A 57,307-nucleotide genomic window follows, 5' to 3' on the forward strand; every position below is an offset into this window, starting at 1 on the left:
TTCCGACGTGAACATCAATATGGCGGGTAAGAGGCTCTTCTTCAGACTTGCTGGAATTCGAGACGACTTTTACATGCTTTCTTACCTTGCCGTGGACAGTCATGTTTTTCTCCGGTCAATCTGGGTGATGAAATCTGTCGTTTAGTCGCAAATCAAATTATATCTAATATAAGGTAGAATTATTAACTTGCTTGTTCAATGTATAATTTCCAAAATTGAATAAATTAATTGGTATACTCGCATATGATATGTGGAAGGCGTGTCTGAATCTATGATAAAGTCCTGTTTTTATATGCGTAAGAACGAAAAATGTCAGTTGCTGCTTTAATCGAACAAAAACTTAATGAAAAATTCGCTCCGACAGTCCTTGTTGTGACGGATGAGTCAGCTTTGCACGCCGGGCATGCTGGCGCCCGTCCCGGTGGTGAAAGTCATTTCAGAGTAGAAATAACGTCTGCGGCTTTTAATGGTCAATCCAGAGTGGCCCGCCAGCGAATGGTGTATGGTGTTCTGAGTGACGAAATGAAAGAAACCATTCATGCGCTCGCCTTGACAGTTAAAGGCGATGACGAGGGACCTTCCTGATAAAGATCCTGTTTGTGCTTTTTACATTTGAACGTTGAAGAAGTTGATTGCTTCCTTATATGCAACTTATTAGTGTATTTTTAGTTGTGTATCGGAGTTCTTATGAGTAATCAGCAATCCCTCATTAATCATAATATCAGTATCAAAGATCCAGAAACCGGAGAAGAGCACCGGACGAGTATTCGTCTGGAGAAAATTGAATGGGACGCCATGCGCCTCATATGTTCCCGTAAAAAAATGAACATTAATCGGTATTGCTCATTGGTGGATTTCCATCCCTTGCGGGAGGAGCATTCCCGAACCTCTCGCATTCGCAGCGGGATACTGCATTACTTCATGAACAGGACGGCAGCGCTGGAGCTAGCCCAGCAAAAACAGCAGGAGCAGTGGCAAGGTCAGGAAAGAGAGCAGGGTAGAAACAAGTACAGTCCCCGCAACCTGCCCGGCCGCTCTACCATAGCGTAAGGATAGAAGATAGTTGAAGACGGCAACAGGCATTGTGCATTCCAAGATAAGGACGCCTCTTGCCGTCCCTTCCAGTCCAAATAGCTCAGAAAGGCCGAGACCTACCAGAAAACCCATCAACAAGCGGGTCACTGACAGGATCGTGGCTTCTTTCAGATGTTGCGCGGACAGACTGGCTAGGCTCACACCAAGCGCCATCAACATCAACGGAATTGTCATCCCGCCCAGAAGTTTGCTTGTGTCTATTACCCAAAGAGGCATCGGGACTTCAAACCACCGTAAGGCGAGGGAAATCGAAACCGCATAAACAAGTGGCGTTTTCAGAAACTGGGTAATGGAGCCTGAGCCTGAAGCAATCCAGACCCCAAACGTAAATTGCAGTACCGCGTGAATGGTGAAAAACGCGAGCGCGAGAATTAAGCCTTCCTGCTGAAAGGCGAAATAGCATAGCGGCAGCCCCATATTACCAGTATTGGGAAACATCAGGGCAGGCAAGTAGTCTCGGTAGTCAAGCTTGAGAAGCTTTAAGACGACAAATCCGATCGGTACAAATGTGATCAGGGCAATAAGAGCAATAAAGCCAAATTCGAGAAATTCGGTCAGATCCCCTTCCAACTGTACCAGCGTTGTAAAGATAAGCATTGGCGCACCAATATTGGACACGAGTCCAGTGATCGTTTCCATATGGAAAGACCGATTGGATTTGGACCAATAGTAGCCGAGGCCGGCGCAGATGACGACGGGTGCAATAATATTGAAAAGGATCTGAAACATAAGGCCGGATAAACTGAGGATTGTTTATGTATTTATACTGGTAATTTAGTAATTCTCAACTCAGTTATTTGATTTCTTTCCTTCTTTAGAATATCGAACTTAAATCCAAAATAGGTGAAAGCCTGACCGACATCGGGAATGATCTTGGCCTCATGTATGACAAGCCCTGCGATTGTTGCCGCTTCTTCATCGGGCAAGGACCAATTGCATTTACGATTGAGGTCCCGAATGGTAACAGAGCCTTGCGTAATGATTTGATCCTCCCGGATGATTTTTACGCCGGCAACGTCGATATCATGCTCATCGGAAATTTCACCTACAATTTCTTCAAGAATATCTTCAAGCGTGACCAGGCCCATCAAGGCACCATACTCATCCACCACAAGAGCAAAATGCGCCTGACGTTCCAAAAAGGAGTTCAGCTGGTTGCGCAAGGTCGTGGTTTCGGGAACGAAGTAAGGCTCTGATGAAATGTCTTCGATTTTCAAACCTTCATAGTCACCATGCAGCGGAATAACTGCGCGCAACAGATCTTTAGCATGAACCACACCGACGATATTTTCCGGATCTTCACGCCACAGCGGAATTCGGGTATAGGGACTGGTCAGAACGTGATCAATTATTTCTGATATTGGTCTTGAGGCGTCGACTGTCTCAACGTTCTTGCGGTGGATCATGATTTCACTGAGCTCCACCTCATCCATATCCAATATGGTGTCGAGCATGTATTTTTCGTGCATGATGACACCCGCATCTTCGGAATGCAGATCGATCGCGCCTCGAAGTTCATCCTGAGCAACATCTGTTAGAGAATCCGGATGGTCTTCCTGGCGACCAACACCAAACATGCGCAGCGTGACATCGACAACAGCGTTCACACCCAAAACAAACGGCGATAGGATAAAAACTGCCGGACGAAGAATGGGCGCGACAAAACGGGCCACTCTAATCGGACGACGGAGGGCGTAGGTTTTTGGTAGAACCTCAGCAAAAATCAACACCATGGCTGTCATGATCAATGTCGCATAGGCAACACCAATGTCACCAAACAGGGAAATCAGTAAGCTGGTAGCAATGGCGGATGCCAGAATGTTAACCAGATTGTTTCCCAGCAGAATTGCACTGATGAGTTTGGTGTGTTTCAGGCGAAGTTGATTAACAATAGAGGCTCGAGCATCGCCGGCCTGTTCCATTTGGTGGAGCCGGGCACGAGAGGCCGCAGTTAAGGCCGTTTCTGATCCTGAGAAAAACCCGGAGAGAAAAAGAAGCAACGCAATCGCACCAATTTGCAATAAAATTTCCAGATCCATGGAACTTTTCCTTAATTCCTTTCCGTATGGGGTCGGACATAGCTGTCAAGAATGTCCAAAATATCGTCTTCGTTTACGTCTTGTGTCGTAAAGGCAGCACCAATTGATTTCATCAGAATAAAGGTGAGCTTTCCTTTGTCGACTTTCTTGTCTTGATACATGTGCTTAAGAAGTTTTTTGGCATTCCAGCCCACGCCCTTGATTGCGGGCAGTTCGCTCAGCAATCCGGTGTTCTGATAGTGAGCCTTCACGCGTTCGCAATCCTGCCAGGTCATTAAACCCATTTTCGCGGAAAGATCCATTGCCATGAGCATTCCCACAGCTACGCCTTCACCGTGGACCAGGCTTGGGCCGTACCCGGTTTCTGCCTCAAGGGCGTGACCAAAGGTATGACCAAGATTAAGCAAGGCGCGGACACCGCTTTCCTTTTCATCTGCCGCGACAATATCAGCTTTTGTTTGAACGCTTGTTTTTACAGCATGAATACGGGCGGCAATATCCCCCTTAATGACCGCTGGGCCGTATTGTTCAAGCCAGTTATAGAAATCGAAATCCCCAAGAAGCCCATATTTCACAACCTCTGCATATCCTGCGAGAAGGTCTCGCTCTGGGAGGCTATCCAGCAGAGACACATCTGCGACGACAAGTTTTGGTTGATAAAATGCACCGATTAGATTTTTGCCATGGCGGGAGTTTACGCCGGTTTTACCACCGACGGAACTGTCTACTTGGGATAAAAGGGTTGTTGGAATTTGTATGAAGTCGACCCCTCGCCGAAGGGTGGAAGCTGCAAACCCTGTCAAATCACCAATGACACCGCCGCCGAAAGCAATCAGGCATTCGTCTCGCCCGATCCGGGCTTCCAGTAATCTGTCCAGCAAGTCCCCAAAAAATTTGAGGTCTTTTGTTTTTTCGCCTGCCGGTAGCGTAATGCTGACCTGTTCTATGCCTTCTGCCTCAAGCGTTTTATGAAGGCGGTGCAGGTGAAGAGGGGCAACCGTTTCATCGGTTATGATGGCTACTCTTTTTTTTCGAAGCACTTTGGAGATAAGAGGCCCTGAACGGTCCAACAGGTTTCCGCCGATCACAATATCATAGGACCGATCACCCAAGTCTACTGAGACCCGCTCGTCTTTTACCGGCTGATGGATAGTGGACGCTGGAGAAGCCATTTTTTTAATTCTTTAAATTAGAGGTGATTGGAATTTCTGTTTTCCAGCGCACTGATGATCCGATTAACCACATGCTCATGCGGTCCATCTGCGCTTTCAACCGTTATGTCTGCCCCGCCGTAAACAGGATACCGTTTATCCATCAGATCTTTAAGAATCGTCCGTGGATTGCCGGTTTTCAGTAAAGGGCGCGTATTTCTTTTCATACACCGTTTGTACAAAGTATCCAGATCAGCCCTTAGCCAGACGGAGCATGCATATTTTGAAATCAGTGCTTGAGTTTCCTTATCCATATAAGCCCCGCCCCCTGTCGCAAGGACATGTTGGGGGCCTTCCAGCAGTCTGGAAATTACCTTACGTTCGCCGTCCCGAAAGGCGGCCTCGCCATGTTTCTCAAAAAACTCGGGGATACTCAAATTTGAGGCGGCTTCAATCTCGGTATCCGCATCCTTGAAGGGAAGGCCTAGCTGGTGTGCCAAACGCCGACCAACAGAACTTTTTCCGGCCCCCATTAGACCGACCAGCACGATGGTCTTGTTCCCAATGTTTTTTTCGCTGCGATCGCCCTTAATGTCTACAGTTTCCACTGGGGCGTCACGTTCACTTGTCATCATTTCACATTTCACATTTTATCAACCGACTGTACATATGGTATGTAAGGCAGTTGATGTAAATCAATAAGGCATGCTAGTTGTTTTAGCCAAACTTATGCCATAATCGCAGCATAGCAAATCAAATAGCAAGGTTATTGCAGCTCGATATCGGGTTCCAGCTGAAAAAACAGGGGTATAGTAACGAAAGATGTCAAAATTTTCACTCTTTCTTCTCTTTTTGATAACCGCCATCGTTGTGGGCGGTGGTGTATTCCTGTCGGCGTGGGATATTCCTGCGCCTACCGTACCGGTAGAAAGGGTAATTCCAAATGACCAGTTCCCGAAGTAAGCGGGCGGCTTTGGCTTTTGCCATTTTTGGCATGGCCCCTTTTTTGTATGCTGCGGACCTGAAATCACAGGAAAAACCGCGAAGTCTTGTGCCGGATTTTTCGGCTGGCCAGAACGATAATAAAAAAGCCGGCTCCCGTGACGCGCCATCGATACTTTTACCGGGAACAGGCACAAATCCTTCAAATGAGATCTCCTCTGAAAGAAGAACCAAAGGGGATGGTACTCTTGTGATCGAAACACTGGATGCATTGGGGCCCGGATCGGCCGGTACTTTAGGTGTTGAGCAAGGAGGACTTGGAAACCGGATGTGGGATGGGAGTCCGCCGCGACGGGTGGCGGCATTACTCTCTCGCTTGCCCTCTTCAGTCGAATCTCCCGCGGCAAAAGACCTTTATCGGCGGTTGTTGCTCACGGGAGCCGCATTGAACGCCAATGATCCAGCGACCAACGGTATCGTGACAATTCGTCTGAACAAGCTGGTTGAGGCAGGAATGCATGCGGACGCTCTTGCCCTTGCGGGGCGGATCCAGCAGGAAGACCTTCCTTTGGCTGCAAAGAAGCATGTAGCAGAAGCGTCGCTGCTGTCTGGAGATTTATCAAAAAGCTGTACTTTGGCCAGTGAACTGACCCAAAGAGGCGATGTCGATATGTTTTGGGCCAAACTAGATAGTTTCTGTCTCATCACAGCGGGTGCGCTGGATAAGGCCGAATTGTCTGTTGCCCTGTTGGAGGAAAGAGGGATCGATGATCCTCTTTTCTTCTCTTTGTTTTCCGCATTAGCGAGCGGAACGCCCCCAAAAGGACTGACTTTGGAAGACGCGGATGCACTGCATATAGCGATGGCGATGGCAGCAAAAATTGAAGGACCGGAGAATAATACTGAACAGACATATCAAGCTGGCTTTGACCGCTTGGCGGCTGCGACGGCAGCTGAGGCCAAAGTTGAGATCCTGAAGGAGCTTTGGAATTCTGCGCGGGTAAATGGTGATTTTGTCGCGATCAGTGCAAAGAGCATGGACGCTTTGAAAACAATTCCCCCAACCACCTATGGCTTTGAATTTGATCTTACCGCTGTTCAGGTTTTTCTCCTATTTGGCGAAGAAGTCCGGGCGGCGGAATGGGAAAGAGTAATCAGAAGAGGGGCCTCTCAGGGTTCAAATACTGAACGGTTGCAAGGGCGTAAAAATGTTCTTCGGCTCGATAGCTATATTCTGTTTTCAGGTATTCAGGGAATTGCCCGGTGGAACAATCGTAGTTTTGCCGCTTGGTTGAACGCGACGCGGGATCTTCCTGATCAGGGCGAAAAAGCAACCTTTCTTGTTTCTTTGATGGAAGTGCTGGGCTATCCCATTTCATCGGAAGACTGGGAATCTCTTCTGTTGCTTCCGTTGCCTCTTGTTGACGCCTATAGCAACCATGGACTTGAACGAAATCTGGTGGCCGCTGCATCGGATAACAGAGTTGGAGAAACGGTGGCGCTTGCCCTTTTGGCGATGGAAGATAAAGGCCCGTCAGAGGTTACAACCACCACCATGGTCGCCGTGACATCGGCACTTTTAAAGGTCGGTCTTGAAAAAGAAGCAAGACGTCTGGTTCTTGAGGCCGCTATCTCGAAGGAGCTATAACGGTTTGCACGGGCATCTACATGAAAAATTTATTGAGATGCTGGTGCTGGAGCGAAATTCGTCACCCAACACGGTCGATGGCTATTTGCGTGATTTACGGGAGCTGGATCAATATCTGGCGACAATTGGTAAGGACTGCCTGAATGTTGAACAGCAGGATATCAGTAATTTTATTCAGACACTCGATCAACAGGGTTTAAGTTCGGCCACTCAGGCACGCCGGTTAAGTGCTGTGAAACAATTTTTTGCCTTTCTTTTGTTGGACGATATCCGAACAGATAACCCGGCAATGAATGTTGATGCGCCGCGGACGCAACGAAAACTACCTCAGCATCTGACCGTTTCTGAAGTGGATCAGTTATTTGACGCTGCTGAAGAAGAAATCGAAGACAGCATTCGGCTAAAGGCGTTGCTGCATTTACTTTATGCAACCGGGATGCGGGTGACGGAACTGGTGACGCTGCCGTTCCCGCCAATGGCGGATGAAGATAACTTTTTGATCGTCAGGGGCAAGGGCAACAAGGAGCGGCTTGTTCCTGTAAACGCAGCGTCCAAGGCGGCTCTTTCTGACTATATAAAAGTTCGGGAGAATTATTGCCCGCAAGGGGGCTATTCGAAGTTTCTGTTTCCCTCGAGAAGTAAACAAGGGCATCTGACGCGGCAGCGATTTGCGCAGATGCTGAAAAAGCTGGCGACGCGAACAGATATTTCACCTTCGCGAGTTTCCCCGCATGCGCTTCGCCATGCATTTGCAAGTCATTTGCTGGCTAATGGCGCTGATTTGAGATCGTTGCAAAAGATGCTGGGGCACGCCGATATCTCAACAACCCAGATTTATACCCATGTCCTGCAAGAGCGTATGATTGAGCTTGTGCAAAGCCATCATCCGCTCGCAGATGCAAAATAATTTTTTGGTAAAACTTGACTCTACTACGCAGTTGCAGCAATTTTCTTGCATAACAACAACAGAAAAGCCTTTAGGTGAGGATCTGCTATGAGTTTCACTATTCCCGAATTATGTCCGTCTCGGCTCAACCGATGTGAGTTGGCTGTTCCCGGCTCCAGTCCCAAATTTTTTGAAAAAGCAGCCAAGTCAGATGCGGATGCGATTTTTCTGGATTTGGAAGATGCCGTCGCACCAAGTGACAAAGAACAAGCCCGGAAGAATATTATTGAAGCCCTGAACGACGTGGATTGGGGGGACAAAGTCATCTCAGTGCGTATTAATGGCCTGGATACTCATTATATGTACCGGGATGTGATTGATATCCTGGAAAAAGGCGGAGAACGCCTCGATCTGATCATGATCCCCAAGGTCGGTACTGCTTCAGACATTTATGCGCTGGATATGTTGGCAACACAGGTTGAAACGTCAGTTGGCCGCAAGAAAAAAGTCGGCTTTGAGCTGATTATCGAAACAGCTTTGGGTATGCAGAATATTCACGAGATTGCAGCAGCCAGCAAACGAAACGAAAGCCTTCACTTCGGTGTGGCAGATTATGCAGCTTCTACAAAAGCACGGACAACATCTATCGGTGGACCAAACCCGCTTTATGGTGTTTTGACAGATCCAGCCGAGGACGGTTCCCGTGACTATCACTGGGGCGATATGTGGCACTATGCGATTGCACGCATGGTTGTCGCGGCGCGGGCCAATGGCCTTCGGGCGATCGATGGTCCTTTTGGTGATTTCTCTGACCCGGATGGATATAGAGCGCATGGTAATCGTGCAGCCATTCTTGGATGCGAAGGAAAATGGGCCATTCACCCAAGTCAGATTCCTTTAGCCAACGAGATTTTTACACCTGACGAGCAGGAAGTTGCGAAAGCGCGCCGAATTCTCGAAGCCATGGAAAAGGCGCAGGCAGAGGGCGCAGGTGCAGTTGCGCTTGATGGCGGATTGATCGACATTGCCTCTATAAAGCAGGCTGAGGCTCTTGTTACGCAGGCTGATATCATTGCGTCACGCAAATAAAATAAAAAGAAAGGTTGGGTTTTCTCCCATCTGTTCTTAAATAAGGGCGCAACGGTTTATTGACGTAACCGTTGCGCCAATTTATTACTCGTTGTCCTGAAATGCTAATTTTACCAGAGTTTGATAATGAACAACTTTCTTGATTTCGAAAAACCGATTGCTGACCTTGAAGGAAAGATCAGGGATCTTGAGGGTCTGGACAACGGGAGCGATCTCGAAATCAATGAAGATGTTGAAAAGCTGCGTCAAAAAGCAAGCCAGCTTTTAAAAAATACATATTCCAAACTCACTCCTTGGCAAAAGACCCAGGTCGCTCGCCATGTGGACCGTCCGAAACTCAAAGATATCACCCATCGGCTGATTGAAGGATTCACGCCGCTGTCTGGCGACCGGAACTTTGCTGAAGATCACGCGATTGTTGGTGGGTTAGGTCGTTTCCGTGGTCAAACGGTGATGGTGATCGGTACTGAAAAGGGTTGCGACCTTGAATCACGATTGCACCATAATTTCGGTATGGCCCGCCCCGAAGGATATCGGAAAACCCAGCGCCTTATGAAGCTTGCCGATCAATTTGGCATTCCTATTCTTACCTTTGTTGATACTTCTGGGGCTTATCCCGGCATCGGTGCGGAAGAGCGCGGACAGGCCGAGGCGATCGCCCGAGCCATTCAGGTGAGCTTAGATATCCGGGTTCCGGTCATTGCGTCTATTGTGGGCGAAGGCGGATCAGGAGGCGCGGTTGCCTTGGCGACTGCAAACCGGGTCTTGATGCTTGAAAATGCAATTTATGCCGTTATTTCACCGGAGGGCTGTGCGGCTATTCTTTGGAAAACCCGCGACCGGGCTGAGGATGCAGCAACTGCTATGAAGATTACCGCGCAGGATCTGCTACGCCTTAAAGTGATTGACCGGATTGTTGAAGAGCCTTTAGGGGGCGCACAGCGAGATATTGCTGCGGCAATCGATCTTTTAGGGGACGCGATCCAGGAGGAATTGAACGACTTGCTGGACCGAGAGCCCGGTACTTTAAGAGAAGAACGTCGCCGCAAATTCCTTGCGATCGGTCGATTGGAAGATTAAGCGATCCGCACCAGATTGAAGAAAAGGAGGCTTATACAGCCTCCTTTTTTAATGTCTTATAGTTTGCTTTTAAACGCCGCACCCAATTGTTGGACCGATGCCTGATGTGTCGACCAGTGACGCCCGCCAATCATGCCCCCGTCGACAATCAAGTCAGCGGCATTAACGAACGAACTGTCGTCAGAAGCAAAGAAAACTGCCGCCCGTGCGATGTCTTCTGGTAGGCCTGCCCGTGGGATCGGCTGGGCTGTTCTAAGAATATCCGCGGCAACATCCGCTGTCTCTTCGGCGGCTTTGCCTTCCAGACCAAGGGCTTTACCAAAAATGCCGGTTGCCGTTGCGCCGGGGGATATGGAGTTTACCCGGATATTACTTTCTCCTAACTCCATCGCTGCACTTCGGGTCAGTTGCAGAACCGCAGATTTAGCTGCACTGTAAACCATGGAGGTGGAATACCCCGCAAGATGCCCTGCGATGCTGGCATTATTGATGATGCTGCCCGAGCCCTGTTTTTTCATGATCGGGGCTACATGCTTGATCCCGAGCATTACGCCGCCGAAAAGAACAGACATTGCCTGCATTGATTTTTCATAATCAACGGTTTCGATGCTTCCAACGGGTGCGGGCCCCCCAGCATTGTTAAACAATGCATCGATCCGGCCGAACCTGCCCACCGTTTCCTGGATCATGTTTTCAACGTCTTTTTCAACAGACACATCAGCACGAATAAAATGGGCGCGGTCACCCAAACGTTCAGCGATCTCTGCCCCTTCTTTTTCGCGCCGGCCTGAAAAGGCAACTGTTGCGCCCTCTTCAATGAAAATCTCGACTGAGCGCAATCCGATCCCGCTTGTGCCCCCAGTAATTAGGGCGAATTTACCGTCTAGTTTACCCATGGGTTAGTCCTTGTTGTTACTTATTATCCCATAGTAGAGTAGTGGAAAAGACGGGCGATAGAGAAGCAAAAAGTTTTATACAAATCAATTACGTTGGCAAAAAACCATACAGATCAATCGCCTTTCGAAATAAGATATTTCTTGATTTGGGAAGTCCCGTGGAATTAGGTATAGTAGAAAATCCAGTAGGGACCGTGAGGGGGGTCGAGTTGTGCTTTATCATTTGGTGATTATTGCTGCCTATGCTTTGACAGGCGCTGTTATTGCGCGGCAATTGCCCACCTATATGCCGAATATTGATCCCACAATCAGTTATTATGTTGGCGGGGGGTTCTTCCTCGTTTGTGCATTTCTTCATGATTTCATTAACCGCAAAGTAGAGCGCGCACAGATGAAGCGGGATATTCAGAACCTTCGGCAGCATGTGGCAGATGCAGAGTTCGGCTTGGCGCGCTTTGAAAATATTCTTGGGGGGTTGGCCGGCGATGACGCCGACATGGATGGTTTCGCCGACGAAATGAAGATGTTGCGCAAACTTCTAAATCAGCTTTCCACCGAAATGAAGAAAGACAAAATTTCAGCCAGAAAAGAGCCCTTGGCAAATCAAAGCAGGGACAGCGTATCGGCACCGGTCCGGCCGCCCTTATTTGCATCAAACGGGAATGCTGAGCAGGCAGGTCCGGACAAACATGAGATTCTTGAAATTGTTCGTTCTGGTCTTCAGGACAATCGGGTTGATCTATATCTTCAGCCGATTGTGCGACTTCCTCAGCGCCGGACCCATTTCTATGAGGCCTTTTCCCGTATTCGCGGCGAAAATGGAGAAATTATCACACCGGGTCAGTATTTACCCATTGCAGAAGATGCAGGTTTTATCGGTACGATCGATAACCTGCTGCTCATTCGGTGCGTACAGTTAATCCGACGAATTCGGCACCGTAATAGTGAAGTCGCTTTTTTCGTGAACGTGTCGGCAAGAACGTTGCGCGATACAGCTTTTTTCCATCAGTTTGTAGAGTTTCTGGACAGAAACAGTGACTTGAATAAAAACCTCATTCTGGAATTCTCTCAGGAGGATGTGGAAAACACAATTCCCGAGTTGGAGGGTGGGCTAAAAATGCTGGCGGAGATGGGGTTTAAGTTCTCGATGGACAGAATTACCCGTCTGGATCTGGACTTTAAAAAACTGGGTGAGGATAATTTCAGGTATCTGAAAGTTGCTGCGGCTGACTTATTGCCCGGCAGCGATGGCCTGCCGATTAATATTCATCTGGAAGATTTGCAAGAAGCGTTGGCGCGGGCGAAGATCGAGTTGATTGCCAGCATGGTAGAAGATGAAGACACCGTCATTGGTCTGTTGGATGTCGAGGTTGCTTTTGGGCAGGGGTATTTATTCGGTGTCCCGCGTCCGCCGCAACGCTCAACTGATCAAGTAACGGACGCGCAGGATTAAAATCTTCATTTGACCCCTGTATTGCAGATCGTTATTCCTGCATTCCTCTTTTAATGCCAAAAGTTGGAGTTGGTATGTCCTTTCAGTTTATGCCTGGCCTAGCGCAGATCGCAGATCAGTATGATGCCTATATTCTTGATTTGTGGGGTGTTGTACATGATGGTACCAGACCTTATCCGGGCGCATTGAATTGCATGCAGCAATTGCGGGCGAACGGAAAACCGATTCTGCTGTTATCAAATGCTCCACGAACAAATGGCTTCGTAGAAACTTTTCTGGAGACCTTGGGGGTCTCACGGTCCTTTTATGATCAAATCCTGACATCTGGCGACCTCACGCGCGAAGTTTTGACCGACAGGCGGTTTGATTATTTGAAAAAAGAGAATTTGAATTTCTATCAGTTTGGTGCGGATAAGGATCGTGGTCTGGATGACGGCCTTGATTATACCCGTGTTTTTAACGTAGCGCAGGCGGATTTCCTGATTTGTACGGGGCTTGCCCATGATGATGTTGAAACGCCGGAAGATTATCGTGCCCTATTGGCAGAAGCGGCGCGTTTGAATTTGCCAATGCTGTGTGCCAACCCTGACCTGACTGTTATGAAGGGGGACAGGATGCTGTATTGCGCAGGTTCCCTTGCGGCATTGTATGAAGAGTTGGGCGGACAGGTGACCTTGTTTGGCAAGCCTTACGCCAACGCTTATGAACAATCAATGCAAAAGCTGGGGGTCTCTGATCCGTCAAAGATTTTGGCTGTTGGCGATAGTATGCGAACGGATATCAAGGGAGCCAACGGCATGCAGATTGATTGCGTTCTTTGCAGCGGAGGGATACATGCGGAAGAGTGGGGGTTAACAGACGGTGGATGCCCAACTGACGAGCAGGTAAAAGCGCTGGTTGATCTACATGGCTTTTCCCCGACCTACGTTGTTGGTCACATGACATGGTAACAAAAAAGCCACCCGCTTTGGGGTGGCTTTTTTGTTTATCTCTTTAGTGGCTAATTAAACAGAGCGTCAATATCGTCCTGATCGATATTTTCGTCGCCTGAAGAAGCTTTTTTAGGTTTTTCCGATGGCGCCGGTTTCTTTTCCGGGCTGTCGGCATTTTCTTCAGAGGCATCGGACGCTGTGTCGCCAAACATATCGTCAACATATTGCTGATCAATACCTTCGCCGGCTAAAGCAGGACCATTTAATAACCCTGCCTCATCATCCTGTTCCTCGCTAGGCGGGGTTTCAGGCGGCGCATCCTTACGATGGCCCCACGCAGTGGTCAGGCGGTCGAGATACTGTTCAATATATTCAAGCGTTGAAACGACTTTGCTAATTCGTTGCCCTGTAATGTCTTGAAACGAACACGCTTCAAAGATCTCCATGCAAGCATCGTTGACAACGTTGGCTTCTACAACACCAGCGGACATAATCCGTTCAGCGGCAGACATTATCGTATCCGTCGCAGACTCAGTCGCCAACACAATGGCATCTAATTCCTTCCCGGCACGAGGAAGTTTGTCAGATTTCAGATCGTTCGGGCGAATCTGGGAAATCTCTGATCTGGCAGATACAATAAAGTCTACAAGATCCTGACAATCTTTGTGCAAGTGAGCAATTTCAGCTCTAAGTACGGCGACTTCGTCATTTCCGGCCATTAGAAATCGCCTATGACGCTCGCCATCTTCGTCTTTAGGGTCGCTGCGTTGAATGGCTTAACAATATAGTTATTCACCCCTGCTTTTTTAGCGGCGATAACGTTTTCTGTTTTGGATTCTGCGGTGATCATAATGAACGGAGTCGCTTTCAGCGTTTCGTCAGCGCGGACTTCTTTCAGCAGTTCAAACCCGGTCATCGGTTCCATGTTCCAGTCTGAAATCACAAGACCATAGGAACGTCCGCGCATTTTTGTAAGCGCAGCAGAGCCGTCCGCAGCTTCATCAACATTGTCAAAGCCTAATTGCTTGAGCAGGTTACGAATGATCCGCAGCATAGTCTTGTAGTCATCGATGATCAGGATCGGCATGTTCATGTCGACAGCCATAGAAATACCCTCTTTAAATAAAGCTTCTTCTAAATCGTTTCAAAAACGGCAAGCACATTGCCATCTCCATGCAGGCAAATTTACGAAGGGAAACTAAAAAAATGGTTAATGTCATGCCTGATCGATAAAATTTCTTGCTAATTTTTTCCTGTCGGCTCGCTGGAGGGCTTGGGAATCCTGTTTTTGGCGCAGTATTTCTTGCCCTTATACAAAAAGAAGTCTTATATATCGCAGCGCAAAATAAAATAAATCCGGGGTGAAACATGTCATTGTATGAAGAGTTGCATGGGTATTTTTTAGAAGATTTGTCAGTCGGAATGCAGGCTCAATATGCCAAAACGGTCACCGAGGCTGATATTATTCTTTTCTCCGGTGTTTCAGGTGACACAAATCCCGTGCATTTAAATGCCGAGTTTGCAGCGCAGACCATGTTTAAAGAGCGAATTGCACACGGTATGCTTTCAGCAAGTTTTCTGTCGACGATTTTTGGGACTAAGTTGCCGGGACCGGGTGCTATCTATATGAACCAGAACTTGAACTTTAAAGCGCCGGTCTGTATCGGAGACACTGTGGTGGCTGAGGTTACTTTGCGAGAAATCAATGGGAAACGTGTGTCGTTTGATTGTAAATGTTCAATTGGCGATACGGTCGTTCTTGATGGCGAGGCAACGCTGATGGTATCAAAGCGCCCTAAATAATAATAAAAAATGTAACGCTAAGCTGGAGTTGTGGAATGCGCGTAATGCGAAAATATACGGATGTGCCGCCGGACGTTAAAGGTCTGGTCCTGGCTATCGGAAATTTTGATGGTGTCCATCGTGGCCATCAGTCCGTGATCGCGCAGGCTCAGGAAAAAGCCAAAGAAAAAGGCGTTTTGTCAGGCGTTTTGACGTTTGAGCCGCATTCACGAGAGTTTTTTGCACCGGATGCTCCTCCCTTTCGGTTGTCGAATCTGGAAACGAAAGCGGCCCATCTGAATTGGCTTAAAGTCGACGTGATGGTGGCTTTGAAGTTTGATCTTGAATTTTCCCAAAAATCAGCAGAACGTTTTGTCAAGGATGTGCTTGTTGACGGTTTCAGCGTGTCCCACGTTGTTGTCGGATACGATTTTATTTTTGGGCACAAGCGTCAGGGGACGACGGTTCTACTCGCTGAACTTGGGCGTCAATTTGGCTTTGGCGTAACGGTTGTCGAGCCGGTGGGTGAAGAGACTGTAATTTTCTCGTCCACCGCCATTCGTGAAAGTCTGGCACAAGGGAACCCCTTGAAGGCCGCCAAATTGCTGGGGCATTGGTGGGAGGTGGAAGGACGGGTGGTTGAGGGGGATAAGCGCGGGCGTACCATCGGGTTTCCGACCGCCAACATACCGATTACCCACTACCACCCGCCAAAGTTAGGCGTTTATGCGGTGCGTGTCGGATTACATGAGGGCGGTAGTACCACATGGGTGGATGGCGTTGCTAACTATGGGAACCGCCCAACATTTGACAAGAAAGACGTTCTCCTGGAGGTCCACCTTCTGGATTTTAATGAAACACTCTATGGCCGTAAAATCCGTGTTGCGTTTGTTGACTTTATTCGCGAAGAGAAAAAGTTCTCTGGCATTGACGAATTGGAGGCGCAGATAGTACGGGACGTTGCATCCGCCCGTCAGATTTTGAACGATCCTGCAAACAGCCAAACAAAATATGCCGATAAAAACAATCATACGGCAGAGAATTGATTGTTTCGTGCCATATTCTGTAAAAGGATATCTCGACAGTATATCTGTGAATTGATACAACGAGCGTCATGAAATTTAAAAAGCGTATATGGATAGGCATCCTGCCCGTTGGCGGCACACTTTGCCGAATTATTGTCCCGGCCTTTCAAGGATAAGGTCGGGTAATGTTGGCTGTGCCGGTTTCTCGCCTGAACGCCGCTTTTCGGGATCCACTGTCCCGCTCACACTTCGTTATAATAGATTACTGTTAGGATCAGTTTGCCCCTATGAGCACTGACTATAAATCAACACTTTTCCTCCCGACAACAAGCTTTCCAATGAAGGCCGGTTTGCCCAACAAAGAACCCGCTATTTTGGAACGCTGGGAAAAAATAGATTTGTTCCGTAAACTTCGCGAACAATCGAAAGACCGTGATCAGTTTGTTCTTCACGATGGCCCTCCCTACGCAAATGGTCATCTGCATATGGGACATGCGGTCAATAAAGTCTTGAAAGATGTCATCAATCGAAGCCAGCAGATGCAGGGTAAAAATGCCCATTATGTCCCAGGTTGGGATTGTCATGGTTTGCCGATTGAATGGAAGATCGAAGAAAAATACCGCAAAGCAGGAAAAGACAAGGACGATGTGCCTGTTGTTGAATTCCGCAAAGAATGCCGGGACTTTGCTGCAGAATGGATCGATATTCAGCGCGAAGAATTTAAGCGTCTTGGTGTGACCGCTGACTGGGAAAATCCCTATATCACTATGAGCTTTGATGCCGAAGCGCAAATTGTTCGTGAATTGCTGAAATTTGCAATGAACGGCGGGCTGTATCGCGGCTCTAAGCCGGTTATGTGGTCCCCGGTTGAAAAAACGGCACTGGCTGAGGCTGAGGTCGAATATCACGATCATGTCTCGACAACGATCTATGTTCGCTTCCCTGTTGAGCAGGGGGCTGATTTCATGGAAGGCGCCAGTATCGTTATCTGGACAACCACCCCATGGACGATGCCCGGTAACCGTGCCATTTCCTATGGTGCTGAAATCGATTATGTCGGTGTTCAGGTGAAAGCCGTTGCGGAAGGCAGCCTTGGTAAGGTTGGCGAAAAATTCTTCGTGGCTGAAGCCTTGCTCGAAGACTTGAAATCAGAAGCGGGTATTACGGAAACAGACACATTTTGGACAGGTAAAGGCTCCGCGTTTGCTGATGTCATTTGCCGTCACCCGTTTGCGGGGCAAGGATATGATTTTCCTGTACCGTTGCTGGATGGTGATCATGTTACGGTGGATGCTGGTACGGGCTTTGTTCACACTGCCCCTGGCCATGGTCAGGAAGATTTCGAAGTCTGCAAAGAGCATAATATCGAAATCCCTCAGACTGTGGATGAAGATGGCACCTTCTTCAAACATGTTCCGATGTTTGCGGGCGAGCATGTGTATAAATGCAATGACCATGTGGCCGATGAGCTGCAAGCCGCGGGCGCATTGCTGAAACGCGGTAAAATCAAGCACTCCTATCCGCATTCATGGCGTTCAAAAGCACCGTTGATTTTCAGAAATACCAGCCAATGGTTTGTTTCGATGGAAACCAATGATTTGCGGAAGAAAGCCCTGAAGGCTATTGACGATACTAAATGGTATCCTAAATCAGGACATCGCCGACTTTATACGATGGTGGAAAGCCGGCCTGACTGGGTCCTGTCACGGCAACGCGCGTGGGGTGTACCGATCACGGTCTTTGCGCATAAAGAAACCGGCGAAATTATCCGCGACGAAGAAGTTAATGCCCGGATCGTCGATGCGATGGAAGCCGAAGGCGCAGATGCTTGGTTTGCCTCTGATGCCAGTCGTTTCCTCGGGGACAAATATGATCCCGATGATTACGAACAGATCATGGATATTCTGGATGTATGGTTTGATTCAGGGAGTACCCATGCCTTTACTCTGGAAAACCGTCCAGAGATGAAATGGCCTGCAGATCTGTATCTTGAAGGAACCGACCAGCATCGTGGCTGGTTCCATTCTTCTCTTCTGGAATCTTGTGGTACCCGCGGACGTGCACCGTATGATGGCGTTCTGACACATGGCTTTGTGATGGATGGCAAAGGACGAAAAATGTCCAAGTCATTGGGGAATACCGTTCTTCCTGAGAAGATCATCAAGCAGAGTGGCGCTGATATCTTGCGGCTTTGGGTTGTGGCGTCCGATTACACCGAAGACATGCGGATTGGTAATGAAATCATTCAGGGTCAGGTTGACAGCTATCGTCGTCTGAGAAACACCCTGCGGTTCATTCTTGGTAATCTGGCGGACTGGGATGATGCAGAAAAAGTTGATGTTGCTGACATGCCGGAATTGGAGCAATGGGTGCTTCACCGTCTTTCAGTTCTGGACGAGCAAGTTCGCAAAAATTGCAATGAATATGAGTTCAGCCGTATGTTCTCGGCCGTACAGAATTTCTGTACCCTGGAACTGTCTGCCTTCTATTTCGACATCAGAAAAGACGTTTTATATTGTGATGGTGTGAACGATATTCGCCGCCGCGCGGCTCGGACTGTTCTGGATCAATTGTTCCATTGCCTGACCTCCTGGCTGGCCCCGGTTCTGGTGTTTACTGCAGAAGAAACCTGGCAGGCGCGCTTCCCGGATGAAGACTACAGTGTTCATATGAACCAGTTCCCGGACATTCCGGCAAGTTGGCGAAATGAAGATCTGGACAGGAAATGGTCTCAGGTCCGTTCTTTCCGTCGCGTCGTTACCGGTGCGCTGGAAATTGAACGCCGCGAAAAAAGAATTGGGTCCAGTTTGCAGGCAGCGCCAGCGGTGTTTGTGAACGAAGATTACTATTCACTCCTTGAAGCTTTGCCACTTGATGATATCTGTATTACGTCCGGCTTGACGCTCGTTCGGGATGCTGCCCCCGAAAATGCCTTCACTTTGGAGGATGTTGACGGGGTTGCGGTTGTTCCGGCGATTGCTCAAGGTGAAAAATGCCAGCGTTGCTGGAAAGTACTGGACGAAGTGGGCAAACAGGAAGGCCATGACGATCTGTGCGGTCGGTGTGCGGATGTTGTGAGCAGTCTGTCGTCATAAAGGATATCGAGTGAACCCAGTCTTGAGATTAGGTCTGATTGTGGCAACCATTAGTGTCGCCATCGATCAGGTCTTCAAAATTCAAATGGTTGAATTCATGGCGTCACATCCCTATGGGATCGATGTGACGTCGTTTTTCCGGCTGGTTATGGTCTGGAACAGCGGTGTCAGTTTTGGCATGTTTGCAGGTGGCGAGGTGACACGCTGGATTTTGATCGGTGTTTCTTTGCTGATCTGTCTGGTGTTGGTCATCTGGATGGCAAGAACGCAAGATAAACTGCTTGGATTGTCACTTGGTCTGGTGCTGGGCGGTGCTTTGGGAAATGTCATTGATCGTCTGCATTATGGACGGGTTGCTGACTTTTTTGATGTTGATCTTATTTTTATGCGTTGGCCTGCTTTTAACATTGCCGATATGTGTATTGTCGGCGGTGTTTTACTTATGTTGGTGCAAAGCTTGTTTTTTGACGAAAATTCGTCTAAAAAAGACCCGTAATCCAAGGGGGTGTTCAAATGTCTAAATTATCGGGAATGACAGTTTGTCTTCTTCTCAGCACTGTTGTACTGACAGGCTGTGAGGGTACGCGACAGGCGCTGGGGATTGATGGCAAGAAAGCCCCAGATGAATTCGCGGTTCTGACAAAGGCGCCATTGATTATTCCGCCTGACTTTTCTTTGCGTCCGCCGTCCCCTGGTCAGCGCGGACCACAGGATTTTAAAGTACAGGAAAATGCTCGAAATACGTTGTTCGGGCGTTCCTCTTCAAGTGGTGTGATTACACAGGAAGAAGCCGCCGCAGCGGGAACGTCTGCCGGTGAATTGGCGTTATTGCGAAAAGCAGATGCAGACGTCGTTGATCCAGCCATTCGCGAGGTTGTCGATCAGGAAACATCAACGCTTGCTGAAAATGATGAAACATTGGTCGAAAAGATTATGTTCTGGCAAACGCAGCCTAAATATGGATCCGTTGTTGATCCCGTTCAGGAAAAGAAACGAATTCAGGAAAATGCGGCTTTGGGTAACTCGCCGTCAGCTGGCGGGGATACCCCAACCATCGAACGGCGTAAACGGGCATTACTTGAAGGTCTTTTTGACTAGGCTTTGATAAACAAGGCACAGAAGGTATTCCGAAATCTGTGCTTTTCATCAAAACGTTACCCTATTAATTGCATTCTGCACTTGCAATCCGTTGCATCATCTCCTTAATGAAGGGAGAGGATAAAGGGAGCCTGAACAGAATGAAAAAACTCGTTACCAGAGTTATCGTTTTCTGCGTTTTAAGTGGAGCATCCGTATCTACGGCACTTGCAGATACCGGCAAAATTCCAACATTATTTGATCCAAAAACAACTACTCTTGAAAATGGGATGGATGTAGTGGTGATCGAAGATCATCGCGCGCCTGTTGTGACCCACATGGTTTGGTACCGGGCCGGTTCGGCGGACGAGCCTGCCGGGAAATCAGGCATCGCCCATTTTCTTGAACATTTAATGTTCAAAGGCACCAAGAAAATTCCATCTGGCCAGTTCTCTGCAATCGTTGCCCAAAATGGTGGGCAGGACAATGCATTTACCTCCTCTGACTATACCGCTTATTATCAAAATGCCAGTGTCGACAAATTGCCGCTTTTAATGGAAATGGAAGCGGATCGGATGACCAATCTGATATTAAGCGATGACGCTGTTGGAGCTGAATTGCAGGTCGTTTTGGAAGAACGATCACAGCGGACGGACAACAATCCCAACGCCCTGCTGGGTGAGCAAATGGGTGCCGCGCAGTTTTTGGCCCACCCGTATGGAACCCCGGTGATTGGCTGGAGGCATGAAATTGAACAGCTGACGACGCAGGATGCCATAAACTGGTACAAAAAACACTATGCGCCGAACAATGCAATTCTGGTGGTTGCGGGCGATGTTGATGCGAATGACGTATTTGAACTTGCAAAAAAATATTATGGCCCGGCTAAACCCATCGAGATAGAACCTAGAGTGCGTCTGCAAGAGCCCCCTCAACTTGCCAAGCGGATTTTGGTTATGAAGGATAAGCGGGTGCGGGAGCCGTCCTGGCGGCAGGTCTATTTGGCACCGAGTGCGCGGACCGGTGACCTAGGTGAGGTTCGCGCCTTAGAGGTTCTAACAGAAATTCTCGGCGGCGGCGTAACAAGTCGGCTTTATTCCAAGCTGGTGATTGATGAAAAAATAGCAGCGTCAGTTGGCAGTTACTATCGGTCTGGCTCTTTTGATCCTTCTGGTTTCACGCTGTATGGCGTGCCGTCAAATGGTACGAATCTGGGCGAACTGGAAGAGAAGATCGCCGCGATAATTTCAGATGTTGTTGAAAAGGGTGTGACGGAAGAGGAAGTCACGCGCGCAAAGAAGCAACTTCTTGCAGCAGCGATTTATGCGCGTGACAGCATCAGTGGAGCTGCAAATATTTTTGGTGGGGCGCTGGCCAGTGGGGAGGCGCTGGACAATATTGTCAACTGGCCCGCACAGATTAATCAGGTGACCGCCGAACAGATACAACAGGCTGCGAAGAAGGTTTTTGTTGATCGACAGTCCGTCGTGGGACATCTCCTGCCGGAGGGTAAGTAACATGGGAAATTTCTCAATGAAGACATCGTTTTTATCCGCTCTGGTCATAATTGTTGGTCTATTGCCAGTCCCGGCTTTGAGTGCTGACATTCAGGAAATTATAACAAAGGGCGGTATTAAAGCCTGGTTTGTTCAGGAAAAATCCATTCCGATTGTCAGTATGGAAGTAGTCTGGCGCGGCGGGGCAAGTCTGGATGGTAAAGACAAAGCCGGCCTTGCCAGTCTCGCGGCCTCTACAATGGATGAAGGGGCGGGTGATCTGGACAGCCGTGCTTTTCAGACGCGGCTATCTGATTTGGCAATTTCATTGCGTTTCGATGCGGCAAAGGACAATTTTCAAGGGAGCTTGAAGACCTTGCGCGAAAACCGAGAAGAAGCATTCCGCCTGTTCGGATTGGCGATCACCGATCCTCAGTTTGCTGAAGAGCCAGTGGAAAGAATTCGCAATCAGATACTGGTCAACTTGAACAGAAAGCTTTCAGATCCGAATAGCCTTGCAGGCAGGGCCTGGTTCGAAGCCGCTTTTGATGGACATCCTTATGCTGTTCCAAGTGACGGTACGGTGGAGAGTGTTAAACGCATTACCATCGATGATTTGAAAAACTTCAAAAAACGCCAGATTGCGAGAGACAATATGGTTGTCTCGGTGATCGGGGATATTTCCAAAGAAGAACTTGTCACCCTTCTTGATAAAACGTTTTTGTCCATTCCAAAAAAAGCTGAAATCAAAACGCCTGAGATTGCTGCTCCGAAAACTGAAAAAGGTGTGATCGTAATTGATCAGGACATACCGCAAAGTGTGGTGGTCTTTGGTGGGCAAGGTGTTTTAAGAGATGACGATGATTATTACGCTGCCTATGTGTTGAATTATATTCTGGGCGGCGGTGGGTTCGAATCCCGTTTGAACAAAGAAGTCAGAGAAGAGCGCGGGCTGGTTTATTCAATTTACAGCTATCTTTATCCGTTACAGTCGGCTGGACTTCAGCTGGGCGGATTTGGGACAAGTAATGCATCCGCCGGAGAAGCCATATCATTGGTACGGGCCGAAATTCGGAAAATCCGCGAAAATGGTGTGGAGGAAGAAGAGCTCGCTTCTGCAAAGACTTATCTGAACGGTTCCTTTCCATTGCGTCTTTCTTCAAACTCCAATATCGCCAATATCATGGTCAGCATGCAGCTACATGATCTGCCCATCGATTATCTGCAAAACCGGCCGAAGCTTATTAATGCAGTGACCTTGGAAGATATAAAGCGGGTAGCCAATAAACTAATGGATCCTGACAATCTGTTGATAACTGTTGTTGGAAAACCAAAAGGTCTTTGAATTATTTAAAATCCTTAAAAAGTGTTGGGTGGCATTGGCTGTATTTGATAGGGTTCAAGCACTAGTTTTTGATGCGTCTTCTTGTAACCCTGCCAACGATAGTAAGAAAAATCATGACCTATACGCAAAAGTTCGACAATTGTTTCACAAAAGATGGTGACTATACGGATTGGGTCTATACAGCCTTCTCCAAAGCGTTGGCGCGGACAGAAGGAATTGCATCTTCTTTAAGTGTGCTGAAGGATCAGGGGCGATTGCCTATCCTGACACTTCCAGAGCAAACAGAGGATCTGGACGAGCTTGAGGCGCTGGCCGACGAGATAAAACAGAATTATCGTTATGTTGTTGTCGTGGGTATCGGTGGCTCGTCGCTTGGGGCACAGGTTCTGGTCAGTCTGCGTGATCCGTCAAATGTCTATCCGAAACTGCATTTCTGGGACACTCTGGATTATCATGTCATGGCGCCGCATTTGGCTGAGGAGGATTTGAAGGACACCTTGTTTCTTCTGGTGTCAAAATCCGGCACCACTCCCGAAATATTGGCGCAGACGTTGTTGGTCGTTGAAGCGCTAAACAATTATGGCGGCAAGGACGCTGTCGCTAAGCATTGCCTTGCTATCTGCGAGCCAACGGAAAACCCGCTGGGCCGTATTGCTGACCGCTGGGGCATTCGCCGGTTGGCACATGACCCGGACGTGGGTGGCCGGTTTTCCTGTTTGTCATTGGTTGGGGCGCTCCCGGCCATGATTGCCGGTATCGATATGCGCGCCGTCCGGAAAGGAGCATCCGACGTATTGCAGGATGCTTTGGTTAATCCGGAAAATAATGCGCGTGTTGGCGCAGCTAGTCAGTTTGCTTTGTATGAAATTGAAAATGTTGGTATCAGCGTCTTGATGCCATATGCCAAACAACTGGAGCCTTTTACCCATTGGTTTCGTCAGCTTTGGGCCGAAAGTATTGGAAAAGAGGGCCGCGGAACAACGCCACTCAACGCTTTGGGGCCCATCGACCAACACAGCCAGTTACAGCTATGGCTTGACGGACCTAATGACAAGTTTTTTACACTGATCCTGAATAATGCGGATGATACCAGTCCTTTGATGGATGTGTCTCTCGCTGATGACGATCCGGCGTTGGATTACCTGAAAGATCACAAAATCAGTGATGTTGTACATGCGGAAGGCTCTGCGACTGCGTCAACCCTTGCTAGCCGCGGGAAATATCTCCGTCGTATTGAGCTGAAAAAGCTGGATGAGAAAACTCTCGGAGCGCTGCTCATGCATTATATGTTGGAAACGATCTTTACCTGTCATCTGCTTGGTGTTAATCCCTTCGATCAGCCCGCTGTGGAAGAGGGTAAAAAACTGACCAAAATGTATTTACGAGGCGAGGGATGACCCTCCGGCGTTTACCGGACAATATTGTAAATCAGATCGCGGCAGGGGAGGTTGTTGAACGACCTGCCTCTGCGGTTAAGGAACTGGTCGAAAATTCTATTGATGCAGGTGCCACGCGGATTGATGTTGTCATGCGCGAAGGCGGGCGTTCGCTCATTTCCATCACGGATGACGGAAAAGGCATGAGCCGTGAAGAATTGGAACTGTGTTTCGAACGTCACGCAACCTCTAAACTTCCCGATGAAGACCTTGTGAATATCGAGCATCTGGGTTTTCGCGGCGAGGCAATCCCGTCCATCGCTTCGGTGTCCCGGATGAGGATTACCAGCCGCAATGCTGAAGACACGAACGCATGGACCCTTAATGTCGAAGGCGGTCGGCGGGGTGAGCTGGAACCAATTGGTGCACAGCAAGGCACCCGGGTTGAAGTCCGTGATATTTTTTATGCGACCCCCGCCCGACTTAAATTTCTGAAAACAGAGCGGGCGGAATTTGGGGCGGCACTGGATGTCATGCGCCGGTTGGCCATGGCTTATCCTGCCATTGCTTTTTCACTGTCTGATGAAAAACGGACGGCGTTGAGAGTATCCGCCGCACAAGGTGATCTGTTTGAAGCCTGGTTGGATAGACTGGGTGCCGTAATGGGGAGGGAATTTGCCGAAAACGCATTGAAAATAGACGCTGAAAGAAATGGCGTAAAATTGACCGGTTTTGCGGGTGTGCCCACCTTCAACCGGGGGAATGCGACCATGCAGTTTATGTTTGTCAATGGACGACCCGTAAAAGACAAATTGTTCACAGGCGCAGTCCGCGGCGCCTACATGGATTTACTGGCTCGAAATCGTCATCCGTTGCTTGCTTTATTCCTTGAATTGCCGCCTGATCAGGTGGATGTCAACGTCCATCCGGCAAAAGCAGAGGTGCGATTTAGGGATTCAGGGGGCGTACGCGGTTTGATCGTTGGGGCGTTGCGAAATGCGCTGGCGGAAAATGGACACAGGGCGTCATCTACCGTCGGCGGACAGGCACTTGGATCATTCCAGCCACAATCCATTCAAATGCCGTTGCAATCCCGTCCTGCACAGCCTGTGGGCATGGGTAATTGGTCTGGCGCCATGGCTCCTTCGTATCCGGGGGGTATGTCTGAAGAGACCAGCCAGTATCAGGCTCCGATGGGCCCGAGTGCAGCAGAAGGGCCGCGCCGCGAAGATCATCGGGATACCAATTTTGCACCCGTTGCCCAGTCCGATAACGGGCCGCCCTCGCAAGGGGAAGCGGATGATTTTCAGGCTTTTCCGCTTGGGGCAGCCAGAAGTCAGCTTCACGAAACATATATCGTCTCTCAGACCCGTGATGGGCTGGTTTTGGTGGATCAGCATGCGGCGCATGAGCGCTTGGTTATGGAGCGCATGAAGAAAGCCTTCAGTGACAAGACGGTTCCCCGGCAGATGCTGTTGTTACCGGACGTTGTTGAAATGGACGAATTGTCCGCGAGCCGATTATGCGAGCGGGCAGATGAACTCGCCGATATGGGGCTGGTTGTCGAGCCTTTCGGTAATGGTGCCGTTGTTATTCGGGAAACGCCAGCCATGCTCGGGAACTGCAATGTGAAAGCACTTGTTCAGGATCTTGCTGATGATCTCGCTGAACTGGATACGACGCTTGCCTTGAAAGACCGGATGGATGACGTTTTTGCGACGATGGCTTGCCATGGTTCGGTCCGGTCCGGCCGGCGTTTGACGGTTGATGAAATGAACGCCTTGTTGCGGGAAATGGAAGTAACACCGCATTCAGGGCAATGCAATCACGGCCGTCCAACCTATGTTGAATTGAAGCTGACGGATATCGAAAAGCTTTTTGGCCGTCGATAGCGACGGAACACTGAGCCTCCACCGTTTGTTGAATGTACTCAATACTAATTTCGGTACAAAGCCGAAAGGGAGGACAGATGACAAAATGGATCATTGCGCTCACAGGCCTATTGGCTGTTGCTTTCGTATCTCCGCTTGTCCAAGCGCATGACAAGCATTCGAAATACGCTTAAAAGGGACATTATGACAGCTTTGCCTATGGGGCTATTCCGCTCGCTTCCGGGTATCAAAAAATAGTCATTTCAGGGGACGGTTAAGATTACCGGAACGGAACATTTTACAAACGCCAAAAGGGATATTGGGGCCGAGATATTCTTGTTCCGGTCAAGGTGCGGGTTTTTTCCGACGTAAACCGTCATAGCCTGAAAAAGAAGCGAACGATTAAGCTTTCACCACTTTTTGATCTGAACATTCGTTTTTAATGAAAGAACGTTGATAATCGTTCGGCTTATCGCTAAAAGGCGAGAGAAATATAGCGGAACGATTATCAATGACAGAACGAGCAGTACAAAATTTTGAAGTTGTTGTTATTGGTGGCGGGGCCGCGGGCCTTATGTGTGCTATCGAAGCCGGCAAAAGGGGCAAAACCGTCCTACTTCTTGAAAAATCAGATAAAGTGGGCAAGAAAATTCTGATTTCTGGAGGCGGGCGTTGCAACTTTACTAATCTTTTTACGGCGCCGGATCGATATCTTTCTGAAAATAAACATTTCCATAAATCGGCATTTAAACAGTATCCGCAGCAACGTTTTATCGATCTTGTGGAAAAACATGGCATTGCCTATCACGAAAAAAAGCTGGGCCAGCTTTTTTGCGATAATACGGCGTCTCAGATTACTGAAATGCTTTTGCAGGAGTGCGATGCAGCCAATGTTACCGTCTGGTGTGATGCGGGTGCGGAAAGAATTGAACGCCTCTCCCTCAAAGGCTTTAGCATTCGGATCGGTACGGAACAGGTGAACGCGTCCGCTGTGGTTATAGCGACGGGTGGGTTGTCTATTCCAAAAATGGGCGCCAATGATTTTGCGCACCGGATGGCGAGCAGTTTCGGTCTTCCCCTTACGCCGATGAAGCCGGGATTGGTGCCCTTTACGTTCGATGCGCCGGATATGCAGCGCTTCGCGGGCCTGTCGGGTGTTTCGGCTGATGTTGTCGCGAAAACCGGAAAAACCGCATTTCGCGAGAATGTCCTGTTTACCCACCGGGGGGTCAGTGGTCCCGCTATTTTGCAAATTTCTTCTTTTTGGGAAGACGGTAAAGCTATTCATCTTGATTTTCTGCCCGATGAAGATTTGCTGTCGCAGCTTAAATCCCAGCGGCAGGAAAACCCTAAAGGCAGCGTTATCAAATTTATGAACCGGTATCTGGCCTCCCGTCTGGTCGAAAAACTGTTGGAGAAAACACCCTCACTGCCAGAATTTGGAAATTGTTCAGACAAACTTCTGTCTCAGGTAACGGCAGCTATAAAAGATGTATCGATTACGCCGAACGGAACTGAAGGGTACCGGAAGGCGGAGGTTACTGTGGGCGGTGTGAGCACAGCGTGCCTGAATTCAAAAACAATGGAAACAAAAGAGGTGCCCGGTCTATATTTTGTCGGTGAAGCGGTCGATGTAACCGGATTTCTGGGAGGCTATAATTTTCAATGGGCATGGTCTTCTGGGTATGTCGCGGGGCAAAATGTCTAACCTTTCGAAAGAAGACTGGACGTCCCTTTGCCCAGAACTGACCATCGAGGCGGCGAATACACTTCCGCAAATTGATTTCACTGACGACAGACTGGATGACATCGCAAGGGGTGTTTGGGGTAACGGGTTTATTCATGAAAAACCGGTTTTTAGCCAAGAACAGCTGCAACCTCTCCTAAAGGCCTTGACTTTGTTGCAGGCGAAAGGAATTCCACCTGTTTACCTCTATGTGTTTGATCAACCCTGGTATCTGTTCAAGCAATTAAATCAGCTCATTGCTCATTTTCTTGGCGATGAATATGCCTTGCTGCCGAACCTGTGGGCCTGGTATTTCGATGCACCCGGGGAGCGGGGGTGGCGGCCGCATCAGGATTGCCATTTGGAAACGGTTTTTGATTTGGGCGGGGACAAAATGCTGATGAGTTTGTCTTTGTGGATACCCTTAACCGATTGCACAGAAGAAAATGGCTGCATGTTCGTATTACCGCGAGATAAAGAACATGTTTTGCAGGACAACCCAGATATGGAACAGGCTTTACTGGAACCGTATGCTCAGTCCTTACCCGCGGCGGCGGGGTCTGTTCTTGGGTGGCCGCAGGATCTTGTGCATTGGGGTGGAACCTTTAAAGAGGGCGCGGCGCTTTCGCGGGCTAGTCTTTCGCTGGAATTTCAAAACACGGCGTTTGATCCGCTGGTGGCACCGTTTCTGGATGCAGGCGCGCCGCCAGTCTTTCAGGAAAGGCTAGGCCTGATTCAAAGGCAATACGAAAAATACAAGCATATTGTGTCCGAAAATGAAGTCAGGTTTTTCGCAGAAAAATAAGCTTTGCAGCCCCGTATTTGCGTTCGTCCATGGTCTCAAAATGATCAGGGACGTCCAATTTGTCTTTCGTCGCAAGTTCGATGACAATAATGGTGTTTTCTTTTAACCACCCGCCCTTGTCCAGACCTTCCAGACAGGGAAGTGCAAGATTTTCTCCATAAGGTGGATCCATCAGGACAAGATCGGCAGGATAGCCAGCATTGCCAGGCAGATTGCCATTTCGATTTAGAATATCGGCTTTTCCGCGCCCATCAACCAAGGCGACATTTTCCTTGATCAGTTTTAGGCTGGCTGGGTGATTGTCCACAAATGTGACATGGCTTGCCCCGCGTGAAAGCGCTTCAACACCGAGGGAGCCGGTACCGGCAAAAACATCAACGACCCGGGCGCCAAGTGGTAACGCGCCATTGGTGGTACGGTAGTCACTACCATGGGCCAGAATATTAAATAACGCCTCGCGCGTGCGGTCTGCAGTCGGGCGAATGCGTTTGTCTTCTGGATAATAAAGTTTCTTACCGCGAAATTCGCCGCCAACAATACGCATCAGGATTTTTTCCCAGACCGGTTTCTGGACGGTGCCGGACGTTTACCTGGCATGCCGCCGGGTTTGTGAGGCTGTGATGACCTGCCCCCCCTTTTTTCAGTGGGCTTTGGGCCGCCTTTGGTCCGCAGGGTGGGCCTTCCGCGCCGGTTCTTATCGTTCACTTCTGGTATGTCGTCGTCTTCTTCTTCAAATTTTTCGACACCCATTTGATCCCGCAGGATTTTTGATTTTACTTCTTCAACCTTACCGTCTTCTAATTCCCCAAGCTGTAGCGGGCCATATGAAACCCGGATCAACCTTAGAACGGTGTAGCCTAAGAATTCCATGACTTTCCGGATTTCCCTGTTTTTTCCTTCGCGCAAGGAAATAGTCAGCCAGGAATTCGCGCCTTTTGTACTATCAAGATCAGCTTCGATTGCGCCATATTTAACGCCTTCAACGGTCACGCCTTTGCGCAACAGTTGCAGATCACGTTCTTTGGGGTGCCCGTGCACACGCACACGATATTTGCGTTTCCAGCCTGTCGCGGGGAGTTCCAGACGGCGCGCAAGTTCTCCATCATTTGTTAGAAGAAGAAGCCCTTCTGAGTTTAAGTCCAAGCGGCCCACAGAGATGACACGCGGCATATCCTCAGGCAGCTTGTCAAACACGGTGTCGCGGCCTTTTTCGTCTTTATGGCTTGTTACCAAGCCCACCGGTTTATGGTAGCGCCAAAGGCGAGGACGCTCCTTTTTGGGGAGTGGATTGCCATCAACTATGATCGTGTCCGTTGGCGACACAGTAAAAGCCGGGCTTTCCAGTTTGGTGCCATTAACAACTACACGGCCTGCCGCAATCCAGCGTTCCGCATCCCGGCGCGAACATAATCCTGCCCGGGCCATCCGTTTTGCAATGCGTTCTTTTTTTTCAGTCTCATCAGTCATGTTATTTTGCCGCTTCCTGAATAAACGCTTCCATAATTTTTCGGTCCCCGTCTGAAATCAAATATTCGGGGTGCCATTGTACACCAAGGCAAAACCGGTACCGATTGTCTTCAATGCCTTCAATAACGCCATCGGGTGCAGTGGCATTCACCGTAATGTTCTCTGATACATCTTTTGCTGCTTGATGGTGAGCGCTGTTTACGGGAAGAGTAGACGTGCCCACAATTCGGTGAAGAAGCGTTCCTTCCCGGACACTGACATCATGACCGGCTTCGGTTCGGGGGTTGGGCTGCTCGTGGGCGAGGGCATTTTCCACTTCATCTGGGATATGCTGGATGAGCGTGCCACCCAGAATGACGTGCAAAAGTTGCTGCCCGCCACAAATACCCAGAACAGGCTTGTCTGCTTTCAGCATGGCCTTTGCGATGTTGCGCTCAAACGCCGTTCTTTTGTCCTTGGTTACGACTGTCGAATGCCGTGATGTGGCACCAAACATCGCGGGATCCACATCAAAGGCGCCGCCCGTCACAACCAGACCATCAATCAGATCAAGATAGTGATCCGTCATCTCGGGTTCATGAGGCAGGGCAATCGGAAGACCGCCGTTTTGGGTAATGACATCCGCATAATTTTGGCGCAAGGCATACCAGGGCATGTTCGAATAGGCACCCGGATCCTCAGAATCCAGAGTTATGCCAATAATAGGTTTTTTCATGCTTTCTTTTAAGCCTCCCGGCCAAATGAAACAAGCGATGAGACAGGCTATCAGGAAAAAATGAATGAAATATGGTTGTCACTTGACGCAAACCCATAATCTCGGCACTTTTGGGGGATGGATCTAGAACTTACAAATTTTATGGAAAATGCACTGCACACCGCAGAAATAGCGGCGAAGCAGGGTGAAGTCCCAGTAGGGGCTATTGTGGTTGATTCTAAAACAGGGCGCATTGTTGCGACAAATGGAAATCAGATGGTGGGGCGCCACGATCCAACTGCTCACGCTGAAATGCTTGCAATTCGTGCTGCGGCTAATATGGTTGGTAGCCAAAGGCTGACAGATTGTGATTTGTATGTGACCTTGGAGCCCTGTGCCATGTGCGCGTCCGCTATCTCTCATGCGAGAATTCGTAGATTGTATTTTGGAGCGTTCGACCCAAAAAGTGGGGGTGTGGAACATGGGGCCCGAGTTTTTGATCACGCTACCTGTCACCATAAACCAGAGGTTTACGGTGGTATTGGCGAAAAAAAGTCGGCTGAATTGCTAAAGAATTTCTTTGCCACCCGGCGATAAGAAAAACAACAAACAAAAAACAAAACAAAAAAGGGAAACAGCATGAATTTCGAATATTCTGACAAGGTCAAAGAATTACAGGCACGTGTACAAGCCTTTATGGATGAGCATGTGTATCCGAATGAAGATGTGTTCGAAGAGCAGGTTAATGAAGGGGATCGTTGGCAACCAACGGCTATTGTCGAAGAGCTTAAAATAAAGGCGAAAGAAGCGGGTTTATGGAACCTGTTTCTGCCGGAAAGTGACCGTGGCGCCGGATTGACAAATCTTGAATATGCGCCGCTATGCGAAATTATGGGTCGCGTCTCGTTTGCCCCTGAAGTTTTCAACTGCGCAGCCCCTGACACTGGTAATATGGAAGTGTTCGAACGGTATGCAAATGACGAGCTGAAAGAAAAATGGCTTGTTCCACTGTTGAACGGTGATATCCGTTCTGCATTCGCTATGACCGAGCCAAGGGTCGCATCATCAGATGCAACCAACATTGAATCAGATATCATCCGTGATGGGGATGAGTATGTGATTAATGGCCGGAAATGGTGGACATCCGGCGCGATGGACCCTCGTTGTAAAGTACTGGTTTTCATGGGTAAAACAGACAAAACAGCGCCTGTCTATAATCAGCAGTCCATGATCATCGTGCCAATGGATACACCGGGGATCGAGATCAAACGCTTCCTGCCCGTATTTGGGTATGACCATGCACCTCATGGCCATGCGGAAGTCGATTTTAAAGACGTTCGTGTTCCAGCCGATCACATTCTGCTTGGTGAAGGCCGTGGTTTTGAAATTGCTCAAGGGCGGCTTGGCCCAGGACGAATTCATCACTGCATGCGTTTGATCGGTGTGGCTGAACGGGCCCTTGAAAAAATGTGTGTTCGTGTGAAATCTCGCGTGGCATTTGGTAAACCAGTTGCAGAGCAGACGGTTACGCTTGAAAGAATCGCTGAATCCCGGGCCAAGATTGAGCAGGCCCGTTTGCTAACCCTGAAAGCGGCCTACATGATGGATACGGTTGGTAACAAAAAAGCCAAAGCCGAAATCGCCATGATCAAGGTTGTTGCACCAAACATGGCCTGTGAGATTATTGACTGGGCTATTCAGGCCCATGGCGGCGGCGGTGTGACCAGTGACTTTGGTCTGGCGTCTGCGTATGCAGGGGCTCGGACATTGCGTCTTGCTGACGGTCCGGATGAAGTTCACCGGAACCAGATTGCACGCCTGGAACTGAAAAAACACGATTAACCTGTAATCGTTATCCAGAATAAAAAAAGCCCTTGCTGCAGATGCGAGGGCTTTTTCTTTGCATACTTCGGGGCGGTCTTATATACAGGCCTTTCGTTTCGTAGGCGTCGTAATTTGGGAATTACAGTATGATCAAGACAATTGGGTGGTCAGCGATTGCAGTCGTTGTCGTGGTTGCCGGCTTTTTATACCGGTATCAGAGTCTTGATCCATGCGAATGGATGACACAGGAACTCTCTGAATATGCAGGTATATCTGGCATATCCGGACTGGGGTCCACAGCAGGCGCCGTTATGAATACCGGCGAATGTCTGCAAAATTGGATGGATCTCAGGGTCAAAGGCGCTGAAAGTCTCCAGAAATAAAATAAACCCGCCAAAGATGGCGGGTTTTTTCGTGTCCTTTATGGGGATATTTGCAGTCAATAGCAGATACAAGTAAAGCAGGAGACCGCCTGCGCGACGGTTCTCCTGATTGATATTACTTATTCTGGACTTTGCTCCAGCCCAGCATCGACAGCATCTGAGCAAATGCACCATATTGGGTCGCGCGTGAAGAACTGGCATTACCATCCAGACCACGCTTGTAAACGCCTTGGACAATCGCCGCCAATCTGAAGAACGAAAAGGCGATATAGAATTCCCAGTTTTCGATACCGTCACGACCGGTACGTTTGCAATAGGCGTCAATATATTGCTGCTCAGTTGGGATGCCAGTCGCGGCGAAGTCTGTTTCAACCAATCCGCCCGACGCAGGATGCATGAAATGGTACGTCATGCAGTTATATCCAAGATCAGCAAGAGGGTGCCCGAGGGTACAGAGTTCCCAATCCAGCACTGCTGAGACTTCCGGCTTCGTTGGATGAATAATCATATTCTCAAGACGGTAGTCACCATGACAAATGGTTGTCGTATCATCATTTGGCAGGTTCTCTGGAAGCCAATTGATCAGATTTTCCATTGGTTCGACATCATCAGTTTGGGACGCGCGGTATTGTTTGGTCCACCGACCGATTTGGCGTTCGAAATAGTTTCCTTTTTTACCAAAATCGCTAAGTCCGGCTGCATCCACATCCACATTGTGCATCTTTGCCAATGTGTCGTTCATGGCATCATAAATTGCGGAGCGTTCAGCAGGATCCATACCCGGTATGGCAGGTTCGCGAAGAATTCGGCCCTCCACCTTTTCCATGATGTAGAAGGGGGTTCCGATGACGTCAGCATCTTCGCAAAGACAAAAGGTTTTTGCGACCGGAACTTCCGTCTTCTGTAATGCAGACATAATGCGATATTCGCGTTCCACGGCATGCGCGGAGGGCAACAGCACCCCAGGGGGCTTTTTGCGCATAACATATTGCTGATTTGGTGTGCTTAGCAAGAATGTCGGATTGGATTGGCCGCCCTCAAACTGATTGATGGTTAGCGGCCCGGAAAAGCCTTCGACATGTTCGTTAAGATAATCGATGAATTTGCCTTCATCGAATTTATGGGCCTCCCGTACCGGAATAACATCTGCGTTATCGCTCATGCCCCAGTCCTTTCTATTTTTGTTTGTTATGCGGAGTTTTTATTTCTTTAGGATCTTTTCTACCTGTTCCCAACCTTTTACTGCAAGAGGTTTGGCGCGGGCGCCCATTTCTTTTGCATGCGGACTGGAAGCTGTTCCGTCAACTACGCGGCCCATGATGCCTTGCAAGATGGCAGCGAGACGGAACATGTTGTAGGCCATGTAAAAGTCCCAGTTATCGATAGTATCGCGGCCTGTACGTTTGCAATAGGCTGCGACATATTCCTCTTCTGTCGGGATACCTAAGGAGGGTAAATCAAGTCCCTTTAGTCCGCGGAAAAGCTCTGGTTCCAGACGCCATGTCATGCAGTGATAGGAAAAATCCGCGATCGGGTGGCCGAGTGTGGATAATTCCCAGTCTAGAATGGCAATCACCTTTTTGCTCTCTTTGTCCAGCATGGTGTTATCAAGGCGATAATCTCCATGAACAATAGACGTTTCATCGCCAGCCGGAATATTGTCGGGCAACCAGGCCATAAGTTTATCCATCTCCGGAATAACCTCAGTTTCCGAAGCCTTATATTGCTTGGACCACCGGTTGATCTGCCGGGCCAGATAGTCCGTCGGCTTTCCAAAGTCTTCGAGCCCGACAGCTTTGTAATCCACACTGTGTAAGGCGGCCATGACGGCGTTCATGGAATCAAACGTAATGGCGCGTTGTTCTTTGGTGAAATGTGGAATGGCAGGGTCCCACTCGACGACACCATCGACGAAATCCATGATATAGAACATGGTGCCGAGAACGGCAGGATCCTCGCATAAACAATAGGTTTTTGGAACCGGCACATCTGTATTTGCCAACCCACTGATTACTTTGAATTCCCGGTCTACCGCATGGGCGGATGGAAGGAGTTTTCCAGGGGGCTTGCGTCGCAAGACGTACTTTTTATTGGGTGTCGACAGCATGTAACTGGGGTTGGATTGACCACCCTTGAACTGGCTTATTTCCAGCGGACCTTCAAAGCCATCCACATTTTCTATCATGTAAGCTTGTAAGGCATCGGCATCAATTTGATGTTTTTCCTGAACATCCATGGTGCCTGAAAAATCAGAAGATGAAGTGGTCATAACTTTCCCTTTTTTATTTTTGTTGTTCACGCGCAATGGCCCGCCAGCCAATATCCTTTCGGCAAAAGCCTTCTTTCCAGTCAATTTTGGAAACGGCCTGATAGGCTGTGGCTTGGGCCTGACTAACGGAATTCCCAGTGGCGGTTACGCCAAGAACCCGTCCGCCTGTGGCCAGAATTTTCCCGTTTTCCTTCTTTGTGCCGGCGTGGAAGACGGTCACATCATCAATGGCGTTTGCGTCATCCAGACCGTTAATCTCCGTATTTTTTTCATAGGATCCAGGATAGCCGTTTGCGGCCATAACGACCAGTAGAGCTGTCGTTTCTTTCCATTTTAATGAGACTTTATCCAAAGTGCCATTGGCCGTCGCTTGCAGGGCAGGTAGAATATCGCTGTCAAGGCGGGCGCAAATGACCTGACATTCAGGATCTCCAAAGCGAACGTTATATTCAATTAGCCTTGGCCCTGTTTCCGTTATCATCAAACCTGCATACAGAACTCCCGTATACGGAACACCGCGGTCTTTCATTGCGGCAACCGTGGGTTTGATTATGGTGTCGATTGTCACCTGGATCATTTCATCTGTCATTACGGGCGCAGGGGAATAGGCCCCCATACCGCCTGTATTCGGCCCGGTATCGCCATCCCCAACGGCTTTATGGTCCTGCGCTGTCACTAACGGTAAAATGGTCTCGCCGTCTGTCAAAACAAAGAAACTGGCCTCTTCGCCTTGCATAAATTCCTCGATGACAATTTCAGCACCAGAGGCACCAAACAGCCCTCCAAAAATATCGTCGATGGCCGCATCGGCTTCTGATCGGGATTGCGCAATGATGACCCCTTTTCCGGCGGCAAGGCCATCGGCTTTGATCACAATTGGCAGTGACTGGCTATCCAGATAGGACTTTGCCGTTTCAGCATTGTCAAATCGTTCATAAGCTGCCGTTGGAATATCGTATTCCCGGCACAGGTCCTTCATAAACCCTTTTGATCCTTCCAGTTCTGCGGCGCCTTTTCGCGGGCCAAATGCGGGAAGGCCTGCGTCAGAGAGGCTGTCCACCAATCCTTCGACCAACGGAGCTTCGGGCCCGACAATGACAAATTCGATCGCATTGTCCCGGCAGAACTGAATAACACTGGGGTGATCAGAGGTATCGATTGACACGCAGGTCGCCACCTGATCTATGCCGCCATTACCAGGAGCACAATAAAGAACATCAATTGCTTCGGATTTATTCAAAGCCCAGCAGAGGGCGTGTTCACGGCCGCCGGAACCGATTACCAATACATTCATGTGAAAAACGCTATTTTCCTGTTTCGTTGCCCCTATGGGAGAGTGTAGAGTTTGTATCATAGTGACGTTGCGAAACAAATATTCTAAAGGCAAGAAGTGTCAGATTCTCACACCCCTCAAACGACCAACATTCATGAATTCACAGTTTCAGAGCTGAGCGGTGCTTTAAAACGTACGGTTGAGGATCAGTTCGGCCATGTTCGGGTGCGGGCAGAAATCTCTGGCTTGAAGCGCGCGGCGTCGGGCCATGTTTATCTTGCATTGAAGGATGATAAAGCCGTTCTGGACGGCATTATGTGGCGCGGAACCGCACAAAAACTTTCTTTTCGGCCAGAGGATGGATTGGAAGTGATCTGTACAGGCAAGCTGACAACCTATCCCGGGCGCTCCAAATACCAGATCGTTATTGAGGCCATGGAACCTGCAGGTGTTGGCGCCTTGATGGCGTTATTGGAAGAAAGAAAACGGAAATTGACGGCTGAGGGGCTTTTCGCGCCTGAGCGAAAAAAGGCACTGCCATATCTTCCGCGTGTGATCGGTGTAGTGACCTCACCGACCGGTGCTGTGATTCGGGATATCCTTCACCGTTTGCGGGATCGGTTTCCAACACATGTGCTGTTGTGGCCTGTTTTGGTGCAAGGGGAGACCGCGGCCTCTCAAATCGCGGCAGCAATCAGGGGGTTTAATACGCTCGAAGAAGACGGAGAAATCCGTCGGCCTGACCTGCTTATCGTCGCGCGAGGCGGTGGAAGCTTGGAAGATCTATGGGCATTTAACGAGGAAGAAGTGGTTCGCGCGGCCTCAGAAAGTCGCATTCCACTGATTTCCGCTGTGGGGCATGAAACAGATACAACGCTCATTGATTATGTTTCGGACAGGCGGGCGCCGACCCCCACGGCTGCCGCTGAAATGGCTGTTCCTGTGCGATCGGAGTTGTTGGCTTATGTCGATGATCTTGATCGCCGAAAGCGGCGCGGCCTGTCGCGATCCGTTCAGGAAAAAAGAGATCGTTTGCAAGGGCTTGCGCGCGGATTACGGGATCCACGGTCGCTGATCGCGGAAAAGACCCAGCATCTGGATCATCTGGAAAACCGGTTGCGCCAGTCTGTTCAGAATATGGTGTCTATGAAGCAGCAACGTTTTCTCAGTACGGGGGCCCTTTTGCGGCCCGACGTCTTGATCCGTGGGTTTGTTCAGTATCAGGAACGGCTTGCAAATTATGAAGGACGACTTTCACGGGCTGTTACGATCAAGACCGAGCGCTTGTCCCATCAACTGGACGCTTCCTATCGTCTGCTGGAAAGTCTTTCGTTTAAAAATGTTCTGTCCAGAGGGTACAGCATTGTCCAGGACGAAGACGGGAAGGTGATATCGACTGTTAAGCAGGCGAAGGCCGGGAAACTGGTAACCGTTCGAATGAAAGATGGTGACGCACCCGCAGTTTTTGGGGCAGGGAGCCTGAAAACAAGTAAAGTCAGCGCGCCAAAAAAAACCAAAACCGGTGCGGATAATCCAAAGAATAAGCCAACTCAGGGGACGCTTCTGTGATACGATTAATTGCGGTTTTATTCTGTCTTTGGGCGACGCCCTTATTCGCCGAAGAATTGGAGCTGAAGGGCACATTTACCCAAGGCGGGCTTATTTTGGGGAAAACGGCGCCCGGGGCCCTTATTTCGCTGGATGGTAAGGAAATCCGGGTTTCTGACACCGGTGAGTTTGTATTCGGATTTGGACGCGATCATAAAGCTGAGGCTTTATTGGAGGTTAAGCGTCCGGATGGCACGTTAACAAAAAAACGGTTGAAGATATCAAAACGGCAATACAAGACGGAACGGATAAACGGATTGCCGCCGTCAAAGGTCACGCCCAGTGAGCAGTTCTTAAAACGGATCCGCCGGGAAAATGGTGAGATTGCAAAAATTCGGGCAATTGACACAGATGAACAATGGTTTCTAAGTGGCTGGAAATGGCCAGCGTCTGGGCGGATTAGCGGTGTCTTCGGTAGCCAGCGGGTTCTGAACGATATTCCAAAGCGCCCTCATTACGGTTTGGATATTGCCGCACCAGTTGGAACCCCTGTTTTCAGTTCGACGGATGGTCTTGTCAGACTGTCAGAACAGGATCTGTATTATACAGGCGGAACCGTTATGATCGATCATGGGTACGGTCTCGTATCTGTTTACTCGCACTTGTCGAAACTCTCTGTGAAGGCAGGGCAATTTGTGAAACAAGGCGAAAAAATTGGCGAGATTGGTGCCACTGGCAGAGCCAGCGGCCCTCATCTGGACTGGCGGTTAAACTGGTTCAAGGAACGATTGGATCCTCAGCTTTTACTGAAAGATCGGATAAACTAGATGTGGTTAGTCTTTTCCGGAGAGAACTTTGTCCGTTTTTTCCAGATTTTTCTTCGTATCACTTTTTAGTCCTTCCCATGTGCTGGAACATCCACTGACACCGACAGCAGTCATGAGCAATAGGGACGTTAGAATGAGTTTGCGAATGTGAAACATCATGGTCCTTTCCATACGTTGTGAAGGTTTCAGATAAGGTCAGTTTTTGGCCTTAATAAGGCAGCTACGCTTTACTTCCTGGGAACAAAGTCTCCAAGAACATTCATCAGTTCCGGGTGCAGTGCCTGTCCGGACGAAATAACCGTCTCATGCAATGGGACTTTCTGATTGTAAACGAGGTGTTGGCCCTTGGTTGTTGTGGATAGTCCCCCAGCTTCTGACAGGATTAAATCCGCAGCGGCAATGTCCCAATCGCTTTTAGCGGAGAGCGATAGGGAAGCGTCATATTGCTGAGATGCTACAAGGACAATCCGGTAAGCAATGGAATTCAGATGTTCAAAGTCGGCGCCGGGCGTCTCTTCCAGCCAGTTATGCCATTCAAAAGCTTTGCGGCTGGCAAGCAATCGGGTGTTTTCCAGACTTTGGTTGTCACTGCAGCTCAACTTTTCACCATTTAAAAAGGCCCCTTGGCCGAGCGTTGCTTCAAAGAATTCGTCAGTAACCGGGTTGAAGACCGCAGCGCAGACCGGTTTTCCATCTTCGACCAAGGCCGCGCAAACGGTAAATTCCGGTTTGCCAGCGATGAAGGAACGGGTGCCATCAATCGGGTCGATAATCCAGACCCGTGATTTGTTCAACCGAGCAGGATCATCAGCTGTTTCTTCAGACAGCCAGCCATAATCGGGGTGGGTGTTTAAAAGGTGCTGTTTCAAAAAGGAATCAATTGCGATATCGGCTTCGCTTACCGGGTCGCCCGGATTTTTCTCCCAGCTTTTTAAATCACTTTTAAAAAAGCTGAGCGCGATCTTTCCTGCTTGGCGAACGGCCTTATCAAGTTCCTCTTGTTCAGTTTGGTACCGACTGTTCACGTTCCTGCAACCATCATTCCATCAATTCTCAATGTTGGCGCATTGGTGCCAAATTTGAATTCCAGATCGTTGGCGGGTGTCAGATTAAGGAACATATCTTTCAGATTACCGGCAACAGTGAGTTCAGATACGGGAAACAGGATTTCTCCATTTTCAATCCAGAAACCAGATGCCCCGCGGCTATAATCGCCCGTTACACCATTAACCCCGAAACCGATAAGGCTGGTAATATAGAGGCCTGATTTGATGTCCTTGATCAGGTCGTCATGGCTCAATGAACCAGCATCCATATACAGATTGGTCGTTGACGAGCCGGGAGGGGAAGAGGTGCCCCGTGATGCCCGACCATTGGATTGCAATCCAAGCTGCTTGGCCGCTGCGCTGTTTAGGATCCAGTTTCTAAGAACACCGCCTTCAATCAGGTCAATTCGGCTATTTTTCACGCCCTCGCCATCAAAAGGCTTTGACGCCGCGCCGCGCCGGCGATGCGGATCATCGATGATGGAAATTTCAGGTTTGAAGACCTGTTTATCCATATGATCTTTCAAAAAGCTGGTGCCGCGGGCAACCGATGCGCCAGAAACCGCACCCGCCAGATGTCCAACAATGCTGCTGGATACACGATTGCTGAAGATAACCGGCACTTTAGCACTCGGCATTTTGCGTGGGTTTATGTTTTTGACCGTGCGTTCTCCAGCTGTCCGGCCAACGTCAGCGGCATCTCGTAACTCTTCCAGATGACGTTTGCTATCATAATCGTAGTCGCGCTCCATACCGGTTCCCTCGCCAGCGATCACCGAAATTCCTACGGAATGGCTGGAAGACGAATAAGATCCGGTAAAACCGTCCGACGTTGCAAGGGCAATAGATGAATGACCAAAGGATGCGCTGGCCCCTTCGGAGTTGGTCACGCCAGCAACAGCAAGCGCGGCTTCTTCGGCTTGCTTCGCAGTTTCCGTCAGCTCCTCGGCAGACTGGGTCGAGGGATCATATAGATCGAGTTCTGGGAATTCCCTGGCAAGCAGCTCGGGGTCTGCCAAACCGCAATAGGCATCTTCTGGCATGTTGCGTGCCATATCCAATGCCCGATCGACCAAGGCGTCCAGAACACCGGCATCCGTGTCATTGGAAGACACAAAAGCCTGCTGTTTGCCGATCAGGACACGCAGACCAAGATCGTGGGCTTCTGATCTTTCGATCTCTTCAATTTCACCTAAACGGTATGCGACACTGGTTGACGTACCCTGTACACGGACGGCATCAGCAGCATCGGCTCCTTTTGCACGCGCCTTTTTGACAAGGTCATCCAGAATGTTCAGTGAATTTTGTTCGTTGGCTTTATGATCAGACATGTTTTCCTGACGGGATTTAATCGACGATATCTACTAAGGTAAGCATTGAGGCTAAAAATGGAATTAGAAAAAATTCAAAAGGCCGTTTAATCCATCGAATAACAATTTTCCTCCAGTCACGACCAACAGAAAATAGGCCAATTTATAGAAAATCTGTTCCGGGACCATTTTATGCAGTTTCACCCCTAACCAGATCCCGATAGGGGCCAGCGGGAAAAGGATGAGTGAGGTGGACAGGTTTTGTGTGGAAAGCTGCCCAAGATACGCATAGGGGATTAGTTTTACATAGTTTATGGCCAGAAAAAACCACGTGGCGGTTCCAACGAACAGGGTTTTATCGATTTTTTGCGGCAGCATGTAAAACTGTAAAGGCGGGCCGCCCGCGTGGGCGACAAAACTTGTAAAGCCTGAAATACCGCCCCAGAAACTGCCTCTGGCAAGGCTGGGTTGATGAACCGATTGCTTTGCCAACGGGTTTAGCCAGTAATTGAGTGTAAAAAGAACAGCGACACTGCCAATAACAATTCGAACAATATCTTCGTTCAACTGGTCAAAAAGGAGCGTCCCAAGACCAATCCCAACAAAAGCACCGGGCAACAGATAGAGGAGGTTTTTCAAGTGAAATTTTTTGCGATAGGCGATAATGCCAAAAATATCCATGAGACAGAGGATCGGTAGGATAATTGCCGCGGCCTGTACCGGAGAAATAAGCAGCGCCAACAAAGGAACTCCCAACATCCCCAACGATCCAGCAAATCCGCCTTTGGAGATTCCCACAAGCAGAATAGCCGGCACCGCAACACAGTAAAAAATCGGATCTGTCATCATTTCCATTTTGGCTTAGGACCAGATCGACTTGCCACTACCAGGCAGCCCAAGGCTATCCCAGATTTTATCAATCTTATCGACGACTTCTTTCTCCATCTGGATTTTTTCGCCCCATTCCCGGTCGGTTTCCGGAGGGAGCTTATTGGTCGCATCCATTGCAACCTTGCCGCCAAGGCCGGATTTTGGGGAAGCAAAATCCAGATAATCAATGGGCGTATCTTCGATCATGGTAATATCTCGTACTGGATCCATGCGGGTTGAAACCGCCCACATAACGTCCTTCCAGTCCCGCGCATTGATATCGTCGTCTACGATAATCAAGAACTTGGTGTACATGAATTGTCTCAGGTAAGACCAGGCTCCCATCATGACGCGCTTTGCATGACCGGCATACGCTTTTTTCATCGAAATTACGGCGATACGATAGCTGCACCCTTCAGGCGGTAGCCAGAAATCAACAATTTCCGGGAACTGTTGTTGAATAAGCGGGATAAAAAGCTCGTTCAGGGCTTCGCCCAGCACACTGGGCTCGTCTGGTGGGCGACCTGTGAAGGTGGAAAGATAGATAGGGTCTTTGCGCATTGTAATAGCAGTGATCGTAAAGACCGGAAACTGCTCTACGGAATTGTAATAGCCGGTGTGATCCCCATAAGGACCTTCGTCCGCATAGTCATCAAGCGATACAAACCCTTCCAGAACAATTTCAGAATTTGCCGGGACTTTTAGCGGAACCGTTTTACAATCCACGAGCTCCTGTTTTTTACCAGACAGAAGTCCGGCAAATTGATATTCGGAGAGATTGTCCGGGATTGGCGTAACTGCGGCGAGGATTGTTCCGGGGTCGGCGCCAATGACAATCGCCGCTGGTAATGGCTCCTGCTTTGATTGGCCCCATCTTTGGTGGTGCTGTGCCCCCCCGCGATGTTTCAGCCAGCGCATGATGGTTTTGTTTTTGTCCAGCTTTTGCATCCGGTAAATGCCAAGGTTGAAATCGTCGCTTTTCTCGTTGCTGGGACCTTTCGTTACAACTAGCGGCCAAGTGATTAATGGGGCCGGCTCTCCGGGCCAACATGTCTGAATGGGCAGATCATCAAGATTGATGTCCTCGCCGGTCAGAACGATGTCCTGGCAGGGGGCGGAACGCACGGTCTTGGGCCGCATATTCATAACTGTTTTCAAGACCGGCAACATTCCCATCGCTTCGCGGATACCCTCAGGGGGTTCAGGCTGGCGCAGGAATGCCAGTGTTTCGCCAACTTCGCGGAGTTGTTCAGGCTTTCGGTTCATCCCCATGGCAACCCTGTCGACCGTGCCAAACAGGTTTACCAGCACAGGCATTGAAGAGGGTTTACCCGCTTCATCAACGACATTTTCAAATAAAACGGCGGGGCCTTCTTCGGCAAGAAGGCGGGTTTGTATCTCGGTCATTTCCAGATTAGTCGAGACGGGCTCTTTTACGCGCACCAATTTGCCCTCTTTTTCAAGAAGGGCCATAAAATCTCTCATAGAGGAAAAAGACATGAAAGTTCCTTAGTCCAGGATTTGGAAATTGCCAGCAACAATAGCGAAAAGTACGATTGCACCAAATATTTTATTGGATTTAAACAGCATCAGGCATCGATCAGAATTGTCAATATCCAGATATCGTATTTGCCATAACAGATGCGCACCCGCACCGGCGATCCCAATGTAGAATAACACTGAAAGGTCGCTCAGCCATCCACAGAGGGTAAGGGAAAGCAAGGTGACCAGATAAAAACCAAACAGCCAATCTGTCGTTTTATTGCCAAATTTAAGGGCCGTCGATTTTACACCGATGAGGATGTCATCTTCTTTGTCCTGATGCGCGTAAATCGTGTCGTACCCTAATGTCCAACTGATGCCGCCCACATACAGGATGACGGCTGTCCAGGAAAGGGAACCTGTTTGTGAAACCCAGCCCAAAAGAGCGCCATAGTTAAACGCGAGCCCCAGAAAGAACTGCGGCCAGTAGGTAAATCGTTTTGCAAACGGATAGATAGCGACCAGAACCAAACTGGCAGCCCCGACAATAATTGCGGGAAGGTTGAACTGTAATAAGACCAGTAAACCAACCAAACACTGAACGGCCAACCAGAATACGGCTTGCCGAACAGAGACCTGTCCGCTTGGAATGGGCCTTTTACGGGTTCGTTCCACCATGCCATCGAAATTTCGATCGGCGATGTCATTGAGCGTGCATCCCGCGCCGCGCATTACAAAAGCACCGATTGCAAAGCAGACGAGCAGAAAAGCATCCGGAAGCTGGCCATGCCCAGATGCGAGTGCGACAGCCCACCAGCAGGGAAAGAGCAAAAGCCAGGTCCCGATTGGCCGATCCACTCTTGATAACTTGAGATAGGGCTGAACCATCTCGGGGGCATAGGCGTCGACCCAGTTCTGTTTGCTGGCGTCTGCTATGATTTTGCATTCATGCTTTTCTGTCATTCTGCTTATCAATCTGATCTAGTCTGACTGTCATTGAATTTACCGGATTAACCTAATGACCGCGTGACATCAATGTTCCTTATGCATTATATCCAGTTCAAACAGGCTAAGGATCAGGATATGGCCCCTAAAATTTCTTCAGTGAGACTGTATGTTGAAGCGTCACTAGGTTTGGACGCTGGCATTATTTTGGACCGACCACAGGCCCATTATGTTGGTAATGTCATGCGAAAACAGGTCGGCGATCCAGTTGTTTTGTTCAACGGCCGCGATGGTGAATGGTTGGGGGAGTTGCAGGAGGTTCGAAAGAACCACGCCCTTGTTCATGTGAAGTCCTGTCTAAGAGAGCAAACGCCCGAACCTGATATTATCCTGTATTTTGCGCCATTGAAAAAAATTCCAACAGCGCTGGTTGTGCAAAAAGCGACTGAATTGGGGGCGTCTCAACTGTCCCCTGTTCAGACAACCCGCACCAACGCGGATAAGATCAGGGATGATAAAATGGTGCTTCAGGCGATTGAAGCGGCAGAGCAGTCGGAACGGTTGTCTGTTCCTGAAATCCGTAAACTGGAAAAGCTTTCAACCGTTTTAAAGCATCGGGATATGGACCGTCCGTTGATTTTCTGTAATGAGCGGCTGGATAAGAAGGCACCTCTGGAACAGTTGGCGGACCTTAAGAATTTCGGGAAATGGGCGGTGCTGATCGGCCCGGAAGGAGGGTTCTCCGAGGAGGAGGTTTCACAGATCATGGCGTCTGAAAATGTTCATGCGATTGGTTTGGGGCCTAGGATTTTACGGGCTGAAACAGCCGTGATGGCCAGCCTGACACTTTTACAGGCGGTTTGCGGTGATTGGAATTGAACCATAGTTACCCTGATGTTACTGGAAAATGACGGGTATTCAGTTTTATAAATGGATTAAGACTTGAAGCATTATATTCAATGGATTACTTCATAAAAAATGCGGTCGGTGTTTGGGCGTAAAAGTCCGGCCAGAACTTTTTGAAAGGAAGAACATGTCCGGACCTGCGAAAGGTGACGTGGTAGAGATCACCGGGAAAGCTCAACTGGTGGAGTTTGCGGAAAGTGGATGCAAACCAAAAGAAGCTTGGCGTATCGGCACTGAACACGAAAAATTTGGTTTCAATCTGGAAACACTGGAACCGCTCCCTTATGACGGACCGTCCGGTATCCGCGCTATGCTCGAAGGCTTGCAGCGTTTTGGATGGCAACCCGACTATGAAGGGGACAATGTTATCGCGCTGACCATGAAAGGTTACAGCGTTAGCCTTGAGCCCGGCGGTCAGCTGGAATTGTCTGGCGAAGCATTGGAAACACTTCATCAGACCTGTACAGAAGTGCATACACATCTGGCGCAGGTTCGTGAAGTTGGCGATGAAATTGGCGTGGGCTTTCTTGGGTTGGGTTTCAGCCCGAAATGGTCATTGGACGAGACACCAATGATGCCCAAGGGCCGTTATCAGATCATGAAAAATTACATGCCGACCCGTGGCCAGCATGGTCTGGACATGATGTTCCGCTCATGTACGGTTCAGGTTAATCTTGATTATGGCTCTGAAGCGGACATGATTAAAAAATTCAGAACCAGTCTGGCGTTGCAACCAGTTGCAACTGCCCTCTTTGCCAACTCGCCTTTCACCCAAGGAAAGCCCAACGGTCATCTGAGCCACCGAAGCTTTATCTGGACCGATACAGATCCTGATCGGACAGGTATGCTTCCCTTTGTGTTCGAAGATAACTTTTCGTTTGAACAGTATGTGGATTATGCGCTGGATGTGCCGATGTACTTCGTCTATCGAAATGGCGAATATATTGACGTTTCGGGGCAGTCGTTCCGCGATTTCATGGATGGACGCCTTCCCGGGTTGCCAGGTGAAAAGCCAAGTCTTGTGGACTGGGATAACCATTTAACAACGATCTTTCCGGAAGTCCGCATGAAACGATTCCTTGAAATGCGTGGCGCTGACGGTGGGCCTTGGCGGCGTTTATGCGCCTTGCCTGCGTTCTGGGTGGGATTGCTGTATGATGATGGTGCGCTAAACGCGGCTTGGGATCTGGTGAAAAATTGGACAGAGGAAGAGCGTCAATCCCTCCGTGATGGCGTTATTACAACAGCTTTGCAGACGAAAACACCGGATGGCCGAACCGTTCGCGATCTTGCTGCTGACATTCTGGATATCTCCTCAGCGGGACTGAAAGCCCGTAAGAAACTTGATAGTTTTGGAGAGGATGAAACTCATTTCCTGAACGCGCTAAAAACGACCGTTGAAACGGGTATTACGCCTGCAGAAGAAATGCTGGCCTTGTATAATGGGGCGTGGAACGGGTCCATCGATCCCGTGTTCAAGGATTACGCTTACTAAGGTTTATCTAACTGTCGGCTGAGTGACAGGAGGCGTTCATAATGCGTCTGCCTTTCGTTTAAAGATGCGCCTGATGCAAACGGGCGCATTTTTTTTATGGCGCGGGCAAGTTGGGTGTAGCCTTGCCTGTTTTCTTCATTAATCTGGCGCCCCAGCTCTTCAATAATCAAATCACCTACAAGAGTATAGGCCCTTTTATCGCCTGCTTGCAGCGTTGGGGCTAACAGCGAAACAAGATCGGCTACAGGCGGGAAGGGGGGTTGTACAATCATGTCGGTGCCTGTCTGTTTTTCCAGAAGTAACAGATAGGAAACCAATGCATCCAATGACTGTGTGGAAGGGGCAGGCCCGGCAAATTCATCGACTATGACATGACGTGTAAAGGCAGGTAAGTCTGGCAATGTAGGGCCTGTTCCGTATGGGGCTGTATCTCTTATGCCGCGCAGGCTTGGAATTTTCCGCGGGTTGAAAATACCATCCTCTGACGCCGCATTCCAAAAGCCATGGGTCACGTCGATATGCCCGGGTTTGTCCGAAAGTCCAGATATGTAAAACCCTGTATTTACATGCCCTGCCGGGTGACAGCTATTGCAGGCCAATCCAATACGGACAGCCTTTTCCCCTAAAAGAGAGGGGCTTTTGAAAAGAAGGCGGCCTAAAAGGGCTGGACCTTTGAACTGAACCGTTTTTTTTGTTATTTCACCGACTGAAGCGTCTTCACTGGATGTTATGCTGCCGGGGGGAAGCCAGATGTTGTTTTGTGCAAACGATGTGGCCGGTCCAACAGCCATCAACAGGCATAGAATGAACCCGCCCACCAACAGTCGTTTGCGCTTTAGAACCATCTAGCTGGCGGTGCCGCCGACAGTAAGGCCACCCAGAAGCATGGTAGGCTGGCCAACACCGACGGGGACACTTTGTCCAGCTTTTCCGCATGTGCCGATACCGCTATCCAATGCCATATCATTCCCAATGGCTTTTACTTTCTTAAGGGCTTCACTGCCGGTACCGATGAGGGTTGCTCCTTTAACCGGAGCGGTCAATTTGCCATCTTCAATCAGGTAGGCCTCTGTACAGGAGAACACAAACTTGCCAGAGGTGATGTCAACCTGCCCGCCGCCAAAATTAACGGTATAGAGCCCCTTCTTGACGGAGGAAAGAATTTCACCAGCATCCTGATCTCCGCCAAGCATGTATGTATTTGTCATGCGCGGCATAGGCAAATGGGCAAAGCTTTCCCGCCGGCCGTTGCCGGTTGGCTCCACGCCCATAAGCCGGGCATTCTGCCGGTCCTGCATATATCCTACAAGGATGCCGTCTTCGATGAGTGTTGTGCAGCTGCTGGCGGTGCCTTCATCGTCAACCGTCAGCGATCCACGTCGGTCTGGAATGGTGCCGTCGTCAACGACTGTGACCCCCTTAGAGGCGACCCGTTTACCCATTAAATCAGAGAAGACAGATGTCTTTTTGCGATTGAAATCCCCTTCAAGGCCGTGTCCAACGGCTTCATGCAGGATAATACCTGGCCAGCCCGGCCCGACAATCACATCCATCTCGCCTGCAGGCGCGTCCACGGCGTCCAGATTGACAATTGCCTGTCGAAGGGCCTCATCAACGGCCGATTGCCAGGTTTCTTCTTCCAGATAAAAATCATAGCCTGTGCGTCCGCCCATGCCATGACTGCCGCTTTCCCGGCGACCATTCTGTTCAACAACGACAGAAACATTCAAACGCACCAAGGGACGGATATCACCGCTTCGCTCGCCGCCGCTTCGAATTATCTCAACGCCTTGCCAGGATCCCGCCAGAGAGGCTGAAACCTGCACCACACGACTGTCTTTTGCCCGAGCATAAGCATCGATCTCTGCAAGGGTTTTTACTTTTGCGTCAAAAGGGATGTTCTGCAGCGGGTTATCGTCTGAATATAAGGAACTGTTAGAGCCTGCGGGGGGCATTGCGATGCTGCCGCTATGACCTGTCGATACAGCTTTCACTGTGTCAGAGGCGGCTTTGATGGCTCTTTCACTAAGCTCGGAGGCGTGGGCAAAACCGGTGGCTTCACCAGAAACAGCGCGCAGGCCAAATCCTTGTGTTGTATCAAAACTGGCACTTTTCAGGCGGCCATCGTCAAAAGAGAACCCCTCTGACTGTCGGTATTCCAGAAACAGTTCCCCGTCATCTGCCCCGTCGAGAGAAGCCGACACGATTTTTTCGACCGAACCGCGATCCATATCGGTACCGGTAAAGAATAAATTGTCGGCAGTTTTGATGTCTGTCACGCTTACGCTCCATTTCAGCATTTTTCCAAGCCCGGATAGGCCTTTTGTTAAATATGTGGTTTTCTTAGCGAAATGTCGAGGGTGAGTGTTAATAGAGGCAACGATTCAAGTACTTGCGGTGTTGTTATCGGGTTAAAGATGCGTCAAAATGTCACAACTTGACAAAAAGGCGGTAAATCAGCGAGTTCGTCCATGTCGGGATGGGAATGCCCGTGATTGTTTAAGTTGTTGTTTTTATGGTGTTATTGTTATTATTTTGCAGCATATAAGAAGAGTCTTGAGTGTAAAAATACAGATAAATCCAGTCTAAGGCTTGTTCTGTTGATGGTCGTTCGTGTAGTTTCCGCACCAACTTGATCTGAATCAATTTTGATTTGCGTCAACAGACTGGCTATAAATAAGGCATGATCACAAATCCCTCTGTGACTGGAGTAAGGATTTGCTGAGCTAAGAAAGCGATTAGAAACGGGAATAAATGATGGCTATGGTTAAAAAAATTGTCGCCCTATTTGCTGCTTTTGCAGTATCGGCGCTGACAATGGGGAACGCCGTTGCGGCCCAAGGACAGGCTACTCCATGGCAATTGGGATTTCAGGATGCATTCTCCCCAGTTGCTCACCAAATGAATGATTTTCACAATCTGCTATTGGTCATTATCACGGCCATTACGCTTTTTGTGCTTCTTCTTCTTGTCTATGTTGTTATTCGATTTAATCGGAAGGCCAATCCAACGCCTTCGAAAACATCGCACAACACATTGATTGAATTTGTCTGGACGGTAGTGCCGATCCTGATCCTTATCGCCATCGCGGTACCTTCTTTCAAACTCCTCTATTATGCAGATCGTGTCGAAAAAGCTGACATGACCATTAAAGCCATTGGTTATCAGTGGTACTGGGGTTATGAGTATGTCGACGAAGATAATCTCGCTTTTGAAGCTGTGATGCTTGAAGAAGACGAACTTAAAGAAGGTCAGCCACGGTTGTTGGCAACTGACAATACAATTGTTCTTCCGATTGATACAAATATTCGACTGCTGGTCACAGCGGAAGATGTTCTTCATTCTTGGGCAATGCCAGCATTTGGCGTCAAGATGGATGCCGTTCCGGGCCGTCTTAACGAAACTTGGATGCGGATTGAGAAAGAAGGCATGTATTACGGTCAGTGCTCTGAGTTGTGCGGCGCCCGCCATGGCTTCATGCCGATTATGGTGAAAGCTGTCAGCAAAGAAGACTACAAAGCTTGGCTTGTAAAAGCGAAAGAAGAATTCGCGAGCGCGGGTGGGGAGGCTTTGAAAATCGCCGACGCATCTGCTGTCACACAATAATCCGTTAGAGAGAGGCAATTAACATGGCTTATGGTGCAGCAGCAGCTCATGATGACCATACTCCCAGAGGTTGGAAACGCTGGGTTTATTCAACAAACCATAAAGATATTGGAACCATGTATCTTATATTCGCGGTTATCGCGGGTATTATCGGTGGTGCAATGTCTGTCTTTATCCGGGCTGAACTTCAGATGCCGGGTGACCAGTTCCTGAACGGGAACTACCATTTTTTCAATGTTGTCGTGACAGGCCATGGCCTGATCATGGTGTTCTTTATGGTGATGCCAGCCGTGATTGGCGGTTTTGGTAACTGGATCGTCCCTCTGATGATCGGGGCACCGGATATGGCCTTCCCGCGAATGAATAATATTTCATTCTGGCTATTGCCGCCTGCGCTTGGTCTTCTGTTGATCTCCATCTTTGTGGAAGGTCCGGCCGGTGCAGATGGTGTTGGCGGTGGCTGGACAATGTATCCGCCGCTCGCGTCCTCCGCAGGTCAGCCTGGTATGGCAGTGGATTTTGCAATCCTCAGCCTGCACGTCGCTGGTGCATCATCAATTCTGGGTGCCATCAACTTCATTACAACCATCTTCAACATGCGTGCACCTGGTATGACCATGCATAAGATGCCGCTGTTTGTCTGGTCAGTTCTGGTTACGGCCTTCCTGCTTCTTCTGTCTTTGCCTGTTCTTGCCGGCGCGATCACAATGTTGCTGACAGACCGTAATTTCGGAACAAACTTTTTCGTTCCTGAAGGGGGTGGAGATCCAATCCTGTTCCAGCATCTTTTCTGGTTCTTTGGACATCCTGAAGTGTATATCATGATCCTTCCAGGTTTTGGTATCATCAGTCAGATCGTCTCGACCTTCAGCCGCAAACCTGTATTCGGTTATTTGGGTATGGCATATGCGATGGTTGCTATCGGTGGTGTCGGCTTTATCGTGTGGGCTCACCACATGTATACGGTCGGTATGAGCGTTGATACGCGGGCGTATTTCCTGGGTGCAACTCTTGTGATTGCGGTTCCGACTGGCGTGAAAATCTTCTCTTGGATTGCGACCATGTGGGGCGGCTCCATTGAATTTAAAGCACCAATGATCTGGGCTCTTGGCTTTATCTTCCTGTTTACCTTGGGTGGTGTGACCGGTGTGGTTCTGGCCAATGGCGGTCTGGATGTGATTTTGCATGATACCTATTATGTTGTTGCTCACTTCCATTATGTGCTGAGCCTTGGTGCGGTATTTGCCATTTTTGCCGGTATTTATTACTGGTTTGGCAAAATGACGGGTTATAATTATTCCGAAACCCTCGCCAAACTGCATTTCGCGGTTACGTTTATCGGCGTGAACATGATTTTCTTCCCAATGCATTTCCTCGGACTTGCCGGAATGCCTCGTCGTATTCCTGATTATCCGGATGCATTTGCTGGATTTAATGCGATCGCCTCTTACGGTTCGTATATTTCAGCGTTCGGTGTGGTTATCTTCCTGTTCACTGTCCTGCATGCTTTCATGCGCGGCGAGAAAGCAGCTGATAATCCATGGGGTGAAGGCGCAACGACTTTAGAGTGGACGTTGACGTCACCACCACCTTTCCATCAGTTCAATGAACTGCCTGTAATTAAGTAACGACGGAGTGCTTGGTGTCTGACACAAGTATCATTCGGGACACAGAAGCTCGCGCTGATTATTCATCGGCGCGAGCAAGTGACTATTTTGCACTCTTGAAACCAAGGGTGATGTCGCTTGTCGTGTTCACCGGCTTGGTCGGATTGGCCGTTGCACCGGGTTCTTTGCATCCTGTTCTTGCATTCACAGCGTTGCTTTGCATCGCGGTTGGGGCAGGCGCATCCGGTGCGATTAATATGTGGTATGATGCCGATATCGATCAGGTTATGGAGCGGACAAAGAACCGTCCTGTACCGTCTGGAAAGGTAACGGCGAACGAGGCTTTGGCTGTTGGCGTAAGCCTATCAGTTGCTTCCGTCGTTTTGATGGGGCTCGCAATTAATCTGGTGGCGGCAGCATTGCTGGCGATCACCATCGGGTTCTACATTTTCGTCTACACAATGTGGCTGAAACGTCGGACGCCGCAAAATATTGTTATTGGCGGCGCAGCCGGCGCTTTTCCTCCCATGATCGGGTGGGCTTCTGTGACCGGTGATGTCAGCATTGAATCGATTGTTCTCTTCGCCATTATCTTTATGTGGACACCTCCACATTTTTGGGCGCTGTCCTTGTGGCGGGATATCGATTACGCGAAGGCCGGTGTTCCTATGTTGCCGGTTGTAGCTGGCCGGGAAGCGACCCGCAAGCAGGTTGTTATCTATAGTGTTCTGCTGTTCCCAGTGGCTGTGATGCCTTATTTTCTGGGATATGCAGGTCTTTTCTATGGTATTGGATCGGCAATTCTGGGCGGTATCTTCCTGTTCGGTGCGTTAAAGGTCTGGGTTAAGAAAGACGAGAAAAGCGCGAAACAGCTTTTTGCTTTTTCTCTTCTGTACCTCTTTTTAATTTTCGCCATATTGCTTGGTGAAAACATCGTGAAAGGCATTTTGTAAAATGGCTGAGGACGATGAACGCAAAAAAATGCGTAATCGCAATCTGGTTGTCGGCGGCATTCTGTTTGCCCTCGTTATTCTTTTTTACCTCATCACTGTTGTGAAAATGACGGGAGCTGGTGGATGACGACGGAGACTGCAAAAAAATCGAAACGCCTAGCTATCGTTCTTGTTGGACTGGCTGCGGGCATGGTGGGGATGGCTTATGCCGCTGTCCCACTATACGATTTATTTTGCCGTGTTACGGGATATGGCGGAACGACGCAACAGGCGTCTATTGCGTCAGATGTGATTCTGGAACGGGAGATTACTGTCGGGTTTGATGCGAACACATCGCGGAAAATGCCGTGGGAATTCAAACCGGTCAAAAAAACAATTACGTTAAAGATTGGCCAGACGGGATTGGCTTTTTATGAAGCCTATAACCCGACTGATCAGACGATTACGGGAACGGCATCCTTTAATGTGACGCCGCAAAAAGTTGGCCAGTATTTTACAAAGATTGATTGTTTTTGTTTTACTGAGCAAACCTTGAAGCCGGGGCAACGGGTAGATATGCCGGTGACATTCTTTGTCGATCCGGAAATCGCCAGTGATCCGAATACAAAAGAAGTGGAAACAATCACCTTGTCCTACACGTTCTTTCCGATAGAGCCGGAAGAAGAAACTGAGGAAGAGACTGTTTCCAGCGTTGATAACGCGGCAAAAAAGGCCGTAGAGACTAACTAACCCTTTTGGGGGTCCTATTGATAAAACCGGGGGGAATCCGGTTAGATTGCAGGAGTTGAAGATGGCAGATTCACACGCCAAACAACATGATTACCATCTCGTCGATCCGAGCCCATGGCCGGCATTGGCATCTTTGTCAGCATTTATTACTGCGATCGGCGCGGTTATGTGGATGCACGATAAGGGCTTTGCTATATTCACCATCGGTATGATCGTGTTGCTGTATACCGCCTATGCCTGGTGGCGCGATGTCGTCAAGGAAGGCGAGCATCAAGGACACCATACACCTGTTGTCCAACTTGGACTTCGCTATGGCATGATCATGTTTATTGCATCAGAGGTTATGTTCTTTGTTGCTTGGTTCTGGGCCTATTTTAATGCGGCCTTTTTCCCAACGGAAGCCATTGGTAGCGTTTGGCCACCAGAGGGTATTGAAACTTTCAATCCATGGTCACTTCCCTTTGTGAATACACTGATTCTGCTCACCTCCGGTACAACAGTGACATGGGCTCACCACGCTTTGCAGCATGGTGATCGCAAGGGCCTTATTCAGGGCCTTGTTCTAACAGTGATCCTGGGTGCAGTTTTCTCAGTCGTTCAGGGATATGAGTATTCTCACGCGGCCTTCGGGTTTACTGACGGAATTTATGCGTCAACCTTCTATATGGCCACTGGCTTCCATGGTGCGCACGTTTTGATCGGAACGATCTTCTTGTTGATCTGTTTGATCCGGGCGACTAAAGGCCACTTTACTGAAAAACACCATTTCGGCTTTGAAGCTGCTGCCTGGTATTGGCACTTTGTTGACGTGGTATGGTTGTTCTTGTTCGCCGCCATTTACTGGTGGGGTGCCTAAGGCGCCTTTCCCTTCCGGGCGGCTAACGCCAGGTTGATACTGAAAAGCTGCGCAGAACAACATTCCTGCAACTGCTGTTCACGCAGATCAAATAAAAACAGGCCTCTCTATTGCCGAGGGGCCTGTTTTTTTGTGCATTGAAATTCATTGTAATTGCCATGCCGGGTCTTTAAATGGAAATCAGAGTACCCTATGGTAAGTCTCAATTTTGAACCAAAGACGTAAGTCCCATATCATGAAAAATTTTTCTCCCGGTTTTTGGCCTACGGTCATGACTATTCCCATTGTTATCGTGCTGCTCACTTTAAGCATCTGGCAGCTAAACCGTTACGCCTGGAAGGTAGAATTGATTGACCATTTGTCAGCTCAATTGGCCCTGGACCCGGTTGATTTGCCAACCGGCGACGTTGCGCTTTCTGAATGGGAACACCGCAAGGTTCGCCTGCGCGGAGAATTTCTTCACGAAAAGGAAATTCACCTTTTCAGCCATGCCGACAAAGGGCGTAAGGGGTTTCAGATTATAACTCCCTTTAAACGGGCTGAAACCGGGCAAATCTATCTGGTTAATCGGGGTTGGGTGAACGAAGGGTTCAAGGACCCTGAAAACCGGACTGAAGGCTTATTAAGCGGCGTTGTGAAGGTCACAGGGGTTGTTCGGAAACCCTGGACGAAAAGTTATGATTTTCTGCCGGATAATAACCGGTCAACCAATGTCTGGCTGTATGGCGATCTTGCCCAAATGGCGGCGCATCAAAATGTGGAGGCCGCACCGTTTTTTATTGAACTTGACGCAACTCCTGTTCCAGGCGGATGGCCAATTGGCGGGCAAACGCGTATCTCCATACCCAATAATCATTTGGAATATTTCATTACCTGGCTGGGCCTTGCAGCGGCAATGCTGGCGATTTACATTTTTTACGGTATCGGTAAAGCCAAGAAAAAGGATTAGAGATCCAAGTATGTCTGCATACGCGAAATTAGAACAACTTTTTCACAAGCGGTCTGTTCTTTCGGGGGCGAGTGCCATTCTTCATTGGGACAACGCCGTCATGATGCCAGACGGCGGCGCGGAAAGCCGGTCAGAACAATTGGCAACGCTTGGCCTTATGTCTCATGAATTGTTGAAGGGGCCAGCCGTGGAAAACTGGCTGGAAGAGGCTTCTTCTGAAACCCTTGATGACTGGCAAACAGCGAACCTGAAGGAAATGAATAACCAATGGCGCCACGGGAACGCTGTTGACGGCTCGTTGGTTGAGGCGTTGTCCCGAGCAACGTCACAATGCGAAATGACCTGGCGCGCGGCGCGCGAAGAAAACGACTTTTCAGTCTTGCAAGAAGAATTGGAAAAGGTTGTTTCCTTGACGCAGGAAATGGCTTTGGCGAAAGCAGAGGCCTTCGGTGTCACGGCTTATGATGCGCTGCTTGATCAGTTTGAACCCGGCTGTACCGCAGAGGTAATTGATGTCCTATTTGACGATTTAGGGGCTTTTTTACCGGGTTTCCTAGATCAAGTTTTGGAAAAACAACGCGTAAATGGCCGCGGAGAAAAACCCGAAGGGCCTTTTCCGATCGAGGTTCAGCGCGATCTGGGCGAAGCATTTATGAGGGCGTTGACCTTTGATTTTAATCACGGGCGTCTCGATACAAGCCACCATCCGTTTACAGGCGGAACACCAGACGATGTCAGGCTAACGACCCGTTATGAAGAGGATGATTTCACACAAAGCCTTATGGGAACGCTGCATGAAACGGGTCATGCCCTGTACGAGCAGAATTTGCCGCTTAAATGGCGCCATCAACCGGTTGGTCAGGCTCGTGGCATGGCGATGCATGAAAGCCAGTCTCTTCTGATTGAGATGCAGCTTTCTCGAGGTTCGGAATTTCTCCAATACGCAATCCCAATTATTCGCGATGCGTTTAAGGGAGAGGGTGAAAATTGGACATTTGCAAATCTGAAACAGTTTTATCATCGTGTGGAGAGGGGTTTCATTCGGGTAGACGCGGATGAAGTAACCTATCCTCTTCATGTTATTTTACGGTATCGATTGGAAAAGGCGCTTTTATCCGGGGATTTGAAAGTCAAAGACCTGCCGGGTGCTTGGAATGAAGGGATGATGAGTTTGCTGGGCGTAACGCCGCCCAATGATCGGCTAGGCTGTCTTCAGGATATTCATTGGCCAGGAGGGGCGATCGGTTATTTCCCGACTTATACAATGGGTGCACTGGCTGCGGCACAATTGTTTGAAGCTGCAAGAAATGACCTTTCAGACATGCACGCCGACATCAGAGCCGGTAAATTTGAACCGCTTGTCGACTGGCTGAAAAAACATGTTCATCAAATGGGAAGTCTTAAAAGCACCGATCAGATGTTGGAAGACGCCACTGGTAAAAAAATGGGGACAGAAGCC

General features: G+C 49.0%; 55 protein-coding genes (1 of these 55 cut by a window edge). 34 read left to right on the forward strand and 21 right to left on the reverse strand.

The genetic code is table 11. From position 1 onward, the window contains the following. Window positions 1–309: 309 nt before the first annotated feature. Both ACJAYR_RS09535 and ACJAYR_RS09540 read left to right on the forward strand, forming a co-directional pair. Window positions 310–585: a BolA family protein gene (locus ACJAYR_RS09535; protein ID WP_415236392.1), complete on the forward strand. Its 276-nt coding sequence runs from the start codon at window positions 310–312 to the stop codon at window positions 583–585. 102 nt (window positions 586–687) lie between these two features. Further along, window positions 688–1,050, forward strand: coding sequence for a ribbon-helix-helix domain-containing protein (locus ACJAYR_RS09540; protein WP_415236393.1), 363 nt, complete (start codon window positions 688–690; stop codon window positions 1,048–1,050). On the opposite strand, the gene ACJAYR_RS09545 is transcribed toward ACJAYR_RS09540, so the two are convergent. Genes ACJAYR_RS09545 through ACJAYR_RS09560 form a run of 4 tightly spaced genes read right to left on the reverse strand, consistent with a single transcriptional unit; the run spans window position 946 to window position 4,920 of the window. Then, the gene (locus ACJAYR_RS09545) at window positions 946–1,824 is read right to left on the reverse strand and encodes an AEC family transporter (protein WP_415236394.1); all 879 of its coding nucleotides are present in this window, start codon (window positions 1,822–1,824) and stop codon (window positions 946–948) included. The genes ACJAYR_RS09540 and ACJAYR_RS09545 overlap by 105 nt on opposite strands. Window positions 1,825–1,856: 32 nt before the next feature. Then, window positions 1,857–3,134: an HlyC/CorC family transporter gene (locus ACJAYR_RS09550; RefSeq protein WP_415236395.1), complete on the reverse strand. Its 1,278-nt coding sequence runs from the start codon at window positions 3,132–3,134 to the stop codon at window positions 1,857–1,859. 11 nt (window positions 3,135–3,145) lie between these two features. Continuing rightward, on the reverse strand, window positions 3,146–4,306 hold the full coding sequence (gene aroB / locus ACJAYR_RS09555) for a 3-dehydroquinate synthase (RefSeq protein ID WP_415236396.1): 1,161 nt from the start codon (window positions 4,304–4,306) through the stop codon (window positions 3,146–3,148). 17 nt (window positions 4,307–4,323) lie between these two features. Further along, a complete protein-coding gene (locus ACJAYR_RS09560) occupies window positions 4,324–4,920 on the reverse strand; it encodes a shikimate kinase (protein WP_415236397.1) in 597 nt (198 codons plus the stop codon). A gap of 308 nt (window positions 4,921–5,228) precedes the next feature. Here ACJAYR_RS09560 and ACJAYR_RS09565 point away from each other — a divergent pair, with 308 nt between their 5' ends. From ACJAYR_RS09565 to ACJAYR_RS09580, 4 genes are all read left to right on the forward strand, one after another. Further along, complete coding sequence (locus ACJAYR_RS09565) at window positions 5,229–6,875, forward strand: hypothetical protein (RefSeq protein ID WP_415236398.1); 1,647 nt, start codon at window positions 5,229–5,231, stop codon at window positions 6,873–6,875. 4 nt (window positions 6,876–6,879) lie between these two features. Then, window positions 6,880–7,782, forward strand: coding sequence for a site-specific tyrosine recombinase XerD (gene xerD, locus ACJAYR_RS09570; RefSeq protein WP_415236399.1), 903 nt, complete (start codon window positions 6,880–6,882; stop codon window positions 7,780–7,782). Window positions 7,783–7,869: 87 nt separating this feature from the next. Next, entirely contained in the window at window positions 7,870–8,850 is a 981-nt protein-coding gene (locus ACJAYR_RS09575; RefSeq protein WP_415236400.1) for an HpcH/HpaI aldolase/citrate lyase family protein, read from the forward strand. A gap of 126 nt (window positions 8,851–8,976) precedes the next feature. Next, window positions 8,977–9,930, forward strand: a complete 954-nt coding sequence (locus tag ACJAYR_RS09580) for an acetyl-CoA carboxylase carboxyltransferase subunit alpha (protein ID WP_415236401.1) — start codon at window positions 8,977–8,979, stop codon at window positions 9,928–9,930. Window positions 9,931–9,986: 56 nt separating this feature from the next. Here ACJAYR_RS09580 and ACJAYR_RS09585 read toward each other — a convergent pair whose 3' ends face one another. Further along, complete coding sequence (locus ACJAYR_RS09585; RefSeq protein ID WP_415236402.1) at window positions 9,987–10,826, reverse strand: SDR family NAD(P)-dependent oxidoreductase; 840 nt, start codon at window positions 10,824–10,826, stop codon at window positions 9,987–9,989. A 211-nt stretch (window positions 10,827–11,037) separates the two neighbouring features. Between ACJAYR_RS09585 and ACJAYR_RS09590 the strand changes: the two genes are divergently transcribed. Both ACJAYR_RS09590 and ACJAYR_RS09595 read left to right on the forward strand, forming a co-directional pair. Then, complete coding sequence (locus tag ACJAYR_RS09590; RefSeq protein WP_415236403.1) at window positions 11,038–12,279, forward strand: EAL domain-containing protein; 1,242 nt, start codon at window positions 11,038–11,040, stop codon at window positions 12,277–12,279. 74 nt (window positions 12,280–12,353) lie between these two features. Further along, on the forward strand, window positions 12,354–13,229 hold the full coding sequence (locus ACJAYR_RS09595; RefSeq protein ID WP_415236404.1) for a TIGR01459 family HAD-type hydrolase: 876 nt from the start codon (window positions 12,354–12,356) through the stop codon (window positions 13,227–13,229). Between the two features lie 50 nt (window positions 13,230–13,279). On the opposite strand, the gene ACJAYR_RS09600 is transcribed toward ACJAYR_RS09595, so the two are convergent. Continuing rightward, on the reverse strand, window positions 13,280–13,930 hold the full coding sequence (locus ACJAYR_RS09600) for a protein phosphatase CheZ (protein WP_415236405.1): 651 nt from the start codon (window positions 13,928–13,930) through the stop codon (window positions 13,280–13,282). Beyond that, window positions 13,930–14,316: a response regulator gene (locus tag ACJAYR_RS09605; RefSeq protein WP_415236406.1), complete on the reverse strand. Its 387-nt coding sequence runs from the start codon at window positions 14,314–14,316 to the stop codon at window positions 13,930–13,932. The genes ACJAYR_RS09600 and ACJAYR_RS09605 overlap by 1 nt, the downstream gene beginning before the upstream one ends. A gap of 263 nt (window positions 14,317–14,579) precedes the next feature. On the opposite strand from ACJAYR_RS09605, the gene ACJAYR_RS09610 reads away from it, so the two are divergent. The 11 genes from ACJAYR_RS09610 to ACJAYR_RS09660 all read left to right on the forward strand — a co-directional run bounded on the left by ACJAYR_RS09610 (window position 14,580) and on the right by ACJAYR_RS09660 (window position 28,809). Beyond that, entirely contained in the window at window positions 14,580–15,014 is a 435-nt protein-coding gene (locus ACJAYR_RS09610) for a MaoC family dehydratase (RefSeq protein ID WP_415236407.1), read from the forward strand. Between the two features lie 35 nt (window positions 15,015–15,049). Continuing rightward, window positions 15,050–16,039, forward strand: a complete 990-nt coding sequence (locus tag ACJAYR_RS09615; RefSeq protein WP_415236408.1) for a bifunctional riboflavin kinase/FAD synthetase — start codon at window positions 15,050–15,052, stop codon at window positions 16,037–16,039. A gap of 266 nt (window positions 16,040–16,305) precedes the next feature. Beyond that, window positions 16,306–19,113: an isoleucine--tRNA ligase gene (ileS, locus tag ACJAYR_RS09620; protein WP_415236409.1), complete on the forward strand. Its 2,808-nt coding sequence runs from the start codon at window positions 16,306–16,308 to the stop codon at window positions 19,111–19,113. Between the two features lie 10 nt (window positions 19,114–19,123). Further along, window positions 19,124–19,609 carry a signal peptidase II gene (gene lspA, locus ACJAYR_RS09625; RefSeq protein WP_169544513.1) on the forward strand — a complete coding sequence of 162 codons (486 nt, stop codon included), beginning with the start codon at window positions 19,124–19,126 and terminating at the stop codon, window positions 19,607–19,609. 17 nt (window positions 19,610–19,626) lie between these two features. Then, window positions 19,627–20,211 (forward strand): DUF3035 domain-containing protein, encoded by a 585-nt coding sequence (locus ACJAYR_RS09630; RefSeq protein ID WP_169544514.1) that lies wholly within the window; start codon window positions 19,627–19,629, stop codon window positions 20,209–20,211. 140 nt (window positions 20,212–20,351) lie between these two features. Continuing rightward, on the forward strand, window positions 20,352–21,707 hold the full coding sequence (locus ACJAYR_RS09635; RefSeq protein WP_415236410.1) for a M16 family metallopeptidase: 1,356 nt from the start codon (window positions 20,352–20,354) through the stop codon (window positions 21,705–21,707). 16 nt (window positions 21,708–21,723) lie between these two features. Further along, entirely contained in the window at window positions 21,724–23,031 is a 1,308-nt protein-coding gene (locus ACJAYR_RS09640) for a M16 family metallopeptidase (protein ID WP_415236411.1), read from the forward strand. A gap of 113 nt (window positions 23,032–23,144) precedes the next feature. Next, window positions 23,145–24,428 (forward strand): glucose-6-phosphate isomerase, encoded by a 1,284-nt coding sequence (locus tag ACJAYR_RS09645; protein ID WP_415236412.1) that lies wholly within the window; start codon window positions 23,145–23,147, stop codon window positions 24,426–24,428. Continuing rightward, window positions 24,425–26,299 (forward strand): DNA mismatch repair endonuclease MutL, encoded by a 1,875-nt coding sequence (mutL, locus tag ACJAYR_RS09650; protein ID WP_415236413.1) that lies wholly within the window; start codon window positions 24,425–24,427, stop codon window positions 26,297–26,299. Before ACJAYR_RS09645 ends, mutL begins: the two co-directional genes overlap by 4 nt. Before the next feature lie 490 nt (window positions 26,300–26,789). After that, window positions 26,790–27,986, forward strand: a complete 1,197-nt coding sequence (locus ACJAYR_RS09655) for an NAD(P)/FAD-dependent oxidoreductase (RefSeq protein WP_415236414.1) — start codon at window positions 26,790–26,792, stop codon at window positions 27,984–27,986. Beyond that, complete coding sequence (locus tag ACJAYR_RS09660; RefSeq protein ID WP_415236415.1) at window positions 27,979–28,809, forward strand: phytanoyl-CoA dioxygenase family protein; 831 nt, start codon at window positions 27,979–27,981, stop codon at window positions 28,807–28,809. Before ACJAYR_RS09655 ends, ACJAYR_RS09660 begins: the two co-directional genes overlap by 8 nt. On the opposite strand, the gene rsmD is transcribed toward ACJAYR_RS09660, so the two are convergent. From rsmD to ACJAYR_RS09675, 3 genes are read right to left on the reverse strand one after another with little or no spacing between them, the layout of a single operon-like run. Next, on the reverse strand, window positions 28,787–29,353 hold the full coding sequence (gene rsmD, locus ACJAYR_RS09665; protein WP_415236416.1) for a 16S rRNA (guanine(966)-N(2))-methyltransferase RsmD: 567 nt from the start codon (window positions 29,351–29,353) through the stop codon (window positions 28,787–28,789). The two genes, ACJAYR_RS09660 and rsmD, sit on opposite strands and share 23 nt — an antisense overlap. Continuing rightward, window positions 29,353–30,276 (reverse strand): pseudouridine synthase, encoded by a 924-nt coding sequence (locus tag ACJAYR_RS09670; RefSeq protein WP_415236417.1) that lies wholly within the window; start codon window positions 30,274–30,276, stop codon window positions 29,353–29,355. Before ACJAYR_RS09670 ends, rsmD begins: the two co-directional genes overlap by 1 nt. 1 nt (window position 30,277) lies before the next feature. Continuing rightward, entirely contained in the window at window positions 30,278–30,991 is a 714-nt protein-coding gene (locus ACJAYR_RS09675; RefSeq protein ID WP_415236418.1) for a gamma-glutamyl-gamma-aminobutyrate hydrolase family protein, read from the reverse strand. 117 nt (window positions 30,992–31,108) lie between these two features. On the opposite strand from ACJAYR_RS09675, the gene ACJAYR_RS09680 reads away from it, so the two are divergent. From ACJAYR_RS09680 to ACJAYR_RS09690, 3 genes are all read left to right on the forward strand, one after another. Continuing rightward, window positions 31,109–31,567: a nucleoside deaminase gene (locus ACJAYR_RS09680; protein ID WP_415236419.1), complete on the forward strand. Its 459-nt coding sequence runs from the start codon at window positions 31,109–31,111 to the stop codon at window positions 31,565–31,567. Between the two features lie 42 nt (window positions 31,568–31,609). After that, window positions 31,610–32,812, forward strand: a complete 1,203-nt coding sequence (locus ACJAYR_RS09685) for an acyl-CoA dehydrogenase family protein (protein ID WP_415236420.1) — start codon at window positions 31,610–31,612, stop codon at window positions 32,810–32,812. Between the two features lie 128 nt (window positions 32,813–32,940). Next, a complete protein-coding gene (locus tag ACJAYR_RS09690) occupies window positions 32,941–33,177 on the forward strand; it encodes a hypothetical protein (protein ID WP_169544526.1) in 237 nt (78 codons plus the stop codon). Between the two features lie 115 nt (window positions 33,178–33,292). On the opposite strand, the gene ACJAYR_RS09695 is transcribed toward ACJAYR_RS09690, so the two are convergent. Genes ACJAYR_RS09695 through purD form a run of 3 tightly spaced genes read right to left on the reverse strand, consistent with a single transcriptional unit; the run spans window position 33,293 to window position 36,740 of the window. Further along, window positions 33,293–34,339, reverse strand: a complete 1,047-nt coding sequence (locus tag ACJAYR_RS09695) for a phosphotransferase (RefSeq protein WP_415236421.1) — start codon at window positions 34,337–34,339, stop codon at window positions 33,293–33,295. A gap of 39 nt (window positions 34,340–34,378) precedes the next feature. Next, a complete protein-coding gene (locus ACJAYR_RS09700) occupies window positions 34,379–35,446 on the reverse strand; it encodes a phosphotransferase family protein (protein WP_415236422.1) in 1,068 nt (355 codons plus the stop codon). Between the two features lie 13 nt (window positions 35,447–35,459). Then, window positions 35,460–36,740 carry a phosphoribosylamine--glycine ligase gene (purD, locus tag ACJAYR_RS09705; protein WP_415236423.1) on the reverse strand — a complete coding sequence of 427 codons (1,281 nt, stop codon included), beginning with the start codon at window positions 36,738–36,740 and terminating at the stop codon, window positions 35,460–35,462. Between the two features lie 96 nt (window positions 36,741–36,836). Here purD and xseA point away from each other — a divergent pair, with 96 nt between their 5' ends. Beyond that, a complete protein-coding gene (gene xseA, locus ACJAYR_RS09710) occupies window positions 36,837–38,288 on the forward strand; it encodes an exodeoxyribonuclease VII large subunit (protein ID WP_415236424.1) in 1,452 nt (483 codons plus the stop codon). Continuing rightward, complete coding sequence (locus ACJAYR_RS09715) at window positions 38,285–39,094, forward strand: M23 family metallopeptidase (protein WP_415236425.1); 810 nt, start codon at window positions 38,285–38,287, stop codon at window positions 39,092–39,094. The genes xseA and ACJAYR_RS09715 overlap by 4 nt, the downstream gene beginning before the upstream one ends. Window positions 39,095–39,100: 6 nt before the next feature. Here ACJAYR_RS09715 and ACJAYR_RS09720 read toward each other — a convergent pair whose 3' ends face one another. The 6 genes from ACJAYR_RS09720 to ubiA form a co-directional block, all read right to left on the reverse strand. Then, the gene (locus ACJAYR_RS09720) at window positions 39,101–39,253 is read right to left on the reverse strand and encodes a hypothetical protein (protein WP_415236426.1); all 153 of its coding nucleotides are present in this window, start codon (window positions 39,251–39,253) and stop codon (window positions 39,101–39,103) included. A 68-nt stretch (window positions 39,254–39,321) separates the two neighbouring features. After that, window positions 39,322–40,119, reverse strand: a complete 798-nt coding sequence (locus ACJAYR_RS09725) for a 3'(2'),5'-bisphosphate nucleotidase CysQ (protein WP_415236427.1) — start codon at window positions 40,117–40,119, stop codon at window positions 39,322–39,324. Then, window positions 40,116–41,471: a TldD/PmbA family protein gene (locus tag ACJAYR_RS09730; protein ID WP_415236428.1), complete on the reverse strand. Its 1,356-nt coding sequence runs from the start codon at window positions 41,469–41,471 to the stop codon at window positions 40,116–40,118. Before ACJAYR_RS09730 ends, ACJAYR_RS09725 begins: the two co-directional genes overlap by 4 nt. Window positions 41,472–41,534: 63 nt before the next feature. Next, the gene (locus tag ACJAYR_RS09735) at window positions 41,535–42,305 is read right to left on the reverse strand and encodes a sulfite exporter TauE/SafE family protein (RefSeq protein WP_415236429.1); all 771 of its coding nucleotides are present in this window, start codon (window positions 42,303–42,305) and stop codon (window positions 41,535–41,537) included. Between the two features lie 6 nt (window positions 42,306–42,311). Continuing rightward, on the reverse strand, window positions 42,312–43,820 hold the full coding sequence (locus ACJAYR_RS09740; RefSeq protein WP_415236430.1) for a UbiD family decarboxylase: 1,509 nt from the start codon (window positions 43,818–43,820) through the stop codon (window positions 42,312–42,314). A 9-nt stretch (window positions 43,821–43,829) separates the two neighbouring features. Continuing rightward, complete coding sequence (ubiA, locus tag ACJAYR_RS09745) at window positions 43,830–44,765, reverse strand: 4-hydroxybenzoate octaprenyltransferase (protein ID WP_415236431.1); 936 nt, start codon at window positions 44,763–44,765, stop codon at window positions 43,830–43,832. Between the two features lie 120 nt (window positions 44,766–44,885). On the opposite strand from ubiA, the gene ACJAYR_RS09750 reads away from it, so the two are divergent. Both ACJAYR_RS09750 and ACJAYR_RS09755 read left to right on the forward strand, forming a co-directional pair. Further along, window positions 44,886–45,626 (forward strand): 16S rRNA (uracil(1498)-N(3))-methyltransferase, encoded by a 741-nt coding sequence (locus tag ACJAYR_RS09750; protein WP_415236432.1) that lies wholly within the window; start codon window positions 44,886–44,888, stop codon window positions 45,624–45,626. Window positions 45,627–45,780: 154 nt separating this feature from the next. Beyond that, window positions 45,781–47,148, forward strand: a complete 1,368-nt coding sequence (locus tag ACJAYR_RS09755) for a glutamate--cysteine ligase (RefSeq protein ID WP_415236433.1) — start codon at window positions 45,781–45,783, stop codon at window positions 47,146–47,148. Here ACJAYR_RS09755 and ACJAYR_RS09760 read toward each other — a convergent pair. Both ACJAYR_RS09760 and tldD read right to left on the reverse strand, forming a co-directional pair. Beyond that, on the reverse strand, window positions 47,145–47,993 hold the full coding sequence (locus tag ACJAYR_RS09760) for a hypothetical protein (protein ID WP_415236434.1): 849 nt from the start codon (window positions 47,991–47,993) through the stop codon (window positions 47,145–47,147). The genes ACJAYR_RS09755 and ACJAYR_RS09760 overlap by 4 nt on opposite strands. Beyond that, entirely contained in the window at window positions 47,994–49,427 is a 1,434-nt protein-coding gene (tldD, locus tag ACJAYR_RS09765; protein WP_415236435.1) for a metalloprotease TldD, read from the reverse strand. Window positions 49,428–49,911: 484 nt separating this feature from the next. Between tldD and coxB the strand changes: the two genes are divergently transcribed. The 8 genes from coxB to ACJAYR_RS09805 all read left to right on the forward strand — a co-directional run. Further along, the gene (gene coxB, locus ACJAYR_RS09770; protein ID WP_415236436.1) at window positions 49,912–50,754 is read left to right on the forward strand and encodes a cytochrome c oxidase subunit II; all 843 of its coding nucleotides are present in this window, start codon (window positions 49,912–49,914) and stop codon (window positions 50,752–50,754) included. Window positions 50,755–50,777: 23 nt separating this feature from the next. Then, window positions 50,778–52,382, forward strand: a complete 1,605-nt coding sequence (gene ctaD, locus ACJAYR_RS09775) for a cytochrome c oxidase subunit I (RefSeq protein ID WP_415236437.1) — start codon at window positions 50,778–50,780, stop codon at window positions 52,380–52,382. A gap of 14 nt (window positions 52,383–52,396) precedes the next feature. Further along, window positions 52,397–53,314, forward strand: a complete 918-nt coding sequence (locus ACJAYR_RS09780; RefSeq protein ID WP_169544541.1) for a heme o synthase — start codon at window positions 52,397–52,399, stop codon at window positions 53,312–53,314. 1 nt (window position 53,315) lies between these two features. Beyond that, window positions 53,316–53,441, forward strand: coding sequence for a hypothetical protein (locus ACJAYR_RS09785; protein ID WP_267177796.1), 126 nt, complete (start codon window positions 53,316–53,318; stop codon window positions 53,439–53,441). After that, the gene (locus tag ACJAYR_RS09790) at window positions 53,438–54,043 is read left to right on the forward strand and encodes a cytochrome c oxidase assembly protein (RefSeq protein ID WP_415236438.1); all 606 of its coding nucleotides are present in this window, start codon (window positions 53,438–53,440) and stop codon (window positions 54,041–54,043) included. Before ACJAYR_RS09785 ends, ACJAYR_RS09790 begins: the two co-directional genes overlap by 4 nt. A gap of 61 nt (window positions 54,044–54,104) precedes the next feature. Continuing rightward, a complete protein-coding gene (locus tag ACJAYR_RS09795) occupies window positions 54,105–54,899 on the forward strand; it encodes a cytochrome c oxidase subunit 3 (RefSeq protein WP_415236439.1) in 795 nt (264 codons plus the stop codon). A 271-nt stretch (window positions 54,900–55,170) separates the two neighbouring features. Beyond that, window positions 55,171–55,848 (forward strand): SURF1 family protein, encoded by a 678-nt coding sequence (locus ACJAYR_RS09800; RefSeq protein ID WP_415236440.1) that lies wholly within the window; start codon window positions 55,171–55,173, stop codon window positions 55,846–55,848. A gap of 10 nt (window positions 55,849–55,858) precedes the next feature. Continuing rightward, window positions 55,859–57,307, forward strand: partial view of a carboxypeptidase M32 gene (locus ACJAYR_RS09805; RefSeq protein ID WP_415236441.1) — the 5' portion only. It continues 39 nt past the right edge of the window; the window shows 1,449 of its 1,488 coding nt (coding positions 1–1,449); its start codon is at window positions 55,859–55,861; the stop codon falls past the right edge of the window.

Source organism: Sneathiella sp., assembly GCF_047631475.1.
Taxonomy (GTDB): Bacteria; Pseudomonadota; Alphaproteobacteria; order Sneathiellales; family Sneathiellaceae; genus Sneathiella.

Bases quoted from the DNA above. Each gene is read 5' to 3' on its own strand.
- ACJAYR_RS09535 (WP_415236392.1), top strand. From the start codon at position 310: ATGTCAGTTGCTGCTTTAATCGAACAAAAACTTAATGAAAAATTCGCT.
- ACJAYR_RS09540 (WP_415236393.1), top strand. From the start codon at position 688: ATGAGTAATCAGCAATCCCTCATTAATCATAATATCAGTATCAAAGAT.
- ACJAYR_RS09545 (WP_415236394.1), bottom strand. From the start codon at position 1,824: ATGTTTCAGATCCTTTTCAATATTATTGCACCCGTCGTCATCTGCGCC.
- ACJAYR_RS09550 (WP_415236395.1), bottom strand. From the start codon at position 3,134: ATGGATCTGGAAATTTTATTGCAAATTGGTGCGATTGCGTTGCTTCTT.
- aroB (WP_415236396.1), bottom strand. From the start codon at position 4,306: ATGGCTTCTCCAGCGTCCACTATCCATCAGCCGGTAAAAGACGAGCGG.
- ACJAYR_RS09560 (WP_415236397.1), bottom strand. From the start codon at position 4,920: ATGATGACAAGTGAACGTGACGCCCCAGTGGAAACTGTAGACATTAAG.
- ACJAYR_RS09565 (WP_415236398.1), top strand. From the start codon at position 5,229: ATGACCAGTTCCCGAAGTAAGCGGGCGGCTTTGGCTTTTGCCATTTTT.
- ACJAYR_RS09575 (WP_415236400.1), top strand. From the start codon at position 7,870: ATGAGTTTCACTATTCCCGAATTATGTCCGTCTCGGCTCAACCGATGT.
- ACJAYR_RS09580 (WP_415236401.1), top strand. From the start codon at position 8,977: ATGAACAACTTTCTTGATTTCGAAAAACCGATTGCTGACCTTGAAGGA.
- ACJAYR_RS09585 (WP_415236402.1), bottom strand. From the start codon at position 10,826: ATGGGTAAACTAGACGGTAAATTCGCCCTAATTACTGGGGGCACAAGC.
- ACJAYR_RS09595 (WP_415236404.1), top strand. From the start codon at position 12,354: ATGTCCTTTCAGTTTATGCCTGGCCTAGCGCAGATCGCAGATCAGTAT.
- ACJAYR_RS09600 (WP_415236405.1), bottom strand. From the start codon at position 13,930: ATGGCCGGAAATGACGAAGTCGCCGTACTTAGAGCTGAAATTGCTCAC.
- ACJAYR_RS09605 (WP_415236406.1), bottom strand. From the start codon at position 14,316: ATGGCTGTCGACATGAACATGCCGATCCTGATCATCGATGACTACAAG.
- ACJAYR_RS09610 (WP_415236407.1), top strand. From the start codon at position 14,580: ATGTCATTGTATGAAGAGTTGCATGGGTATTTTTTAGAAGATTTGTCA.
- ACJAYR_RS09615 (WP_415236408.1), top strand. From the start codon at position 15,050: ATGCGCGTAATGCGAAAATATACGGATGTGCCGCCGGACGTTAAAGGT.
- ileS (WP_415236409.1), top strand. From the start codon at position 16,306: ATGAGCACTGACTATAAATCAACACTTTTCCTCCCGACAACAAGCTTT.
- ACJAYR_RS09630 (WP_169544514.1), top strand. From the start codon at position 19,627: ATGTCTAAATTATCGGGAATGACAGTTTGTCTTCTTCTCAGCACTGTT.
- ACJAYR_RS09635 (WP_415236410.1), top strand. From the start codon at position 20,352: ATGAAAAAACTCGTTACCAGAGTTATCGTTTTCTGCGTTTTAAGTGGA.
- ACJAYR_RS09640 (WP_415236411.1), top strand. From the start codon at position 21,724: ATGAAGACATCGTTTTTATCCGCTCTGGTCATAATTGTTGGTCTATTG.
- ACJAYR_RS09645 (WP_415236412.1), top strand. From the start codon at position 23,145: ATGACCTATACGCAAAAGTTCGACAATTGTTTCACAAAAGATGGTGAC.
- mutL (WP_415236413.1), top strand. From the start codon at position 24,425: ATGACCCTCCGGCGTTTACCGGACAATATTGTAAATCAGATCGCGGCA.
- ACJAYR_RS09655 (WP_415236414.1), top strand. From the start codon at position 26,790: ATGACAGAACGAGCAGTACAAAATTTTGAAGTTGTTGTTATTGGTGGC.
- ACJAYR_RS09660 (WP_415236415.1), top strand. From the start codon at position 27,979: ATGTCTAACCTTTCGAAAGAAGACTGGACGTCCCTTTGCCCAGAACTG.
- rsmD (WP_415236416.1), bottom strand. From the start codon at position 29,353: ATGCGTATTGTTGGCGGCGAATTTCGCGGTAAGAAACTTTATTATCCA.
- ACJAYR_RS09670 (WP_415236417.1), bottom strand. From the start codon at position 30,276: ATGACTGATGAGACTGAAAAAAAAGAACGCATTGCAAAACGGATGGCC.
- ACJAYR_RS09675 (WP_415236418.1), bottom strand. From the start codon at position 30,991: ATGAAAAAACCTATTATTGGCATAACTCTGGATTCTGAGGATCCGGGT.
- ACJAYR_RS09680 (WP_415236419.1), top strand. From the start codon at position 31,109: ATGGATCTAGAACTTACAAATTTTATGGAAAATGCACTGCACACCGCA.
- ACJAYR_RS09685 (WP_415236420.1), top strand. From the start codon at position 31,610: ATGAATTTCGAATATTCTGACAAGGTCAAAGAATTACAGGCACGTGTA.
- ACJAYR_RS09690 (WP_169544526.1), top strand. From the start codon at position 32,941: ATGATCAAGACAATTGGGTGGTCAGCGATTGCAGTCGTTGTCGTGGTT.
- ACJAYR_RS09695 (WP_415236421.1), bottom strand. From the start codon at position 34,339: ATGAGCGATAACGCAGATGTTATTCCGGTACGGGAGGCCCATAAATTC.
- ACJAYR_RS09700 (WP_415236422.1), bottom strand. From the start codon at position 35,446: ATGACCACTTCATCTTCTGATTTTTCAGGCACCATGGATGTTCAGGAA.
- purD (WP_415236423.1), bottom strand. From the start codon at position 36,740: ATGAATGTATTGGTAATCGGTTCCGGCGGCCGTGAACACGCCCTCTGC.
- ACJAYR_RS09720 (WP_415236426.1), bottom strand. From the start codon at position 39,253: ATGATGTTTCACATTCGCAAACTCATTCTAACGTCCCTATTGCTCATG.
- ACJAYR_RS09730 (WP_415236428.1), bottom strand. From the start codon at position 41,471: ATGTCTGATCATAAAGCCAACGAACAAAATTCACTGAACATTCTGGAT.
- ACJAYR_RS09735 (WP_415236429.1), bottom strand. From the start codon at position 42,305: ATGGAAATGATGACAGATCCGATTTTTTACTGTGTTGCGGTGCCGGCT.
- ACJAYR_RS09740 (WP_415236430.1), bottom strand. From the start codon at position 43,820: ATGTCTTTTTCCTCTATGAGAGATTTTATGGCCCTTCTTGAAAAAGAG.
- ubiA (WP_415236431.1), bottom strand. From the start codon at position 44,765: ATGACAGAAAAGCATGAATGCAAAATCATAGCAGACGCCAGCAAACAG.
- ACJAYR_RS09750 (WP_415236432.1), top strand. From the start codon at position 44,886: ATGGCCCCTAAAATTTCTTCAGTGAGACTGTATGTTGAAGCGTCACTA.
- ACJAYR_RS09755 (WP_415236433.1), top strand. From the start codon at position 45,781: ATGTCCGGACCTGCGAAAGGTGACGTGGTAGAGATCACCGGGAAAGCT.
- ACJAYR_RS09760 (WP_415236434.1), bottom strand. From the start codon at position 47,993: ATGGTTCTAAAGCGCAAACGACTGTTGGTGGGCGGGTTCATTCTATGC.
- coxB (WP_415236436.1), top strand. From the start codon at position 49,912: ATGGTTAAAAAAATTGTCGCCCTATTTGCTGCTTTTGCAGTATCGGCG.
- ctaD (WP_415236437.1), top strand. From the start codon at position 50,778: ATGGCTTATGGTGCAGCAGCAGCTCATGATGACCATACTCCCAGAGGT.
- ACJAYR_RS09785 (WP_267177796.1), top strand. From the start codon at position 53,316: ATGGCTGAGGACGATGAACGCAAAAAAATGCGTAATCGCAATCTGGTT.
- ACJAYR_RS09790 (WP_415236438.1), top strand. From the start codon at position 53,438: ATGACGACGGAGACTGCAAAAAAATCGAAACGCCTAGCTATCGTTCTT.
- ACJAYR_RS09795 (WP_415236439.1), top strand. From the start codon at position 54,105: ATGGCAGATTCACACGCCAAACAACATGATTACCATCTCGTCGATCCG.
- ACJAYR_RS09800 (WP_415236440.1), top strand. From the start codon at position 55,171: ATGACTATTCCCATTGTTATCGTGCTGCTCACTTTAAGCATCTGGCAG.